Source organism: Variovorax sp. ZS18.2.2 (assembly GCF_024701975.1).
In the GTDB taxonomy this organism is placed as follows: Bacteria; Pseudomonadota; Gammaproteobacteria; order Burkholderiales; family Burkholderiaceae_C; genus Variovorax.
In genome coordinates, this window is record NZ_JANLNM010000015.1 from 1 (window position 1) to 56,491 (window position 56,491).

The window sequence follows — 56,491 nt, forward strand, 5'->3', positions numbered from 1 at the left end:
GCCAGACGCTGCGCGCGCAGACCGAGGCCATCTTCAACGACTACGGCGTGCTGCCCAAGTGGGAGTGGTTCGTGCGCGGCGAAGACACGCCCCACACGATGGCCGTGCAGGGCGGCGGCGCCGGCGGCGAGAGCGACCACAACTACCTGCACCGGCGCTGGGAGGCCGCGGGCTACAGCTACTGGTACGAACATTCGGCCGAAGGCCACACCCTCAACCTGTGCGACGACAGCACCCTTGCCAAGGCCGTGGACGGTTCGTCCCCGGAGATTCGGTTCCAGAACGAAGGCGGCGCCCAGGAGGAAGATGCCATCGGCCAGTGGAGCGCGGTGCGCGAGTTGGTCTCGGCGCAAACGGCCGTCAGCGCCTTCGACTTCAAGAGCCCGCGCCCGCAGCACGCAGAGATGCCCAGCAGCAACCAGCAGGGCGACGTACCTCAGCTCGAAGTGCACGAGTACGGTGGCGCACGTCACTTCAAGACCAGCCGTGAGGGCGATGCGCGTGCCCGGTTACGCATCGAGGAGATTGAAGCCCACGGCAAGCACTTCGAGGCCCAGGGCAACAACCGCTTCGTGCTGCCCGGTCGCTACTTTCGGCTGGCGGACCATTTCGGGCGCACGCAGGGCGATGGCCCCGAAAGCGAATTCCTCATCCTCTCGGTGGAGCACCGCGCGAAAAACAACTACCTGCAGGAGCCCGGCACGGCCGCCGCGGAGGCAGGCAGGCCGAACGGCTCGCGGGCCGAATACAGGAACAACTTCACCTGCAGCCGCCGCTTCGTGGCGTGGATGCCGGGGCGAGGTTTTCACAGCGCCGAGCAACGTGTACTCGCGCCGCAGACGGCCACCGTGGTCGGGCCGGCCAGCGAGGGCAGCATCCACACCGACGAGTACGACCGGATAAGGGTCCAATTCCATTGGGACCGCGAAGGCCAGAACGACGAGAAGAGCTCGGCCTGGGTGCGGGTGATGAGCAACTGGGCCGGTGGAGAGACCGGCATGGTGTCCATTCCCCGTGTCGGCTCGGAGGTGGTGGTGCTGTGCCTGGACGGCAACCCCGACCATCCGGTTGTGATGGGTGTGGTCTACAACGCGCAGCGCATGCCGCCGTGGTCGCTGCCGGGGCAGAAGGCGCTCATGGGCCTGCGCAGCCGTGAGCTCGCCGAAGGTTCGGGCAACGAGCCTGGCGGCAAGAGCAATCACCTTCTTCTGGATGACACGCAGGGCAAGATTCAGGCGCAACTCAAGAGCGACCACGACAGCACCAGCCTGAGCCTGGGCCATATCGCGCGGATCGAAGACAACGCGGGACGCAAAGACCTGCGCGGCCAGGGCTTCGAGCTCAGGACAGATGGCCATGGTGCGATACGCGCCAAGGACGGCCTGCTCATCAGCACCGAAGCCCGCCCCAACGCACAGGCGCACATCACCGACATGGGCGAGACCGTGCAGCGCCTGACGCAGGGGCGCGATCTGCACGAGGGCCTGAGCGAGGCGGCGAAGCAGGCCAAGGCGCACGAAGCCGGCGATCAGGACGAGGTGGCCAATAGCCTGAAGGCGCAGAACGATGCGATCAAGGGCACGGGCGGCAACAAGGCCGAGGGCGACTTCCCCGAACTTGGCGAGCCGCATCTGGTGCTCGCCAGTCCAGCGGGCATCGAGACCGCGACCGCAGCTTCGACCCACATCGCAAGCGACCAGCACGTCGCGCTCACCAGCGGAGCGCACACCAGCATCGCGGCCGGCAAGAGCTTGCTGGTAAGCGCCGGGGAGGCCGTGCGGATCGCAGCCTTCGAGAAGGGTATGCGGCTCATCGCGGCCAACTCGAACATCGACATCTCGGCGTTGAAGAACTCTATCAACATCCTGGCCAAGCTGGACGTGAAGGTCGAGGCCAACAAGATCATGATCACGGCGAAGGAAGAGGTTCTTATCAATGGCGGCACCAGCTACACGCGCTGGAATGCGAGTGGCATCGAGAGCGGCACCAACGGTATCTGGCGAGAGCATGCGGCCGTGCACAGCCTAGTGGGACCCAAGGAGATGCCCTTGACGGTGCCAGATTTCATTGGGGGGCCGTGCCGCGAATTCTTCATCCTTCACGATGACAAAGGTCAGCCGATACCCGACCACCCCTACGAAATCCATCTGCGGGACGCGCTCTTCGCACGCGGGCGTACCGACACCCAGGGCCGCACGCAACCAGTCAACACAGAGGTCGCCACGCCGGTGACGGCCGCTGCGCTGCCCAAGGACGACGACCTGATGTTCATCCAGGCCAGTTACTGGGATGGCCAGGTGCCCTACGAGCTCGACTTCTTCAAAGATGCCGGCAAGGAAGTCTAGCCAGCCGCGACGACTCCCACCGAGAACATGGCCACAAATCCACCGCCCAAGACAACCTCACCGAATGCGACGCCAGGGCGCGGCAGCACCACGCGCCCCAACACCGAGGGCGCCGTGCTGCCGGTCACCAACCCGTTGGACTTGTGGTACTTGTGCCAGAAGGCCAGCTATGCCGAGAAGTTTCCGCTGAGGAACTCCAAGGGCACACCCATGTACCAGCGCACGGTTACGCAGTGGATTCGCATGGACGGCGCTTTTTTTAACTGGCACTTCCCGTACTACGGCGAGGTGGGTTTTGATATGACGCGCAGCCCGCCACAGGCCATCATGAGCATGAAGGAGCCCGACCGGCCCAGCCGCATGCCGCTGAGTCAGTACGAGTATCTGGTCGACAACTACTCACTGCTGCGCAAGTTGCACGGGCAGGGCAGCGTTGGCCTGATGGATCTGATTTTGACCAAGCAGTATCTTGAAGACAACCTCGCGCCCGAGGACTTCGAGCGCGTCAACCAGATGGTGGAGATTGCACGCACCAACTACATTGGTGAGAAAAAAGTGACTCTGGATGAGCGCATCAAGGGCCGTCGCAAGATTCGCGGCCTGCTGCGAATTCCCGACGTGATTCGAGTCCACGACTGGTCTATCACTGGCACTGCACGTTTCGCACCGGGCAATCTTGCCTTTGTGATCGAGATGAAGTTCGGAGAGGATCGCCTAAGTGAAAGGCAGGCTCGCGACTATCTCAGAATTGCCAGCGGAGACAAACTCAAATTCCGCCTTCTCAGTACCAGCGTCTGCAAGGTCGAAAGCCGTCGACGCCGAGAATGGCTGGAGAAGGCGCGCAACACCGAGCCGGTGTTCAAGAGCGTGCGTGTGAGTGGCCCACCCGTGACGACGCGCCTGATGGCCCTGCAGGATTCCGCCGCTGAGTGGGCGCTGCTGGTCTATGAGATTGAGCAGGAGCATGGGAAGGTGCGCCGCATCCTGGAGCCGCCGCCGCTTCCGGCCGGCACGCCGGTCATGCGTGCCTGGGATCCGGCTGAAGATAGACGAATTCAGGAACAGAAGCGGCGTGGAGTGGCCAGTATCGAGTTGGCGTTGAATGCGCCCCTGGCAGCTGCAGCAGCGGGCACCGCTGTTGCGGGGACCATACTTCTGGCGGGTGGCGCCGGCTTGGGGGAAGGCGTGACCGTGGTAGTAACGCAGACCGGCAAGGTGATCCAATTTCCAGCGGGGCGCATCGCGGTTGGCGCTGCCGCCGCCAACTCGGCCATCTACCAAGCGGCGGCGGCCCCTATGCCATCGGACACTCCAGACGTATCGAGAGAGCCCTATGACTTCAATGCGCCCCATTCGCTGGTCTACATCGAAGGGTAGACCACAGTCAATCCGTTGACAGATCGTACACAGCACCATGAACGAAACAACATCCCCCGAACAGCAGTGGGCGCAATGGAAGGAAGCCTGGGAGGCCGCAGCCTGGCATTTCACCTACATGGATGAAGATCAAAAGGACAAGGCCGTGCTGCAGGGCGGATTGGTCGCGATCTTCTACTTCATCGATGCGGCCCAGCCGCGCAAGCGACGGGCGCTGGCCGAGATCATGCTGAAGTTTCATGAGCAATACGGGCCGCACCTCAAGTGGGGAACCTTCGGCGAACCCGTCAAGGCTCAGCCCTACAGCGCCGGTAAGTTCATGGAGTGCGTCGGGTATGTGACCCAGGAGGACATAGACAACTCGGTGGAATTCACCTGGTCTTCGGGGGATGGATTCGACTTCGTGGGGAGCTACCAGATAGGTGGGTTTTCGGATGCCGGCTGGTCTGAAAACGTGCACCAGGGCACTAGCTATTTGCGCATCCACCTGCCAGTGGTGACGCTCGAAGGTGGTCGCCGCTCGCGATTCATGGATTGGATGGTGGAAAGCGCTGCGTTGTTGCAACCAGTGAATGGTTACGCGGGTCTGGGCTTCCAGCGCAGTTACGAGGGTGATCGCTATGAGCACTTGGAGTTCGAACACGCGGGTGATTTCAAGGGACTAGACGTGGGGAGCCCTTTGGGTCTGGATGAAGTACGCGACGGCATCAAATCGATCAACTGGCTGACCTTCCTGAGCAACGCGATGCTGCCGCCGTTGGGCGGGAAGGCCGGGCTGCAGGCGCGCATGGCCGAGGTCAACCGGCTGCTGCGCGTGCAGGCCGAGAATGAGGGCAAAGAGGGTGCGGGCCAGAACGTCGCCTTTTCCGAGCAACTCACCCTGCACCCCTACGAGGGCGGCGTGATGGTGCAGGCTGGCGAGTGGCCGCAACTGGGTTGGGTGGACCGCGAACCTTACCCACCGGCTTACGTCGCTGCCAACTACCTGCTGCGCCCGGCCCGCGTGAGCGACATCGGGGGCCTGCACTACGGCTCGGTCGCGGGGGAGGTGCGTTTTGACAAGCACACCTCGAATGTGTGGCTGCGTCGCTTCGACGGGGCTGAGCCCTCCGTTCTTGGACTCGAGCCCGCAGCGTCGGGTGATCGGCCAGTAACCAAGGATTGACCTTACAGTCAGGCCGGCTCAGTCGGCGGGCCACAGACTTTGCGTAAACAGCTCACGAGGGCGAGCGGCCACATACACGGCAGCGGAATTGCGAAAGGTAGTCATCGTGCACTGAGGCATCGTGTCCCCGCGCAAGGAGACTGGCCGCCATCATGATGGGGCCTACCCAAGCATTGACGATTTGACGGCATCCACCACTTCTTCCTCCGTCGTGCGCTTGTTGGCCAACAGCTGCCACACGCCATCATCGATCGTCTTCGGCACCAGCGGCACGATCACGAACACATCGCGCTTCTGCCCCAACCGGTAAGCCCGGTCCTCGGCCTGGCGCATCAGGGCCGGCGTCCACGGCAGCGAAGCGAAGATCACATAGTTCGCGGCCGTCAACGTGATGCCGACGCCGGCGGCCGACGTCGTGCCGATGAACACCGTCGCACTCGCATCGTTCTGAAAACTGTCGATCGCCTTTTGCCGCTTGGCGGCGCTGTCAGCGCCCACCAGGCTCACGCAGCCCACGCCCATGGCTGCGAACGCGCTCTTGAGCGTCTCCACCGTGGCCATGTACTCGCAGAACACGATGATCTTGTCACCCTCGGAGAGGCTCTCCACCGTCTCGACAATGAAGGGCGTTTTCAAGGCCTCCAGTGCGCGGCGCAGCTTCGTGATCTTGGGCATGGCCATAAGGCTCATGTCCTGCAAGATTTCGTTGTATGCCCCCAGGCCTTCGGCCGGCGATATGTACCGCTCCTGTCGGTGCTTCTGTCCCAGATCCTTCAGCACCGACTTGCTGCGCCGAAGCATCCAGCCCTTGAGCGCCGCGGCCAGCAGTGCCCGCTTTTCACTTGAGCCAGAGAAGGTCTTGCGGAACTCCGAGAGCTCCATCTGTCCCAGGTGATGCCCCGTGATGCGCAGCAGCGTGTGCATCTCGATTTCCCGGTTCAGTAGAGGCGTGCCCGTGACCACGTAGCGCCGAGGAATGCGCGCACCCAGCAGGAACACATTGCGCGTGCGACCCGAGTCGTATTCCTTCAGGTAGTGCGCCTCGTCGACCGCCATGACATCGAAGGCGAGTTGAGGTTCACGCACCAAGCCGCCCAGGCGCTCGTAGTTGCCGATCACCCACTGGCAGGCGTGCAAGGTCGACATCCGATCCTCGCCCACGAAGCCCACCGTGGCCTGCGGGTAGATCAAGCGGATCTCGCGCTCCCAGTTGATCCGAAGCGAGGCAGGGCAGACGATCAGCACCCGGCCACTGCTGCCCATGAGCGCCCGGATCTCATCCGCCATCGTGCGCGTGCCCACTACCACCTGACGACTCTTGCCCAGGCCCATGTCGTCGCCCAGACACGCACCCGACTGTCGCAGCAGATGGGCCACGCCGGTGGCCTGGTAATCGCGCAGGGTGCCGTCCTCGACCAGGCGGGCAAGGGCAGGGCGGTCGAACGCGAGATCTTCCTCCCGGTCCAGGTCGGTCGAGAAGAACCCTGTGCCTTCGTCCTTTGTTTCACCGCTGACAGATGGGGGCGGTGCGGCCGGCACCTGGATCGGCGAAGCCGAGGACGTGGCGCCCGTGAGGTTTTCGAGCACGACCGGCTGCTCGTGCACGAAGACGTATTCCGGCGCTATGCCGGCGACTTCGCGCAGCCGGGCCATGATGGCCTCGGGCTCGCCTTGCACCTGCCAGGCGGCCGCGTGCTTGTGAAAATATCCCCCCATCGCGCGCATGGCGGACACGCACAGCGTGTCGAACTGGAAGCTCACTGCGAAGCGACCGCGCTGCAGCTCGCCGCGCGCGAGCGGGAAGATCTGCACGTCCAGCAGCTGGGTGAAGAAGTCCGCCTCGAGCGCCGCCGGTGCCATGGCCGCGCGCAGCATGCCCGGCACGTCCTCCAGGTCGACGAACTGTCCGGCGTAGGCACGCGCGATGCAGGCCTGGACCATGGATGGCTGGCCCGCGGGCAGTACCCACATGCGCCGCGGCCCGAACCACCAGCCGCCCTCGGTGGCCAGCGGGCGCTTCGCATCGGGAACGTTGATCACCTGCAGGCCACAGCGGTAGCCATCGGCCACGGCTTTCACCAGCAGTTCCGGCGGGCGCAATGAGACAGGTTGGAGCAAGACGGGTGGAGGGGGCAGGGCGGTCATGATGCGGCTTTGGGGGGCGTCGACATTCACGCCGACATCGACATCGACATCGATCACGCGCGCGCAGGACGCCTCCATACCTTTGCCAGCACCGGTTGGGCGTGGATCGCGCGCTGCACGGCGGTCATGGTTTCCCAGTCCTCTGGCGACTCCTGTGGTGCCGCGGATGCACGCTCCCGCGCCGCCGCCAGCCGTTCATCGCCGGCCTGGGTGCGGCAGAAGAGAGCGGCTTCGCCGCGCGGTCCTTGTTCGTTGATGCGCTCGATATAGCCGCGCCGTCGCAGGTACCCCGCGATGTTCATCAGCGTTCGCACGCCCAAGCCCGTGGCGCGGTCGATCTCCGCATAGGAGCTGCATGACCCGATGGACGCGAGCACGAACAGCATCTGCGCGTCCCTGTCCATTCCGTTCATTGCGTAGCGTGTTCTTTTGCCCAAGATGTTTGCCATGGCTTTAGTCCTGTCCCAAGTCGAATGGTTCGCAGCCTGCGGGACAGTAGCCCCACCCGACCAGGCGCAGATTCCGCCCAAAGCTTCTGCGCGCCCGGTGCGGTGTCCGTGGTCAACCGATGAATGGGTGTTCACGGCAAGTGCTTTGTGGCCAGCGCGGTGTGTGTCGACTGCATGGTTTGCGAGGTCGATTGATCTTGAAAAGTCGATTCCCCAAAAGCGCGCACCGAGTCGACTGCGTGCTCTTGTGCTCGGTACATCTTCTCGCCAAGGAACACCTCGGCGATCATCAATGCGAATGCCACAACCGCAAAACCAATCCACAAGCCGAGATGCATCTCTGCGACGTTGGCACCGACGATTTCTGTCATATCAATCTTCCTTCACATCGAAGAAGCGCTGGCCATTGCGAGTGATGCGCCGAACCTCACCCGAGGCGATCAACTGCAGCAAGGCTGAGTGGGTGGCTTCGGGCGACCATCCGGTCACTCTCACCAGGTTCTCGTAGCTCTCGGGCTCGAGCCGAAGCAGCTTGATTAGCACCTGCTGGTTCAGGATCTGCCTGTTCGGATGGACCGCATCCTGCGAAGAGCCGGAGTGCGCTTGGCCTGCAGCAGCGTTAAAGGAACCGGGTGGTGCAGGTTTTTCAGGTGCCGCGTTTTGATGAAGCATTGGTGTTGAATCACGATCTCTGTTTTCGTGCCCATGAATCGGATGTTCGGGAAGTCATGCTGGCGACGTCCAAGTACTACGACACAGGCTCTTTGATGAACGACTGAAGCGACAAGGAGGGTGAGCAGCCGATGCGGATCTGGAGGCTGAAGGTCTTAGATCGCGTAGAACGCTTCCTTGCGCGCCTTCCATAGCGCGACGATGGCATCCAGCCGTTCCACACTCCAGACAACACGCATGAAGTCGCTGTTGGACGCATCGTCATAGGGAACGGCAACCGATGCCTGCCACGTGCCGTCGGGCTCCTGACTGAACGTGCCGATCCACGCGTAGCCAAGCGGAAACCGGTGATGGTCGGGCCGCTGCACCAACAGGTAGCCGGCCAGGCCGGCATGCTCGCCTGATTTGTTCACGACGATGGCGTATTTGCCATCGTCCAGCAGACGGACGTCCGACTTGTCGTTCTGGGCTTGTCCCATGATCTGAAGCTCCCTCTTGACTCGAATATGCCTCAGGCGTCCTGCTCGGCGGATTCCTGACGCGCACGTGGCTGCGAGAACGTGATGTTCTCCACGCGCGAGAGTTGCAACGCCACATCCTCGGCCACAACCTTGATGACCTCGACTTCATTTTGGTCTTCGTCGTGAGCGGTGAACTCCCGTTCCTCGCCGATCACCAGAACCCGCGCACCCTTGCGCAAGAGCCGTGCCACATCCTTGGCCTTCTGGCCGTAGATCTCGACCTCGCGCCAGAAACCGCCCGTCTGCTCGATGTCGCCGTCGGCGTTCTGACCGTAGCGGCCGAACATGACGCGCATGTTGGCGACATCGAAGTCGCCGTTGCGCCCGGCCACGCGCTTGAGCGTGGGTGCATCGGCCAGATTGCCTTTGCCAATGAACAAGTTCTGCATGTTGTGTAACTCCACGGTGCGGGGGTTGAAACGCGGGGCCTGGCTGCACCAGTTCCTGGCCTGCGGAATGCGAGGTTCAAAAAGTGTGCGAGGACCTCTCATCGCACGAATGTTGTGTGGGTGGCGGCGTACGGCCTGCATCAGCGTCTGGAATGATGGAAGCGATCGCATCACATCAATCCTTGGCCTGCCGCGCATGCAGATGTGGTTTCGAGCGTGCGACCTGGTTGCGCAATTCGCGGATGACATCACGCCCGCGCAAATGCCGTTCGTTCAACCGGCTGGCTTCGGCATCGACCTCGAGCAGCCAACGTCGGTGTTCGATCGAGTAGCCTGCAATCAGCTTCTGCACTTCCTCGGCCGGCAGATGCCGGTTTCCGCCCGCGGCGCGGGCTCGCCAGCGCAGGAAGACGTAGCCGCTGCTGGCGCGCTGGTGCACGGTCAGGTACATCGCCAGGCCGGCCACGCTCTTGCTGGTCTCGGCGAGCTCGCGCATGAGCCGCTCGGCGTCCTCCAGCGCGGAAATTTGTTGGCGCAGGGCACGCAGCTTGCCCCTACCCGTAAGGGCCTTTATGTCACACGCAAGTTGACAGTGCGGCGAAGCCACATGTTGTTGGCCAGAAGTTCCGAAGTTGACAGTGCGATCGGGGATCGATGGGACGTGTTGCCCCTTTCCAAACACGGACCCTTTGAATACCTCGCCTTTATCAACTGTGGATGGCGAAGCGCCGCGGCGGTTAGAGGGCATGGATGAATCCCCCCCGAGCGCTGCCCGTGCCACAGCTTGATGCCACCTTCCTGCCGCATTCCGATGCGTCGTGCCCCAGCAAACGACGATCTGCTGCAGCGTCATGCGACTGCAATCCTGCTGCATGCTCGAAGCGCCAAAGCCCTGCCGCAAGCCCAGGCACCCGAGTCTCAGTGCTATGCACCATGCGCCACCTCGATTGGCGCAGCTTCCTGCGAGCCAAGAGCTGTGCCGGCGGCCGGCTGGGCGTCATCAGTCGCCTCCACGACCGATTGGGCCTGTGCTTGCTCCTGCTTCACGAGCAAGGCGGTCATCTCCTGCAGCAGCCTTCTGTCGCCTGCTTCCTTCACCAGGCGTCTGCGCGAATGGGACGGTTGCAGTTGACCGGAGAACACCTCGCTGGGAATCGGCCCGAACACCTGCGTCACGAATTCGACTCGCTTTGCGGCATCCTCGGACGGGTTCGGGATGTAGTCCCGGCGAGAAAGCCGTTCGATGTTCTCGTGGCTAAGCCAGTGGGCGAAGCGAGCGGTTTCGTTCCAGCAGTTGCGCACGAAGCGCTTGATGTCGGCCACGCTCTGCCGGACCTGTTCATCCGTGCGTAGGCTCTTGTGTTCAAGCGTGCGCTGTAGTCGAACGAAGCGATCGAAGTCCACCATCAAAGCCGCGACTGCAAAGCCATAGGGGGACTTGAAACCAAGATTGATGGTCTGCGGCTTGGACGATTGCAGTATTGAATAGAGAAGGCCGCGCTTGCGCTGCTCCTCGAGCAAGGCGGTGGCCTCATCGATCGCGCGCGCAAGGCGTTTCTGAATTGCACGCATGGACTGCTCATGGCGCAGCAGCGCCCAGTCCGCGTAGGGATTGTCGCGCTCGGTGAGTTGCCACAGATTCAAGAGCGTGGACGCCACACGCTTGCCGCCGATGATCGGAGCGACCTTGGTGATCGGGTTGTGCCCTCGGCCCATGAACATGCGAAAGGCGTCCACCGTGTGCAGCGTCATCTGGTCAGAGGACTCAGCTTCAAGAACGCCGAGGGATTTGAGGCTGAGCACGTCCGCGTGGTTGATGCTCGCATCGCCGCCCATGCGCGAGTCCATGCGCTGCTGCATCTTGTCCAGTCGATCCTTGCGGTCCACCAATTCGATGAACCGGTCATACAGGGGATCGTTTTCATCGGCGCCCGCGTCGATGAAGGCGGCCAGGGCACGCGACTCGCCGTCGATGGAGTAGCCGTCGGCGAAGGGCGAGGCGGGCTCCTTCTCGAAGTGGACACGCGAGATCAGCGGAACCATGCGCAGGGCATCGGCCGATTGGCTGGCGGGCAGGACGAGCTTCTGGACGGGGGAGGCAGAAGAAGAAGTAGAGGGTGCGGTGGATGAAACCGGCGTGCTCGAGGCCGCCTTGGCGGAGCGGGTTCTCTTGCTTGTGCCGGCGCCCGTGCCGGCAGTGATGGTCGAGTCTTTCGTGGGCATGGGGGACTCCTTTGATTGAGATAAAAGGTGGAGGGTGTTACAGGGCAGGGGCCTGCGAAACGGTGGTGGCAAGAGCGGCGCTTGGTGCCGCGGCCGAGATCCCTGAAGCGTGCTGCGCGCGGTCGGCTTCCCATGCGTCGAGGAAGGGGTAATGCCGCTGACTTCTATTCGACAAAGGGTCAGCTCGGCCACTTCGAAGTAGTGCCAGAACGGCCACACGGTCAACGCGAATGTGGTTGCGGTAGTTGGCGTGAACGCGAACCGAAACCAGTCCCTTGTGCTGAAGATGAGTCATTGCGCGAGCGACTTTCTTTCGATCGATCAGTTGTCTTAGACCGTTCTCCGCCATACGTGGGTATGACGATTTGAACTCCGCGACATCAGCATGCTCAGTGAGCAGCAACCAGAGAACTGCTGCTTCCTCAACGGTTTTGAGCGCGAGCACAAGGGCAACGAAGAGGTCATGGCTAGTCATGATTAAGTAGGACGGAAGTTGCCCACCGCGCGACGGTCGCGTGGTAGGACGGAAGTTGCCCACCGCGCGCGACGTGCGTGGGAGGCGGCAATAGAGTCCATCGAAGCAGTCATGAACGACTCCCCCCGCGGCTCGCGAATTCAGATCGCAATGCCGCCAACCTGGCACGGTGTCGTGCGACAGTCTCCGGATCGACTGATTCGGTATCGAGGAACGTTGGAGATGATGCAAAACCACCACCCGCATCCCGTACTCTTGCCGCGACCTCATCCCGCTGTGCTCGCTCGGCAGCCACACGATCAGCGAGGGCAAAAACGGCGGCCCCTGACGATTGGGCTCGAATCAAACCCACCAACCAGCCCGCAGGGTTTGCAATCGTCTTGCCCTGAATGAGTAGATGTCCATCCAGCTCGTCGAGCAATCGCTGGCGTTGATCGACTGCAACCTTGCCAAGGACACGGACCACGCCCGAGATCAGGAGGGGATCGAGTCTGGCGGGAAACACCAATGACTTCAGATCGACATCCGGCGCCTTCGGCGCCGCTGATGCTGTGTCCCCGCGCTTAGGGCGCGACGACGCCGGCCTCGGGCCTTGCGCCTCTGGTCTTGCGATCCCCCGCAGCTCTGATGCCGGCGCCAAGCGCAATGGACCCACGTTCGGCCCGAGCGTTGCACCCGGCCCGAGCGCCCCGACCTTGCTGGCAAGGAACCGGCCCGTCACAGCCGTCGTGGCCGTCGAAGACGACGCGGAGATGGGCTTTGCCGAGAGCCCACTGATCGCAAGTTGCCGGAACAACAGCGTCACGCCCGATCGAGGCGAGGACTCCCTCGACTCCCTCTTGCTTGCTGCATCCTCTTTTGCGCCACCTTGCGTCACCGCGACAAGCATCAGCGGGAGTTGACGGCCCTGGAACAGCCTGCTTGGCGCAGCTTCGTGCTCGTGATCGGGCCGCGTCGAGGAGAGACCGCGCATCGGCGCGAGTGCTGCCGGTGCGGTGCCGCCGCCGATTGCAGCAGGTGCAGCAACAAGCGACGCCTGTTTGCGCCCCTTGGGACGCAACGGCTTGATGTCCTGTTCACGCAGGCAGGCCAGGATCGCCTGCAGGTTCAAACGCAACAATGTTGCGCCAGATTCCCGTATGAGGCCCGCGCGCTTCATTCGCTCCCGGGCATTGCGTTGCACCTTCGGCCCCAACTGCAGGTCGCGGCCGACGACATCCTGCGAGATGTGGAGGTTCCCGCCACGCAGCCGCTTCATCGCCACCGCGCGACGTTGCTCTCGCAGCAGATAGGACAGATAGAGTCCGCCGGCTGCCGAGCCGGCCACGTCTGCCAGCGGCTTGTAGAAGACGATGCAGTAGCTCAAGTGTTGCGCCAGCGTCTCCCACGTCGGCATGGGAGCGGCAACGCCGCCGTCTCCTGTGGCATGTCCGAGAATCCTCAACGTGTTGCGCAGGTTGACCCTGAAATGAAGCACCGCCGGGCGTCCCGACAACACCTCTTCGAGCAGTCCTTCGCGAACAAGAATCTCGCGAGCGGTTACCTGCTCGCGTGTCGTGAGCGTGGTGGACTTGTGCCAGGTGCGCGCCGGCATGTAGAACCAGCCCTGATGCACGGGTTCGCGCTTCGCGCTCAGACGGGTCCAGTAGTAGGCCAGGCCGAGGAATACTGCCGCCTTGTGACCCACCACCGCCGCGATCACAGGGTGATAGGGGATGAAGCCGCGCTCGGTCAAATGGCGGATTGCCTTGTCATGATCCTGCAGGGACAGACCATGCCCAAAGTCATCGTCGCTGGCCGCGCCGTGTGCGCTATTGACGCCATGAGCGCCGACCACTGACGATGGATCTGGACCGAGCGGCAAGGCGCTCGGTCGCGGTGAGAGCAACGGGACGGCCACGCCAGCCTCAGCCTCTTGTCGTCCACGAATTTGTTGTCAGCGTTTCGGTCATGCCGCTCGCAGCAGTGCGCCGACACCTGCCACCTTCGCGACATGGCCGAGCATCGCCTCGGCCAACGGCCGGGAGGCGTCCCTGAGCAGTTCGGAGAGCTTGCTCATGTGGATCGTGTAGCAGCCGTGAATGGCCTTGCCGGATGAAGCCCTGTCGAATGCAACTCGCTCGCTCAACAGTCCCCTTGCGGCGAGCAACTTGCGGCAGAGCACCTGCTGCTCCGCGGAAATGCCGGTTGCTTCCTCGCAATCACTGTCGGACAGATCGAAGTCCGCGTTCCCGGGATCGGCAGACATGCCGGAGGTCACTTGGCTGTCGCGCCCGATCATGGGCAGGCGATCGATCACATGGGAGAGCCACACGGCCGCGACGACGCCGCCCGTTATGTCGACGTAGATGCGGTGATAGACGACTGGCTGCTGTCCCAGCCAATTCAGAAGCACCGCCTCGTTCAGTGCCTGCTCATCGCGTTCGGACGGACTCGAACGAGTGAGCTTGCGTGCCGGCGTGATTCTCTTGCTGGCCTTGAGCTTGCGCGCATGACTGCGTTGGAAGAGCACCTCGGCGCTCGTGGTGGGCGTGTTCATAGGTACCTCGCGTTTACGCATTGGAGTGAGAGGGTGGCCGACCGCTCGGCGCTCAGTGAGCGGTGACCACCGATTGCGGATCGCACTGCAACATCGTCTCGCCGAACTCGCGCAGCGTGATCTCCATGCTGTCGATGCGCAGGTCTGGGAATTGCTGGTGCAGCCTGTAGGCGCGCTCGCGCGGGTGCGACGGCGTCGGATCCTTGCTGATGGTGTACCAGGCGCGGTGAATCTCATCGCGTATGGCTACACGCGGCAGGCGCGCGCGGCCGACCTGTGCGCCGCCCAGCAGCAGGTTGCGCAGGCGGCGCACCTCCTCGGCGGTCAGCTTGAACAGGTCGCACAGGATCGTGCGCGATGCGCCGTTCAGCACGAAATACTCCAGGCGCTTGTCGTCGCAGCGCTTGCGCTCGACCCGGTCCATGCCCCACATCACATCCGGGGGCGAGAACGAGTAAAACATGTTCTTGAGGGTCGGCGCGACGGCGATCAGATCGCGTGTCTTGCAATGGCGAATGTGATCCAGGAAGGCAGGATCGACCCCTTGCTGAAGCAGTTCGTCGATGCAGCCCGGATCGTTCTCGATCCGCTCGACGAGATGCTCCAGCAACATGCGCTGCAGCATCGGATTGGTGATGGGTAGGTTGAGCAAGATGCATCTCCTTGAGGGGTGTGACAGCGTTGAGGGTGTGGTTCTGGATGGGGGCACTGGAGGGAGAAATGATCAGCGGGGCGCCATGACGGGCACGTAGCTGGTTGGAATCCTCTCCGGGAACTTCGAGCGGAACGTGTGCAGTGCAGTCATGAATTTCGCAAGCGCTGGAGCCACCAGCGGGTGCGTGAAGAGGTGCCACAGCTCCAGGCTCGTGAGTGCGATCTCGCCATCGACCAGGTCCGCCTTGTGGGAGGCGCAGGTCTGCTGGAAGACTGCGGGTCCCTGCGAGATCGTGCGCGCCCACAGGAGCAAGTCGTCCTCCAGGGAGATGAGGTCGTTGACCTCGCGGTTCATCTGGCCGGACTGCGAGACCAGCCACTTCCACAAGGCCCGGCGGAACGTGGTCGTCGTTTCATCCAGCTCGACGCCATCCACGTGGCTCATGCTCATCGGGAAATCGACCATGTAGCCGAAGGGCAGGGCGGGCGCGCTGTTGAGCACGTCGTACAAGGGAACGAGGGCGTTGAGATCGCCCATGCTGTCCAGGATGCGCTTGAGCATGCTCTCATGGGTGAGATTCGCTTCGCCACCATGACTGGCCTGTGCCTGCTCATTCGCCGGGGCAGCCGCGGGAAAGGGCGATGAAGACGCGGGGCCAGGCCCTGGTGCTGGCCCAGGCCCGGCCCCTGTTGCCGGCGCCGAAACTGAAGGTGAAGGCGAGGCTTTTGCAACCGAAGAGAGCATGCCGGCGAGCGGGGCCTGGACGAGGGGAGAGAGCGGCGAGGTTGCCGGCGTCGTGCGCGCGGTGGGGGAGTGCGCAGCGTGGGTTCCAGTCTCCCGCAACGCCGCCACGTCGATGCGCGGGTTCTGCACGATCGCCATGCCCATCAAGGGAATCTGGGAGGGCTCCACCCCAAGATGGGGGGCAACGGCTTCGTGCAGTTCAACGATCAGTGCGTTGGCGTCTAGTTCGGTAGGAAGATGATCGGCGATGCCGCTTTCGGCATTCTTTGCGGCTTGTTTTGACAGAAATGCTGAATAGCTATTCAGCGTTTCTGTGATGGCTGTTTCGACGCTTTGGATTACCCCGAATTTCTCTGCAAGATCGGCAATAGAGGAAATTGCCGGGCGCAGCAGCACATTGACTTCTTTGGAGCGCAGCCAAACACCAATGGGAGCCAGTTTTTGAACCGCGAAGGAGAAATCCTGAAGAACGCGAATGCTGTAGTTCAACCCCTTACGCCGCAATTCCTGATGCAGTTCTGGTGCTGCCAATATGCGACCTGACTCAAACTCGAATTCGGTCTTGAAGGCCGCAACGCCCTGTGCCTTCTCCCAAAAAGAAATATCTCCGCGCACCTCGTTCTCGACCAGGTGCGCGGAGATCGCCGAGGCATCGCCCGGCCAGGCCTTGATCATCACGAACAGCTTTGCAAAGCGCATGTCGCCCTCGGCATACAACGCCTTGGCAATGGCCAGGCGCGTGTTGCCTCCGCCATACGGCATGTAAACCTGTGTACCCGGGCGCTTGGTGACGGTCAGCAGATTGGTGATGCCGTCGACCTTGATGCTCTCGCGCAGCTCGTCGTAACGCGGATTGAGCCCAGTCCGAGGATTGCGGTCGTAGAAATCGATGTCGTCAATTGAGAGCATCGAATGCGTCATCTCGGGCTCGAAATTCGGATCGAGCCTGGCGGTGGCGTTGCGAAGCGGTGCGTCCTCGGACAACAACGAATCCCTGGACTTGTCCAGGTAGGACTTTTGAGATGAATTCATTCGCGTGTCGGTAGAGCGTCCGAGGGTGTTGACGTCCTCGGGCGGAATGAGTTTGAGATTGGCCGCGCGCTGCGTCGCGGTCATGGTTTCAGGAGTGCGCATGCTGGGGGCGCTCCGATACCGATTCAGACGCTGTAGCGACCGCGGCGAGTTCGGAAGGAACGCCGATGGGGATCTCGACACCCTGCATGGTCGGTGCACGCCTTCCGCGCAGGGACGGGATCAGCTCCCACAGCAGCTGGTGCATGACGACGCCGGCCCGCTGAGGATCGATCCAGTGAACGGGCACTCGAGAGGTCGCGGCCTTGCGGAATGCCACAGCCGAGTTGACCATCGTGTCCAGCACCGTGACACGGCCCTGCATGGTCAGGAACTGGTCGCGAATCAGAAAAGCCATCGAGCGGCTGTCGACCGTCTTCTCGGCACGGTTGATGATGGCCTTCATTGCCGGCACCGTGAAACCCATGTTGGTGCTGGACTCAATGCGCTCGAGCAGGGCCACGGTGCCGGCAATGAATTCGCGGGCCGAGATCACGTCGGGAGAGGCAGGTGCAATGAGCAGATCGGCCGCATTCACCGCCGTGTCCTGCAGGTGGCCGATGGCGCCCTGGGTGTCGATGATCACGAAGTCGTAGCGCGCGGCCACGGCCGGCGTCTTGATCGACATGCGCAAGCGCACCAGCCTGTCCAGGCGGTTGCTCAGCCAGTCCTGCAGCTTGCCGTCACTGGTATCAGAGCAGACGATATCGAGCTGGCCCAGCGGTGGGTACCGCCCGGGCTCCCTGGTGAAATCTTCAGGAGGCAGCTCGACCGCACTGATGCAATCCGCATCGAGGTTGTTGCTCATCACCATGTGGGTGATGCCGCATGGTGCTTGCGAAGCGAGCTTGAAGTACCTCGTGAGCGCTGGCTGTACGTCGGCGTCGACCAGGAGGACGCGAAAGCCCAGATCTCTCAATAGGCCGCCGATGTTGGCGGCCAACGTTGTCTTACCTACGCCGCCCTTGGTGGCGACCACAGTCAGAGTCAGCATGTTTACCTCGTTGAATTGGGTGACAGACCAAATCCAACGAAGTCGCTCGCGTCAGTGCGGGAAAAGTATCCAAAGTTTTGCCAATGCGCATTCGAAGATCCGCATACCTTGGCTCGATCGGCCTGTTCGTAGGTATGCGAGAGCCTCGATGCTCCTTCCTGCTTGAGAGCAACCCCGTTGATGCACAAAAATCAGCTTGCAAGTTTAGTTGCAAAAATAAGTTTACACGGGCGGATCATTGAGGTCAAGCTGTCATTTCGACCGGGGTAAATCAAAAATCTAACATTAAAGCAGTATAAATTTACCGTAATCGTTCAATTCAAGTCCATCGAAGGCGCTTATTCTGTTAGTTAAATTTCGTTTTCACATTGCAAATGTAAGCCCATCTTTTACTAAACTAGACTTGATGGATGACTTGATTGAGGCACGCCGTGCTGCTCTGCGACGCTTTGTCACGAAAGAAGGCGGGAACACTGCCGTTATCAAGAAGTACAACCTCGACCCCTCCCGGCGGAGCTATCTATCTCAGCTCATTGCACGAGACTCAACGGCTCCATTTGGAGATCGCAGCGCACGAAAATGGCAAGAGCTCTTGGGCTTGCAAGGCGACCCTCTCCTTTATCCCCAGCCGTTATCCCGAGATACTATTACGTTGCCAATCAAAGAACTGGTGACCCAAATAGCCGATGTCTTAAACGGCGTTCCCGAGAATCAACGTGAAGCAACAGCAGCATTGCTAGCGGCTTTAGGAAGAACTCCAAGCGACCAACAATTGATTGTGGTGCTTACGCAGCTTTTGGAGCCAATCTCCAAATGATTGCATTAAATCACCTCCACTATGAATTATTTGTTGCAATTCTCTGAAATTTTTCGCTCTACGAAATCGTGAGTTTCTTGGATTTGCTGATCTATAACCACTATTGCTTCGCGAAGAATCGGTGGGCTTCCACCTCTCGAATAGTTGCGCCCAAATTTTTTGAGCAAAATCAAGTTGCAATTCTTGCAAAAATCATTTCGCAATGATTCAGGCAAAGATAGGCTAATGCGATTGATCGCTACACCTAATATGCCTTTCTGAGTGTTTGATCTTGATTTAATATTCATGAGCTCTCCCTGAGAGTTATCGTGGGTGCTCGCTTGTGGGTAACTGGGTTAAAGCTTGCGAAGGAAAAGGCTATGAGAGGAAGGATGTTTCCTCATAACCGCTCGGCCGCGCCTTGTTTGTTGTTGTTCGTGTTATTCCAGTCGAATATTTCCAGCATGCACCAATTCTCCATATGCTTTGAATTTTATTAATGCATTCTGTTTTATTTCTTTAGGTGACCATGCCAATGGCTCATAAGCGAAGGTGCTAAAACGAGCCCGCACTTCTGAGTCGGCCAGTGCTTGAGCAACGTCTGCGCTAATTTTTTCTTGAATTGCGGTAGACGTCCCCCTTGGCACAAGAAGCGAAACAAAAGAGTTGACCTCTAGAGCTGCCGGGCCGCCCGCCTCTCCAACCGTAGGAACATCCGGCATTTGTGGAATACGATGTGGCGCGGCGACGGCGAGGTACCGCAGTCTTCCTGTTTTATAGATGGACTGACTTGATGGGATGCTTGCGAAGCTCCAATCGATTTCTCCAGCACCTACATCGGAAAACAGTTGCGACACTTCGCGATACGGTGCGTGCTGCATGCGAATACCGGTAATCGACTCGAGTTCTTGTGCTCCAAGATGCCCTGGGGAGCCGACGCCCCAGGAACCATAGGTAACGGCCCCTGGCCTCGTTTTTGCGGCGTTGATCAGATCGCCTACGTTTCTCCACTTCGATTGAGCAGGCACTGCAACCAAAAACGGAGTGCGAAACAATGACGCTACGGGATCGAAATGTTCGAGCGTGATGAAATTTCTCGACTTGTACAGGTGCGGCAATGCTGCTAGGTGCTCGCTGTCCAACTGCAAAAGCGTATAGCCATCGGGTGATGCCCGCTTTGCTTGTTCAATAGCTATAAAACCGCCGCCGCCAGGCTTGTTGTTAATGATGACTGGTTGTCCCCAAGTCTTCGTGAGTTTCTCGGACAAGAGCCGAAGTACGGTGTCAGGGCCGCTGCCTGCCGCGAACGGTGTGATGATCGTCACGGCCCTATCTGGGTAGCCATCGCTTTGGGAGTAAGAAGGAGCAGCAAAAGAGGACAGAAGGAAGGTGATCGTTAATGCGTGCAGTAAGTTCATTTCGTTTCCTGGCCACTGGTTTTCTGATTGGGGTTAAAGGGATGCAAGTGCGGGTCGATAAAATTTCGTTGCGTCGTCGAGGCAACGCTCAGGTCGCCAAGCAAACAGCCACTCCAGCGAGTCGTAAAAACGTACCTGAGTCCGCCCGGCCCAAAGACTGTTCCTCACCAAGCGCTCAACGCCTTTTGCGTGATAGATTCGCCCCATTTCGCGAACAGAAAGGACCACACGCCCAGTGCGGGCAATTCGAGCATCCTGGTAAAGCTTGAAGGCGGCAGGCAAGTCGAGGTCACATGCTTGGACGGCTTGGCCGAGCGTCACGGCGTCTTCGAGAGCCATACACGCCCCCTCCGCAAGGTACTGCATCATCGGATGAGCGGCATCTCCAAGAAGCGTGGCCTGACCATGGCTCCAATGCGCGATCGGATCTCGATCAGCGGTGCTCCACCGCCACCACGATGTGGGTAGATCCAGAAGTTGTCGAGGACGTGCGTGAATCCCTTCAAAATAGGAAAGTACCTCGTCCTTACTTCCGTGACTAACGCCCCATTCCTCTAGCTTGCGGCTGTGGAATGTGACAACGAGATTGAACTGTTCCCCGTGTCGCAACGGATAGTGCACTAGGTGGCAATCTGGCCCGGCCCAGACAACTGGTGAATTCAAGCGCAGATCGGCCGGCATGGCAGCAGTCGGAACAAGGGCTCGATACACCACATGGCCTGAAACACGCGGGGAGTCATGAATCAGATGTTCCCGTACCACTGACCGTACCCCATCACAGCCTACGATTGCATCAGCACTGAAGCGACGACCGTCATCGGTCGTGACCATGACACCGCAGGAGTTGATGTCTATAGCATCAACGCGTGCGGAGGTGTAGAGACGAACTTTCGGATTCAGATGGACGGCTTCGAGAAGAGCCCGATGCAGATCCGCACGATGAGTAACCGCATACGGGTTCGCGAACCGCTGGCGAAAATCAGCCCCCACATGGATAGCTGCAATTTCGCTGCAGTCCACGGCATCAAGCATCACCAGGCTATCCGCAAACACGGCGTGTTGACGGACAGAAGCGCCTACGCCAAGAGCATCAAGAGCAGCAAACGCGTTGGGACCAAGCTGCAAGCCGGCGCCGACCTCTCCGATGGTCGAGCTTTGCTCCAACAATTCAACGCAAACCCCTTGATGCGCCAGTGCGATGGCGGCGGCCATGCCACCGATTCCACCGCCAACGAGAAGCACCGACGGGGACTTCTGTCCGGGTATCGACCTCATTCTTTTGCTCCCTGAACTGCAGCTATCGCTACTTGACGACATACTTCAAGCAAGCGAGAAAGGCGTCAAGCGTGAAAATTTGATAGTCACTATTTCGAAATCGCGATGGTTATGAAATGGAAGTAATTTTCCAAAATTCATGAAACACCAAAGGTTTCGTAGAGGCAAATTAAGGAAGGCAATGTCAAAACTTGATCTTGAGTGGCTAGCTCTTTTCGATGAAATCTACAAAAGTGGAAAGGTATCAAGCGCAGCAAAAATACGCGGACTGACTCAGTCTTCCGCCAGCAGCATGCTCAACAAATTGCGCGAACACTTTCGCGATGATCTTTTTACGCGTACACCGTTAGGTATGCAGCCCACTCCTTTTGCAGAATTGATCGCACCGAACTTACGGCAAGCAGTTGAACTTCTTGCCAGCGCAGAAACTCTTGGCGCAGGCTTTGATCCTGCGAAAGCCGAGCGCACTTTCCGCCTGTCAATGACGGATATCAGTGAAATCGTGCTACTCCCCCGTCTTCTTGCACATCTTCACGTTGTAGCGCCATTAATTAGTGTGATGACCGAAGTCATCTCGGAGCAAAGTAGCATTAATTTGGCAAATGGAGGGCTAGATTTTGCGGTTGGTTTTGCCCCGCAATTTCAAGCGGGCTTCTACCAACAAACACTGTTTGTGCAAGACATCGTTTGTTTGGCAGCGCGAGATCATCCAAGAATTGGAGATTCACTTACTCGCGAGCAATATGAAGCTGAAGGGCATGCCGTGGTGATGACGCCAAATACTGGTCACGGCATAATTGAAAAGAGCGTTCGGGACCTAGGCTTGACGCGAAAAATCAAGGTTCGGCCGTCAACGTTCTTGAGCCTTGGGCATATTGTTGCAAAAACAGACCTACTCTCGTTGGTGCCGCGTTTGCTTGGAGAGACGTTAACAGAGCAGGCGCCGCTAAAGATGTTGACTGCTCCATTTCCACTTCCGACCTACGAGGTGAAACAGTATTGGCATTCCCGATTTCACGCAGAACCAGGAAGCCAGTGGTTTAGGCAGTCGATGCACCTGCTATTCGGTAGTAGCGCACGTTGATTGCTTAGTTTAGGTCGTATAAACTTTGGCCGTAGGCATACCGCTTGCCGGCATATCTCAGTTCAGCTGCAATGCCGAATTCGAAGGCGGCACCGGCAGCACCCAGCGCTCTGGTTCGACAAGAACCACGGTCGATAGCCTGCCCTTCGTAACGCCACCTCGCCCGACGATTTCGTAGCGAATGATGTTGGTATTGCTCGGGCCCGACATGTGCCATCCGGCCTTGATGACTTCCCGCTGGACCAGCATCGAGCGTTTGTCGATTTCAGGATCGTCCACTTCGGTGGCCGCAAACAACTTGAAGATGATGGGCGAGACCAACGCCATGCCCTCGGGCGTGAAGTGAACGGCCGCGCCCGTCTCGTTGTACTTGAGCTCGCGGTTGCCCAGCCCAGCTTGAAGCCACCTCATGAAATCCAATGCAACCTCGCTGGGCTCGGCCTTCTTGCCGTCGACACCGTGGCTGCGAATCTTCGGCAATTTGGGCACGAGCATCACCGGCGCTGGTGATGCGTCCTGTCCAGAGGGACTTGGTTGCATGTGAGGATCCCTGGTGCCGACGGATGTGACAGTGTCGACATGGTGGTCGGTTTCATGGCGGGTAGTCTCGGCGCGACGCGACGATCCCGCCGTGGCCCGCGTGCGCGCCGACATCGATGGCGCGCCCTCAAAAATCAGACTGCGCTTCATTGCCGGAGACGAAGCAAAAATCGGTTTCGTAAAACCGCCCTTGTCATGCCCGGCCACTTGTCGCATGACTTCGTCGTCGTCCTTTTCTTCCTGTGCCGAACCTGATCCAGCCACTGGATCTGGCTGCGTCCGAATGGCTTCGCCCGCAATGGCTGCGCTTCGTCGTGGCGCTGGCACAGTCTCCACCAGCGCGGCAGATTCTTGGCTTGTTTTCAAGCTGGAGACACGTACCGTCGATCCGCTGGCCGGGACCCTCTTGGCAGCCCTGCCCCCGGGCTGCGTCTTTCCTGCAGCACGCGTCTGTGAATCGGGATTGACCAATGCATGACGGTGATCACTCGACCCGGGACGCGCATCGCTCGGGTCAACGTCCACGAGGTACGCAACGTCGTCATCGAGGACAGCGGATTCGAGGGCCCCCGACATGGAGGCGCTGAAGTTCTTCGCGGCCGGCGCTGCATTCGCGGCACGTGGGCTTGGCGCAGCTTCTTGTGCTTGCCTTGCGGGCCTTGGCGCAGTGGCCGGCTTGTTGAATGCTGGCGCCCTCAATGCATCCGTCGGATGTTCGGCGGCAGCCTTGGAACCTGGCGCAGATGTTGGCCTGGAAGGCTTGGCAAGTTTGCCGGCGTGCGAGGTCTGTCCTGCAGCATCCTCATGCGCTGGAGGCAAGGTTGGAGGCCTTTGCGGTGTGGTTGCCATCGCCCCGGAACCCCCTGCAGCAGCATCTTTGTTTTTTCCACTGCGGGAGGCTGAAACAAGCATGGCCTGCTTCGCGGCGGATTCCGCCGTGGAGATATCTGCCCCGGTATCCGCGCCGATACCCGCAGTCTCACCTTCTTCGGCATCCGCCTTGCCGCGTTTGGCATGAACCTCGATGTGTCCGCGCATCGCCGGCGGATACGCTGCCGGATTGTCGAACAGCTTGCTCAGCGGAAAGCGCAGCATCGACAGCGAATGGCTGTAGGCGCCCTGCGCCAGGTCGGTGCTTCCACTATCACCATCATCTTCGCCACCACTGGCATCGTCATCCGTTGCGCCAGATTCCTCTGCGCCGCGGCCATGCACGGTCACGTACCAGATCGCCTGCCCGCTCACCGGATTCGGCTCGATGCAACCGTACTCCTGCCAGGTGTCGAAGAACCGGTCGTTCTTCGTCTCCCCCGGCACCGCTTCGTCGGGCGCATGCGTCTTGATCCACGCTCTGACGGCATCCGCCAGGCGCTTGGCCACGAACCACATCGAGCCGTTGTGGATCCAGCCCGCCGCGCCCGTCCTGTTCAACGGCAAGCTCGTGCCCGCGCGCAGCATCGAGCCGATCGCCTGCATCAGCAGATCGACCAGCGGCACCGAGTTCGATGTGCTGAAGCGTGCCTTGCTGCCGGTGAGCAGCGCTCTTTGCGTTGACGCCTGATCCGCTTTGCGAACGATCCGGGCCAAAAGGCTCTCGGTATCCTGACCGCTGAGGTAGCGGTTGAGCGCATCGAATGCCTCGGGCTGACGCGCCATGAAACTCAGCGCGGAGGCCGGCGCGATCCGCGGCAGCAGCATCATGGCCAGGCGGGAATGGGCGGAGTAGTCGCGCTGGGATTTCGGAGCGAACTCCACCAGGTACTCAGGGTTCCTGCGGCTGCGGCTCACCTCGCTCAAGCTGCCGGCCATTGGCACCCAGCGCAGCGCATCGGCCATGTCGGTGCTGCGCCAGGACAGCCGCAGATCCGTCATCGGCTTGGCCACGTCGTGCAACAGTGCCGCGAAAAACACCACGTAGGTCCATTCGTCGCGCTGCGCGTCAATCGCCTCGATAGGCTTGCCCGCGGGCAGGAAGTGACCATTGCGCCAGGTCATGGCCGCCAGCACCATCTCCATCGTGTGGGACAGGAGACCGCCCACATGGGCATGGTGATGCGACTCCGATGCCGGTGCCAACTGCACGAACTCTGCATAGTTGCGAAGCGCCGGCAAGCAGTCGCGCTCCCAGACCTCGGAAGACAGGCGTGACTGGCGCCAGATCTCGCCGATCGCCTTGTCGGCCTGGATGCAGCGCAACAGCTGCTCGGCGTCCAGCACGCGAAGCCAACCCTCGGCCGAACCGGCGACCTCGGGAGCGGTGGTTGCGATGGGCGTGGGGGCTGGTATTGCTGCCGCCAGTTGGCGCGAGCTCGACGATGAAGACAAGGAGGACGATGACGAAGATGAGCCTGCGCGCCCTGGCGACGGCTGGCCAGCCTTGTGCCGGGCGGCTGACGTGAAACGCAAGCCGACGAACCCGAGCACCAGGCTCGACAACCGGAGGGCGGCCTGCTTCAGGGGGCCTCCCCGCGCGCATTGGCGCTATCGTCTTCATTGCCATGATCGTCGCCATCGTTGTCGAGCAGGTAGGCCTCGACCTTGTCCAGGCCTTGCTCCTCGGGTGTGACGTCCAGGGGGCGCAGCCACACGCCCATCGTCACGCCTTGACCACCCAGCGCGCAAAAGCTCATCCAGGACTGCTTCAGGGGATTCCACCGCGGGCGCATGTCCGTGTCCCAGACCGCGCAATACCAGACAAAGTCCTGCTTCAGGAACGCATCGACGACCTGCTTTTTGAGCGCGATCTTGTGCGCCCGGTCGGCGCCCAGCTCGTTCGGAGCTACGCCGACGAGCTTCTTGCCGGCCTGCTTGCTCACGAACGCCAGCAGGACATCGCGCACGCTGATGGCCGCGTCGTTTCCGTCTTCGACGTGAGCCTCCAGGCCGTCGTAATGGCCCAGCCATTCCATCAGCTTGGGGAGCCAGTCGGACAGATCCAGCTGCTTCAGCGCACGAGCAATGACATAGGGCGCATGCGCATGGTCCAACTCATCGCGCCCATATAGCGGCGCCTCTTCATCAGGTTGCAGGGGCTCCATCTGGGCACGCCACCTGGGCGGGTTGGGTTGGTCCATGGTTCCAAGACTTGTTCGTTGCTACACAACCGACGGCCCTGCATGCACGGGCCAGACTCGACACGCAGGAATGGAGTTGGAATTAAAAGCCCTGGGGCAGGGAATTTCCAGCGACATGTGTCGGGAAATTGAGGGCGGTATTTCCTTGACGGATATCCAAAACTGTGATGGGAAAACTGGAGCCTGGTTCAGGCGTTCACTGGTCGGCTCAAAAGGTAGTCCGTTGGCTGAGTCTGGCCGCAACGGTGCCGGGTTCCGCTGCTTCAAGAGTGGGACCGCCGACGAAAACGGGCCGCCGAACCAGAGGTTGATTTAAAGGGCCTGGAGGGTGGGGAAGTGGGGGCGACGCACCCGCCCCCTCGACCTGCCTCAAAAAATTCAGTGGAGGGCGTTCTGGCGTACTGCATGCCGCTTCAATGCAAAAACTCCGCCCCGGATTTATGCGTTTCTTGTTTCTAACGAACAACGACGACTTGGCGGTCGTCTCACGGCGAAGTTATCCACAGGACCGGTGCCCTCCCCTCCCGCACGCGTACGCGCGATGTCGTTGTTTTTAGAGATATGTATTTAGTATGGGTTAGCGTTTTCGGCATTTTAAGTTTTGCGGTTTCGGCATTTGGGGAGAGGGTTTTTGGAGGCATTTCCCTGGAATTCGGAGCTGAGGGGTTGAAAAACGTGGCTTTGATCACGGACGGCCTGTGGATAACTCAAGATCGGCACGGGTTTCGAGCCGAGCTTCGGATCGTGAGGAAGGCATTAATCGGGGAAATCCGTTGGAACAGGCGTGGTTGGGCAAAAGGATGGGGCATTGATGGGCGGTGGTGCGCGGATTTGACCAACCGCGTACGCAGTGGGCAAAAAGTGGGCTACCACGCGACGGTCGCGCAGTGGGCAAAAAGTGGGCTACCACGCACGCAAGAGATTGCGTCAGTCCCTTTCATCAACACCCTAGCCGACGACACGTACAAACCGACGACAAGTTCTGCAACAGCACGGCCGGGATTTGCGAAGCGCCATCGGGTTGGGTCAGCGGTTCCCCGCTGCGCCGGTCGTCGCCCCGGGCGAGCGGCGCAGCATAAGCCCGTAGCTGGTCTTCCCCATACCGGTAAGCCCTTTGCGCGATCACCGCTTTAGAGGTGATCGCGCGCCCTTTGGATTGGGCCATTAACCCGTAGGCATCCATTTGCCCGTCGCAACCGGCCCCCGGTTGCTGCTTTCGAAGGCCATATACACGATAAATCATGTACTGGCAATCGAAAACCATCCTTTTTCTAACACACGGTATCGGCTTGAGACAAACGCTCCTGGCCTGAAGACTTGCCGGTGCTGGCGACGCTTCGAGGCGTCACGTTTGGCCCAGGGCCAAGGGGCCAGTGGCTCGGTCTTCCTCGGTACTCTCTGGTTTCCGACTGCTCCACTGTTCTCGCGGTCCTGGGCTTCCTTGTCAACGGAACCCGGGAGATGTCCATGGCCTCGCGCCACATGAATCCGCGCAGCTCGAATTCGCGTATCTCGATCGGTGCCAAGCTGGCGCCGCATGCCTGCCCCGTGACGATCGAGCGCAGGTACTTGGCCGATACGGGCATCGTGTGCGATGACCTGATTGCCAATGCGGTGGCTCACGCGCAGGAGATGCTCGCCGCGCTCAAGGACGCGCGGTCCGTCAAAAGTGGCCGGGTTCACGCTCGGCTAAGCGGTCTGCGCCGCTTTCCCGGAATGCAGGGGAAGTGATTCTCATGGCCGAACCGGAAGATGACCGCGAAGTCGCTTTGCGGCGCGAACGCGACGAACAGCACAGCCAGCACAAGCGCCAGACTCTCGATGACCTGGATCAGCAGCTGCTGAGCGACGACGAAGAGCGCGAACTGCGCCTTGCGCGGCAAAACCAGCGCGAGGATATCGCCACGTATGACCAGGCTCCGGGCAAAACGCCATCGGTTTTGTCATCCTTCTTCTCGATCTTCAAGCGCGAGGATGTCCCTCGAGAACCGGTCCTGAACGAACCCCACGTGCGACGGGGCATCCCGCTGTGGATGCTTGCAGCGCTCGGCGCGTTCGGAGTTGGCGCCGTGTTCCTGCTATGGAAAGGGATCGACATCTACCGGCAACCCCCGGCAAGCATCGCCATGCTGGCGCCAGGCGTTGCGCAAAGCACGGCGTCCTCCCCCGAAGAGGCGCTGGCAATCACCGAGGCCAGTCGTCAAGCCGCATTGGACAGCAGTCCGCTGCCGAATCTGGAGGGGGCGGCCAATGCGGCAATGGAGCTCTCGGCTGGTGAACCCACATCCTCGAATGCAGTGGCGGCGCAGCCAACGACACCAACTCCCACACCTTCGCCTGCGCCTGCCACGGTATCCCTCGGCGTATCGGCTGCGCCCACCTCGTCGGCCACGGCGCACGAAACCCTCCTCTCAGCAAACGCGCAATCGGATCGTCTTGTCGAGTTGAAGGCGCTCAAAGACCTCCAAGGGCGCATCGCGCAACTCGAATCGCAGTTGGAACAACTGCGATCGGCTCCGTCGGCCAAGCCCACTGCCGTTGTCGCCAATATGGGCGCGACTGGGCCGGCGCCTACATCTACGGCTGCATCCGCACCAGTGACGCCGAGTGCGCCGACGCGCACGCGCTCGACTCGCGTTTCGCGGGCGACCGTCGCCAAGGCTACCGCGCCGGAGCCCGTTCTTGCGGTACCGCCGCCGATGAGCGGCCAATTGCTCTCGGTGGACATGTGGGGCGGAAAGCCCTCCGTGGTGCTCTCCAGCGGACTGCCTGGCGACAAGCGCGTGCGCGTGATGCAGCCGGGCGATGCCTACAACGGCATCGCACTCAAGTCCGTCGACCCGGTTTCCAAGACGGCCACCTTCGGCTACGAGGGCGGTCGCACTTTCACGCTGTCGATCTCTCAGGGGGGATAGGGAATGCGGATGTCGATGACGATACAAATGACGAAGTTCGTGGGCCTGCGATCGCATTGCCCGACCCTCGCGGTGGCGTTGATGGTCGTTCCTCTCGCGCTGGCAGTGGACGGTGCCGCCGCCCAGGCCCGCCCGCTCGGTACAACCCAGGAGCAAAAAACCCAGACCAACACGCGCGAAGTCGGCGCGAATGAACTGACCGCGCGCGATCGCCTGATCGGCGACATCTGGGGCCTGAGCCACGAGGAGATGGCGCGTGCCAAGGTGCTGCTGCAAGGTCCGCGCGCGAATTTCTCGGTGGAGAACCTCTCACCTGTTGAAGCTCTTGGCATTCATGCACGCAGCGATGCCGAGCGGCGCAAATACGCGGAGATGTTCGCGCGTGCATTCCACGCGGATGTGGAGCGCAGTCTCGCTTGGAACAGCGCTTACCAGGAAGCAATCGGCCGGCTGTATCCGAACGAGCCGATCGTGGATTTCAGGGGCCTGCCGAAGGTGAACGCGCCGGTCGGCTCGGCCGACGCGATGAATGTGCCCCGCTCGATGCTGATCGAGGGAGGTGCCCCATCCAGTGCACAGCCTGTGCGGGAGCAGCGGCGTTAGGCCGGCAAAAGCTTCGTACGAACCATGACGCCGCTCACGTCCCTCTTTCAAGATCCGCGACAAGAACGCATGCGCCCTTGCCTGCTGCGTCGCGATCTGCTGGGCGCGTGCCTCGGCGGGTTGACCTTGGGCATGGGCGTCGATGTGCATGCTGCTGGCGAGACATGGCTGCCCTACGCGCCCTCGGAGATCAAGGTGCTGGTGCCGCGCTTGACGGACACCCGGGCCAATGAAGTCAGGACCTTTCTTCCGGGAATCACACGGCCACGCGTGACTCCGCGAACATCGGCGCGGCCCGAACTCGTACAAGCGCTGCGCCGCCCGCCCACTGCCTACTTGCTGACCGCGCAGCGCAGCGGTGTGCCTGCGTGGGTGCTCTTCGGCATCGCCCTGCAGGAATCGCAGATGGCCTTCGGCCGGGCCACGCTGCCCTACCCCTGGACCTTGTGCGTTCGCGGGCGTGGTGAGCGCTATGCCTCCTACGAGCAGACACTGGCCGCCCTGCGCCGTTATGTGCGCTCGGGCATCACGAACGTGGATTGCGGCGCGATGCAGGTCAACTGGCACTGGCATCAGCAGAAGCTACAGAGCTTCGAACAGGCGCTGGACCCGTACCCCAACCTGGCCGTGGGCGCGCGCATCTTGCGCGAGCACTTCCAGGCCCAGGGCAACTGGTTCGCGGCTGCAGGGCTTTACCACGCCGGATCGGTCAATGCATCCAGCACGCGCGAGCGCGCGCTGGACTATGCGCGCAAGGTCTTCGTGCGCCTGCGGCGCATGGGGGTCGATCCAGCCACTCTGCTTCCGGCCGCTGTGGCGAGGCGCTATGTCTGAGGCAAAAGGCCCCACGGCAAGCCTGCATCGCCAGATCGATGCGATGCGCGCCCTCGCATGGCTGTGGGTCGCGTTCATGTACGTCGGCGTGGCCGTCTGCACGGGCATGCTCGGCTCAAGAGCAGCTGGCGCTCAGCCACTGGAGGAGATCCACGACAGCGGCCAGAGCGTGCCGATCGCGCCTTACGTGTCGTACCTGGTGGCCGGGCCGGGCCAGCCTGGCGTGATGGAGGGCTTGGCGTTTCCGCTGCGCTCCCGTCTATCGGCCGGCGTGTTCGATCTGCCGGGTGTCGAGGCGACGGTCTTTCCTGCACGTTGGCTGGTACAGCCGATGTTCGTGCTCGGCACCGACCGGCGTTCGATTCAGTGGCTTCGTTTCAATCGCGAGGCGCTGCGCGCACAGGGCGCATGGGGTGTGGTGCTCGATGCGCCGAACGCGCGATTTTTCAAGCTGCTGCAACTGGAGGCTGAAGGTATCGCGCTTGCGCCGAACCAATCGGCATGGTTTGAAGAGCGCCTCTTGCAGGCAGGCGTGAATGTCTACCCGGTGCTGATCCAGACCGATGGAACGGTGCGGCAGATCCTGAATTCGCAGCCGAATCTGCAGAGGCTGATGCAGACGCAATCTGGGGGGACGCCATGAAGCCTTCACTGGAACATACGTTGTACTTCCCTGTGGACATGCAGCGCGATGGGGGCCACACGTTCGTCCTCTCTTCGACTCGCAGCGGCAAGTCGGTTCTGGCAACGGACCTTGTGTGCTGGCTTGAACATCTGCATCGACGCGAAGCGTCGGCAACGCATGTGCCGAGCCACGGTACCGGTGGTCCGAGTCCGTCTCGCGCAAAAACGCACCCGGGGACCGGCCGATGAAGAACAACACCGTTCTCGAAGCGTTGCTTCGCCCGCCGGTCGAGTTGTGGAGCACGGCCGCGGCTTGGAGCGTGGCCCTGGTGGCGATGGCCGCGCCCTGGGCCCTGATGATGCCGCCGTTTCTGGGGTGGGTGGCGGCGGCCATCGCCTTGAGCTTTGGCTGGGTGCGCATGCGCCAGGCGCTGGAGGTCATCCGCTACCAGAAAGGACTCAAATTCTCCAAGCTCACCCGCGTCGCTCCGCACCGGCTGCCGGTCACCAAGGACAACCTGTACCTGGGCGAGGGTTTCGAGTGGACCCAGCAGCACACCCAGCGCAAGCGCGATGCGCAGCGCAAAGACGCTGAACCCTTCGTGCGGCCCACTGCCAGGGAACTGGCGCTGTCCAGGCTGGGCGATCGCATGCGGACGTGGTCCGAGAAGACGCTCGGCTCCGCGCCGGGCTCGCCAACCCCGTCTGCGGCCCTGCCCACTTCCGGCACTACCACCACCGCTGCGCCTTCCGCTTTGAGTGTGGCAGGCGCGCGCGCCGTGCATGCCCTCACCACCTTCGGTGGGCCACTCAATCCGTTGCGGGCGCATCTGGATCTGGGCGGCTCGCCAGTGCTGCACGGTGTCGGCAGCCTGGAGGAGCGGCCGGTCGTGCTGCGGCAATCCGCGCGCAATGGCCACCTGTTGGTGATGGGCACCACGCGCGTGGGCAAGACACGTTTGCTGGAGCTGCTCGCCACACAGGACATCCATGCTGGCCACGTGACCATCGTGATCGACCCGAAGGGCGATGCCGAGCTGATGATGCGCCTGTACGCCGAGGCCAACCGCGTCGGGCGCGCGGACCGTTTCTATCTCTTCCACCTGGGCTACCCGGAGATCTCGGCGCGCTACAACGGCATCGGCAACTTCTCGCGAATCACCGAAGTGGCCGCGCGCGCCACCAACGCGCTGCCCTCGTCGGGCAACTCAGCCGCGTTCAAGGAATTCTCCTGGCGCTTCACGAACATCGTCGCGCAGGCCCAGGTCGCGCTTGGGCGCATTCCGACCTACGACACGCTGCTGCGGGATGTGACGGGGATCGAGCCGCTCTTCATGGACTACGCGCACATGGTGTTCCGGATGCAGGCGGCCGAGGGACTGCACACGGACTACGAGCAAAAACTCGCCAGGAACGAGAAGCTGCTATTGGACAAGAAGCTGGCCGTCGATCGCAATCTTCAGTCGCGTTCGGCAGACGTGGTGGCGATGATCCTGTGGATCAAGGAATCCCGCGTCACGGACAACGTGCTGCTGGGCCTGGTCGGCGCGGTGAGCTACGACCGCTCCTTCTACGAGAAGATCATCGCGTCGTTGGGACCCTTCCTGGAGAAGCTCACATCCGGGGCCGTTGGCAAACTGATCAGCCCGGACTACTTCGACATCAACGACAAGCGGCCGATCTTCGACTGGATGAGCGTGATCCGCCAGGGTGGCATCGTCTACGTCGGACTGGATGCGCTGTCCGACTCGGTGGTGTCGTCGGCCGTGGGCAACTCGATGCTGGCCGACCTGGTGTCGGTGGGCGGCAAGCTCTACAAGACCGGCCTTGATCCGCACCATCCCGAAGGCAAGCTGGTGCTGCCGACGGTGTGCGGGCATTTCGACGAGGTCAACGAGATCTGCGGGCCGGAGTTCGTGCCGATGGTCAACAAGCTGGGCGGCTCGGGTTTTCGGATCACGGCCTACACGCAGTCGTTCTTCGACATCGAGGCCAAGGTGGGTGATCGCGCCAAGGCTGGCCAGATCATGGACAACTTCAACCACCTGGTGATGCTGCGTGTGCGCTCGGTCACCACGGCCAACCTCCTGGCTGAGCAGGTGCCGCAGGTGGACGTCGTGCATCTGACGCCGATGTCGGGGGTCACCGACACGGCCGCGCAGGGCACAGGGGTGGATTTCACGAGCAGGAACGACGACATCGTCACCTCCACCAAGACGCCGATGATCGAGGCGGCCGACATCCTGGAACTGCCCCAGGGCCAGGCCTTCGCGCTGCTGGAGGGCAACCGACGCTACAAGATCCGCATCCCGCTGGCCGATACCCGCGGTGATGCGTTCGTGCCGGAGTCCATCAAGAAGGTGGCCACCGATATGAAGCGGCGCTATCGCACCAGCGAGCAGTGGGCCAGCGAGACCGATTGGCTGGGCGCGCAGCCCTTGGGTGCGGGCGCGGCAGGGCTGATTGATACCTCGCTGGCGAACGTGCCGGACGGGATCGATGACGACGCCGATGAGTACAGAGGGGACGGCATGCGTGGTCCCGATGGCAACAGCGGCAACGTGCTGAGCAATCAGGCCGTGCTGGGCAATGTGATGGGGCACGGGGCATGAGCGCGCCGTCGCGTGGCCCCGTCCGCCCGCGCACCCGCGGGCCGGTGGAGCTTGCGCTCGAAGTGACCATGGGCCTGTTCTTCGTGGCGATGTTTGCCTGGTTCATCGGACTCCTGATCGAGATCGTGGGCAGCTACACGCTCTGGAAGGGCGAGGGTGTCGTCCATGCACGCCATCTGGTGGAGCAGGACCTGGGCTACATCGCCGCGGCGCCGCGCAGCCTGCTGATCGACGACACGGCGGCGTTTGCCCTGCAGATCGTGAGATGGGTACGCATGCCGTACGAGCGGGTGGGGCTGCTGCGCTGGTATCAGGGCCAACAAACAAGCCTGCAGACCGCAGGCGAATCGGGCAGTGCGCGCAGCGCGGCGAATCCGATCGGTCAGGGTATCAAGCGCACCACGCGGTCGATCTTCACAACGTTGGGCCAGTGGGCCGTCATGTCCATGCACGTCGGCATGGACGTGCTGCTGCGTCTGTCGGTAGCGCTTTTTGCGCTGCCGGCCTTCGTACTGGCCTGCCTGGTTGGCGCGGTCGACGGGCTGGTTCGCCGCGATCTGCGCCGATGGGGCGGTGGGCGCGAGAGCAGCTTCGTCTACCACCACGCCAAGCGCTACACGAGCTGGGCGCTCACGGGCGGATTCGGTCTGTACCTCAGTTGGCCCTTCGGCGGTTTCAACCCCGCCTACATGGTGCTCGTGTTCACCGTGCTGGTCGCCGCAACGCTTTCCACCACGGTGGCGGCCTTCAAGAAATACCTTTGAGCACAGACGGCACCGCAATGACCGATATGGCCGACATGTCCCCATTCACAGCAATGACCTCACACAACACCCATCTGGAACAGCATATGCCTTTGCCACTCGCAGTCCATCGTCCTGACGCACGCACGAACGTTCCGCATGGTAGGGCGAGTAGGGCCTGGATCATCGCTGTGTTGATGGCCTGCCTGGGCACGGCGGCTTCGGCGCAGGCCGGCCTTGCCGACGATGGCGATGAAGAGCGTGAGCAGCTCGCGCGCATCGACAACGAGCTCGCCCAAGTCCAGGCGCTGGTGACGCGCGCCGAGCAGTCGCAGCCGGCCACCCCGCGCGTGCGGTTTCGCTACGACTGGCTCCAGCGCGATCTGCAGCTGCTGCGAGAAGGTGTGCGCCAGCACGTAGACGCGCCGCGCCAGCCCAGACCCGTTCCGCCGCTGCGCGGCGACTACCGCCAATGAGACCAGCTTGGCATCGCGCGACCGACGAATCCAAACCAAGAGCCCAGGCCCATGAACCAAGACATGTCCGCCGGTTTCCTGCGTGGATCCGGCATCGACCCGAACGTGCTGAAGGTCGTGCTGTTGACCGTATCCACAGGGGCGATCCTGGTCGTGTTCGGCTGGGTGATGGTGCAAATCATCGCCGAGTTCAGCGAGGAGCGTCTGACCTCCGCACAGGCGCTCTGGAGTGGCGTGAAGGCCACCGTGGTCGTGTGCTTCCTGTTGGCGTTCCTCTTCCAGTTCTAGCTGACCCACGTCAGGTTTTCATTTTTTCCCGCGTCCTTGCAACCCTTAGGAGTCCCATGAAACATCTTGATCGTTCCCACACCCATTCCATGGCGACCGGCCCTGGTCGCATTCAGCGCCTGCGGGATCTCGCGCGCCGAGCAAGCGATCGCGCACGCACGCTGATGCTGGTACCGGCAGTAGCACTGATGTCACACCCTGCATTCGCAGAGTTGCCCAAGATCAAGGCGCCCTCGGACGGCATCGGCGGCATCGCCGTCGACGACAACAACTGGCTCGCCCAAATGGGCGCCTGGTTCAAGATGGGCGTGACGATCCTGGGCCTTATCCTGGGGGCACTGGGCTTCATCTACGTGGTCTCAGGCGCGCTGCAGAAATGGAAGCAGTACGCCGCGGGGCGAGCTGAGATCGGCGACCTGAAGGAGTACTTCATCATGGGCGCGATCCTCACGGTCTTCCTGGTCGTGATGATCGGCTACGCCACGCAGACGTTGGCCTGATGAGCGAGAAGATCGCTTCGCAGGCCAGCGCCTCGGGCAGCCCGGGCGGCATGGATGCCGCCCGGGCGCGAGCGCCGGTGACGGACCGGGTCAATGCGGAGCCGTCGATCTTGAACGGCATGACGTTGACCGAAGCGCAAGTGATCGCTGTCGCATCGCTCGCGGTGTTCGTCGTCATCGGCGGCTTGGTCTTCGCGGTCACGGGTCTCTGGCAGGTGCTGATGTTGCTGAGCATCTTCGGCCCTGGCGTCACCCTCTGGTATGCCTCCACCTTCCTGCAGCGTGTCAAACGCGGCCGGCCGGACGCCTACTACACCCAGTCCATTCATCTGTGGCTGGCCGAGCGCAGCCTGGTCCGCCCGAAGTTCATCCGTCATGACGGATGGTGGGAGATCGGGCGTTCGCTGGACTTCTCGCTGGCGAGTGCGTTGGAGCCAAACGCAGACGACCTGGCGGTCACTGCGGCGCCCGCATTGGCGTCGGGGACTGCCCCGAGGCCAGCCCTGCTCACGCCACAACCGGCCTTCACTTCAGCCCATCCTTCATCTTCATGAGCGGACTCCAGTACCTCGATGCGCTCGCCACTGAGCGCGCCCATGCGGCCACGATGCGTCGCGTGATCTTTGTGGTTGCCGCCCTTGGCGCCGTGGGCATCTGGTTCGCATCGACCGTTCCCAAGAACATCGATCTTCACCTGGCGCCCGATGTGAAGGCCGGCGATACGGTGCGCGTGAAGGGCGGCGAGGCACCGGTGCCGCCAACGAACGTCTACGGCTTCGCTTACTACATCTGGCAGCAGATCAATCGTTGGCAGACAGATGGCTCCAAGGACTACGGCCAGCAGATTTTTAATTTTCAGGCCTACCTGACACCGCGTTGCCAGGCGCAGCTCACGGCCGACATGGAGGCGCGCCAGCGCGCCGGCGAGCTCCAGCTGCGCACGCGCCAAGTCTCGGAGATCCCGGGTTTCTCGTTCGCATCGAACCGGGTGGTGGATGAAGGCTCCTTCGCATGGACAGCGCTGCTGGACATGCAGGTCACCGAGACCTTTCGCGGCCAGCCGGTCAAGGACGTGTTCATCCGCTACCCGGTACGCGTGGTGCGCTACGACGTGGACCGAGAGCGCAACCCCTGGCGCCTGGCATTGGATTGCTTTGGCAGCAATCAGCCCGCGCGATTGAACGAGAGCGATCTTCGCGAGAGCCGCACGAAACGTCCGACGGTGCCAGCGCTGCCGAGCAACGTCAATCCGTCGGCGCTGCCCGAGGCGGTGCCGCTGGAGCGCGCATCCGCTGCGTCCCCCAAACCTCAAGCCACCCGATGAGCGCGATCATGAAAACTCTCCCCCTTGCCCTGCCACCGGTTCGAAGCACGCTGCGTGCTGGGGCCAACCGCGCAAAGTGCGTCACGAGCATCCTCATCGATGCGGTCGTGGAACTCGGACACGCTGCTGCCATTGCCGCCATCGCGATTCTCTTCGGGATCGCGATCGGCATTTGCGGGGCCATCGGTACAGCGCATGCGCAGGAGGTGCGCGAGCTCAGCCTGTCGAACATGCCGCCGGATCTGATCTCCGACACTGCCGCGCCAAGTGGCTCGATGGCCCCGACTGGAAACGGCATGCAGCCTGCGGCGGCCGCGCCGGTCAAGGTCGATCTGGGCTCCATGCCGGTCGCGGCCGCCGGGCCTGGGGTGCGAACAGGCGTCGGAGCTGGCGGAAGCGACGGCGAGGTCTTCGCCAATACACCCGCACGCTCGGCGGCGCGGGCGGCGCAAGGCCAGCGAGTGGGTTCGGTTCGCCGCGTCAACAGCGCCGCGCCAGCGGGTGCCGCCGAACGCGCGGTGTTCGTGCGTGAGCCGATTCGCGTCACGCTGCAGGTCGGACGCGAGCGGCTGATCACACTGCCGGCGCCGGCAGCGCTGCATGTGCCGGTAGACATGGAGTCGGTGGCCCGGCTGGAGGTCATCGACCGAACCATCTATGCCCGGGCGCTCGTACCGTTCACGCCCCTGCGCATCGTTGCCGAGCTGATCGACTCGGGCCAGCAGATCCCGCTGGATCTTTCGGCGAATGCGGCCAGCACGGCAGCGGGCGAACTGGAGGTGTCGGTGGTCGACGCGAGTGGTGTGGGCTCTGGTTCTGGCTCGGCCCCCGCTGTGTCGGCTGCGGCGTCTGACGAAGGTGGTCGTGCATCCGGCGAGCCGCCCGCGGCCGACATGGTGCAGCTCACGCGCCATGCCGCTCGCATGCTCTATGCCCCGCGCCGCCTGGCCTGGGCCGCACCGAACGTGCATCAGGTGGCGGTGAACAACCAGCCGGTGAACGGACTCTTGCGCGGCGTGGATGTCGCGGCCGCACCGTTGGGGCAGTGGAAGTCCGGCAGTCTGTACGTGACGGCGGTTCGCGTGACGAACTTGTCCACGCGCGCCCTGGAGCTGCCACTGGAGAGCATGCGCGGCCGCTGGCTGGCCGCGACCGCTCAGCACGGGCGCATTGGCCCCAAGGGGTCCGAGACGGACACCACTGCGGTCTATCTGGTGTGCGATAGAACCTTCGAAGCTTGCCTCTGACCAGGAGGCGATATGCAAGCCATGAAGCTCTGCCCCAGGCAAATCATCAGCACCCGCGATCGGATGTTCGATGTGTCGAGCGACGGTCGTGCGCGTTGGCGCGACGAGTCGGATCTGCACAACCTCACGAAACTTGGCCGAGGGCTGCGCGAGATTCTCGGCCCGATCGAGTCGGCGCGCTGGTGGATGTACCGGCACGCGCGCGAGCAGTACCTCGCGCTGGACATATGGGGCGAGAAGGATTCCGTGGGGATCACGCTGCGCCTGTGCGGGCGCACATTGATTGATCTGGACCCGCGAGTCGATGTTCAGTTCGAGGTGGTGGACCTGTCGGATGCCTGCCACCTGGTGCACGCGCTGTTGGTCGCGGTGGCGTCGATGCCGGAAAGTGGAACTGCTCACGCATTGCGCCTGGGTGCGGCGGTGCATTCACGCGCAGGGGACCTGGCCATGCCAGTGGCCCGTGACCGAGCGGTTGGTCCGGGATCCGAATCGAAATCGAACCCGGACACACTCTTCGAGGTTGGCAGTTCCGGCGATGTCAGCTACAGCTGTACGAAAGCCGTCGCGCTCGTGCTTGCGATGGGCGTGGACATTCGCGCTCAGGTGGGTGCCTTGGTTTCCGCGCGCTGGTGGACAGTTCCCGCGCAGAGCGAGCCCAGCACAGCGGCTGCCGCGAATGAAATCGAAGATGGGATTGGGGACCTGGCCGTGGTGCTGGAAATCCAGGGTGAACGAGGCGCATGGACCTCGCGTTTTCGGATACCGAGGGACTCGGGGGTATCCGGGAACAGCCAGATGCCGATCGACGCTCAGTCGATGCTCTCACCGTGCTTGCTGCACGACGCCACCGATGCCTTCTATCTGATGCCTCAGCTCGTGCGGCATCTTGCTGGCGATGACCGCTGCCCGCTGCCGCTGGCCTTCGCACCCCAGCTTCTCCGGCCGGCCTGACGCCACATCATCAGATTGCTTTTCAAGGAACACTCCATGGCAGTTTCAAGCAACAGACTCATCCCGATCCTGGCAGTCGTGGTACTTGCGATCGCCGGCACGGTACTGGTCAAACAGTGCGGAGGGTCGTCCCGCGAGAAGGCCGGCGAGCTGCTCAAGCAGGTTCCCGCCGCGTTGCCGGGCACCAAGGGTGCCGACCAGGACACGCCGAGCGAGACTCTCAAGTCGGTGGTGGCCTCGAACACCACGCTGCGCGACGACGTTCAGAAGGTCCTTGCGGAAAACCAGAAGCTGCGGGACGAGATGGACAGGGATCGTCGCTATGGCCCACGTCGGCGCGACGAACCTGGCGCCGCGACTTCCACCGATTCCGCCACCGGCGCAGGTGGATCGGCGAAGACAGCCGGTTCGACCGCCGAACAGGGGGGACCGGTTGACGTGTTCGGTCGGGCTTTCGACAACGCGACCAGCACCGCGGGAGAGTTGATCAGCAACCTGCCCCCATTGGGCGGAACAGGTCGTACGGCCAGCGAGTCGCGAGCCAGCGACGCCGCATCTCGCTCGAGGTCCAGCCCAACCGATACAACGACGAGCGCCGGGCCCGTCACGGGCAACGTGAGCTACAAGCTGGTGCCGCCCATGGGTTACGCCGCGCAGACTCTGCCGGCCAGTGGTTCGGACAGGCGGGGCGTACCGGTGACGCGCTTCGTGCGGACCACTGCAGGAACCGACGGCGGTGATTGGGGCGGCGGCGGTGGCCCGGCCAGCCGTGCGGCCGAGGCCGCCGCCAGTGCGCGCGTTGAGCCCAAAGACGTCCCGTACTTCACCATCCCGGAAAACGGCACGCTTGCCGGCGTGACCGCGATGTCCAGCATCATCGGGCGCGTGCCCATCGATGGGCGCGTGACCGACCCGATGCAGTTCAAGGCCATCGTCGGACGCGACAACCTCGCGGCCAATGGCTGGGAATTGCCGGACGACCTGGCCGGCATGATCGTGACCGGCGTGGCGATCGGCGACATGGCGCTCTCGTGCTCCGAAGGCAAGGTGCGCAGCATGACCTTCGTCTTCAACGACGGCAGCGTGCGCACGGTCTCCGCGCGACGTGGTGCGCTGCAGGCGAACCGGGCGGCCGGGTCTTCGGGCGCCGACGACCTGGGTTTCATTTCCGACGAGCACGGCAACCCCTGCATCCCGGGCAAGTTCGTCACCAACGCCGCTTCCTACCTTACCGACATCGTGGGCGCCAAGTCCCTGGGCGTGGCGGCGGCCGCCTTTGCCGACGCGCAACGCACGACCACCGCCACCACCAGCGGCGCCATCAATTCCTCCGTCACCGGAAGCGCGGGCAAATACGCCTTGGGCCAGGCCGCCTCGGGTGCTACCGACGAATTGACCCAGTGGCTGCTGCAGCGCCTGAAGAACAGCTTCGATGCGGTGGTCACTCCTGCTGGCCAGCGCATCGTCGTGCATCTGGATCAGGAAATCCGCATCGACAAGATGAGCAACGCACGCAAGCTGGTCTATCGCCATCAGTCCGCAGAACAACTCGCCCGAGGAGGTCGATATGGTCTTGAGTAAAACACTGACTCATGCGCGCACGTCGCCGCGCGCGCTGCTCGCAGCACTTCTCATTGCCACCTGCTTGGCAGGCTGCTCGGTCACGGGGCCGCGCGAATCTCCTCTGAACGAGGTCACGCGCGGCAGCCCGACCGTGACCGATGTGTACCGCGGCAAGACCGTGAGCACGAAGGCGTCCGAACGCACCGAGACGCCGCAGCAACTGCTGCGCCGCCAGACCTCCGCTCGAGGGGTCGCGCAGGGCGATGGCGACACGTCCCGCTACTGGTCGGCCCTGGAGCCGATGCGCCAGCGCTTCGCGCGCGTGCCCAATCCAGACTTGGTGATGGTGGTCTATCCGCATCTGGCCAAGGGCCAGTACCCGGTGCCAGGCTACGTGACCGTGTTCCCGATGTACGAGCAGGTGCAGTACGCGCTGCCGGGCGAGGTGCCCGAAGATCTGCTGGACGGGCGGGCCATTTTCGGCAAGACCGGCGACGAGGGCAAGCCTTGATGTCGCTGCTCGAAACGCTGGGATTGAAGGGGGTTGGGCTGCACACGCTCGGTTTTGGCACGGGCAAGACGGGGGCAGAAAAAAGCGGCGCGGCCGCAACGCGCGCCGCTCGAACGTCGTCCAGTAAAAGCAATACGCATGCCCATGAAGCTCCCGGTCCCCAGACCGTGGCGAATCGCCGCAAGATGGCCATGCGCCCGCCGTCGTTCACGGACTTGTTGCCCTACCTGAGCTACCAGGCCGACGAGAAAATATTCGTCCTGAAGGACGGTGCCACGCTGGGCGCCATGTTCGAGCTGGGCGCCGTAGCCACCGAAGCCCAGTCGATGAGCTACCTGATCGAGCGCGCCAGCAAGGTGCAGGAGGCCCTGCAGGCGATTCCCGAGAACGACGGCTCGCCGTGGATCGTTCAGTTCTTCCTGAACGATGACCGCAACATCGACGGCCTGAACCAGTACCTGCGCGACTACATCGCCGAGCAGCACAGGCGCGACCCCGAGCGCGCCAAGGCCATCCTCGAATCACCCTACACCACGGCGGTCCTGGAAGAATTCAGGAAGCACCTGGCGCTGGTGTCGCGCCCCGAGGGCCTGTTCACGGACACGCAGGTCACGGGGCAGACCTGGCGCGGCCAGCAGCGCCGCGTGCGCTGCTGCATCTACAAGCGCTTTGGCAAAGTCTCGGACGACCCCACGCCCGGCATGGCCCAGATGGAGGCGATGGCGATCACGCTGGAGGCGACATTGTTGGAGGCCGGCGTCACCGCGCGCCGCTGCGGCGGTCGGGACCTCTACGAATGGCTGCTGCCTTTCTTCAATCGCAAAGTGCCGTGGGCAAAGGATGCGGCCGAGTTGCTGCGCACGGCGCCCTACCCGGGGGATACGGTCCCACCCGGTGACAGGGAAGGCGTCGGAGGGACCTCGGCGCCGATGATGGACTGGGACCTGGCCGGCATGCTCAATCTCTCCGAGCCGCGCAGCGACCTGGAAGCCGGGCTCTTCGAGTTCGACGGCATGCCGGTGAAGGCGCTGACCCTGCAGGGCCTGCGCATCCAACCTTCGATCGGGCATTTCTCGGCCGAACTGCGCTCGGGCAACGAGAGCTTCGCGCGTTTCGATCGCCTGCCCGCGGGCAGCATGCTCTCGATCAGCCTGACGGTGGAGCCGCAATACAAGCTGGAGCGGCACATCGAGCGCATCCGGGATGCCTCGCGTGCCAAGACGGCGATGGCCTACGAGACGCACAAGGAGTGCGAGATGGTGCTCGCGCGCATGATCGATGGCGACAAGCTGTACCCGATGATGATGACGCTGTACATCACGGGCAACAACGTCGGCGAGGTCGACGCGGCGATTTCGCAGGCCAACGCGCTGCTGATCCCGACGGGCCTGCGCTTCGTGGCGCCGCGCCAGGACCTGGTGCCGCTGGATGCGTTCGTACGCGGACTGCCGTTCAATTTCGATCCAGCGTTCGACAACCGCAACTTGCGTCGTGCTCGCCTGACCTTTGCCTCGCAGATCGCGGCACTGCTGCCAGTCTACGGCCGCGCGCGCGGCACGCCGCATCCGGGCATGTGGTTCTGGAACCGCGGCGGTGAGCCGATCTGGATGGACCCGCTCAATCGGCTGGACCGCAAGAAGAACGCGCACATGCTGGTGCTCGGACCCACCGGCTCGGGCAAGTCGGCCACGCTGAACTATCAGGCCATGCTCACCATGGCCGTGCATCGCCCACGCCTGGTGATCGCCGACGCGGGGCGCTCCTTTGCGCTGCTGCTGGACTACTTCAAGAGCCTCGGATTGAGCACGCACAGCGTGACCTTGACCACCGACGCGCAGGTCTCACTGCCGCCTTTCGTGCACGCCCTGCGGCTGTTGCAGGACCCCGACGTCATGGAGTCCTACCACGCCGCGGAAAAACAGGCTCGCAGCAATGTCGGCTTGCCCGACGAGGAACGCATGGAGCAGGTGCTGCGCAAGGCCACCACTCTGCTGCAGGATGGAGACGACGAAGCCGCGCTCGATGGCGCTCACCCCGCCAAAGGTGATGCAGGCCAGGATGGCGACGATGACGAGGGCTCCGAGAAGCGCGATCTGCTCGGCGAGATGCTGATCGCGGCCATCATGATGATCACGGGCAGCGAAGCGCGCGAAGTCTCGCGCCTCTCCCGCGCCGATCGCTACCTCATCACGCGCGCGATCATCCGCGCGGCGGTGAATGCCAAGAGCCAGGGCAAGGCACATCCGCTGACGCATGACGTGGCCATCGAGTTGATGTCCATGCACAAGGACCCGACGCTGTCGCTCGCCCGTCAGAGCCGCGCCGAGGAGATGGGCCAGTCGATGATGTCCTTCACCCAGGGCCTGCGCGGCAAGCTCTTCAACCGGCCCGGCTCGGACTGGCCGGACGTGGACGTGACGCTGGTCGAGATGGGAACGCTCACCCAGGACGGCTACAACGATGCGCTGGCGGTGGCCTACAGCAGCCTCATCGATTCGGTGCAGTCGCGCGGCGAGCGCGCGCAAAGCGAAGATCGCCCGCTCGTCTTCCTGACGGACGAAGGCCACTTGATCACGACCAACGATCTGCTGGGTCCGAAGATCGCCAAGGGCACCAAGATGTGGCGCAAGCTCAATATCTGGTTCTGGCTGGCCACGCAGAACCTGAAGGACTTCCCGAACTCGATGGATCGAGTTCTCTCCATGTGCGAGTACTGGATGCTGCTGACGATGGACAAGTCCGAGATCGAAGATGTCTCGCGCTTTCGATCGCTCAGCGCCGAGCAGCGTCTCATGATGGAGTCGGCGCGCAAGGAGCCTGGAAAGTACACCGAGGGCGTGATCATCAATGCCAGCGGACAGTTCCTTTTCAGGAACGTGCCCCCGGCGCTGCCCATCGCCCTGGCAATGACCGAGGGTCACGAGAAAGCCCATCGGCGCCGCCTCATGGACCGGCATGGCTGCACGGAACTGGAGGCCGCGTACATGGTGGCCAGGGAACTCGAGGTCTCCAGAGACCCCGAGTCCTCCACCACCTGACTCGCGGGCTCAAGTCAAGGCAAAACTGCATGAGCGCCAACAGCAAGATCGAGTGGACCGACCACACCTTCAACCCATGGATCGGGTGCACGAAGGTCTCCAACGCTGCCACGGGCGGCGGTGGCTGCGACCACTGCTATGCCGAGGTGAGCACGCCAGCACGGGTGCTGCGCAGCAAAGGCAAGGAGACCTGGGGCACGGGCGCGCCGCGCATTCGCACAAGCGAGGCGAACTGGAAGTTGCCGCTGCGGTGGAACGCCCAGCACGCAGCCTTCTTTGCCCAGCACGGTCGCCGTCAACGCGTCTTCTGCGCCAGCTTGGCGGATGTATTCGACAACGCCGTGGCACCCGCATGGCGCGTTGACCTCATCCGCCTGATCGAGGCGACACCGAACCTTGACTGGTTGCTGCTGACCAAGCGCATCGGCAATGCGCTGGGCATGGTGCCGCACGACTGGCTGGCGTTGGACGGGTGGCCGGCGCACGTGTGGCTCGGCGCCACCGTTGTGAATCAGGTCGAAGCCGACCGCGACATCCCGAAACTGCTGGCCGTGCCAGCACGCATGCGGTTCCTCAGTATGGAGCCGCTGCTCGGCCCGGTTGATTTGCGCCTGCAGCGCCCAGCGCGCGATGAAGACCGGCAAGACCTGGACGGCTGGTGTTCCCACATCACCACTGCGGCGGGCGCGGGCATCAAGTGGGTCATCGCTGGTGGCGAGAGTGGGTTCGATGCTCGGCCCATGCATCCCGCCTGGGCCCGAAGCCTGCGCGACCAGTGCGAGGCGGCCGGCGTGCCGTACTTGTTCAAGCAATGGGGCGCGTTCTTCCCGAAGAGCAACTCCCCCGGCCTGGCTGAGCCGGACCGCAACCCCGACCTGATGATCCGCATCGGCAAGAAGGCGGCTGGCCGGCTCCTGGACGGCCGCGAATGGAACGAGGTGCCTCATGTTGCCGCCTAGCACGAAGATTTCGAGGGCTGACCAGGAACATCCGTCCCCCCGCGGCCGACGTATTCCCAAAGAACGCGCTGTCCGCCGGACCTTGTTTCGTCTCCTGATCGCCTCCCTGGGAACGGCTTGCGTTGTTGCCAGTCTCGGCGTCCATGCACAGACCTACTCCTCGGTCTACAACGGCGTCACCACCGTGGAAGTCTTCGCCAACTCGGCGATGCTGATCACGCCCACTCGCTCGGACAACTACCGCCTGCTCATCCACCGCATGGACACGATGGAGCAGGTCAAGATGGCAATCAATCAGCAGATCCCGCGCGGCGGCGAGGGGCCAGCGCGCGCCTGGTTCGCAGCCAACCAGGATCGCATCAAGCGCCAGATTCGTCCGGCTGCGATCGCAGCGGCCAATGCGATCAGCAGGGCCAACCACTACAAGATCGACCGGCTGCCGGCGATCGTTGTGAACGGCCGAGCGGTGGTCTATGGGATGACCGACGTCGACGCTGCTCTGCAGCGATATCAGGCCACGCGGGCTTTGCGCAAATGAGCACTGCAATGCAATCCACTCTTTGCCCACGTCGCGGCCTTGGAATCTTCCACCAGGCTCTGGCCAGCGCGCTGATCGTGTTCTCCACGCAGGCCGTGCTCGTGCCGACTGCGCGAGCCCAGGAACAAGTCACCGGCAACACGGCAGCCATCATCGCGGCGACGGTGCAGGGCCTGCCCAGCTGCCTGGCCTACCAGGTCACAGGCGTGTGCTTCTTTCTCAAATGCTACGTCTTCTACTGCGAGACGGAGACCTCGATCCGCGTGGCACATTACATGCCCGATGTGGTCATCAGCACCTACAACGATCCTGCCCAGCATCCCTGGGCTGACATCGGCAAGCCAGTGGCCATGGCCTTGACGCAGGCCGGCTCCTCCATGATGGGGTCGCTTCTGGACTCGTCGGCCAGCACCGCACGCGAGTCCAAGGAGGTCGTCACCTTCAAATCGGCCGATGCGATCGGCAACCCGGTCGGCGCGATCCTGGGCGGCACCAGCTCGAGCTTCGAATTCCCGGACTTCCAGGAGCTGATGAGTTTCCCGAGTTCGGAGCTGCCCAAGATCATGCAGCAATGGGCCACCGTGCCGGTGGACCTGGGCAACAACATTCTGGAAGGCGCACGCAATCAGGCGATGAATCCCGGCCAGCTGCTCGGGAGCCTGGGCAGCATGCCGGGTGAGTTCGGTGGGATGCTCAGCAGCATGGGCAACCTGGGGCTGAGCAATCCGTTTGCTGGACTCACGCCGAGCGGGGGTACGGATACCGGTGCATCGGGTGGTTCTGCTGGCACCGGCAGCAGCGGCCAACCCACCACCGGCCAGTCGTCCAGCTACCAGCAGATGCTCGACTCGATCTACAAGGGGCTGGAACAGTCCGGTGCGAGCAGCCGGGAGAACAGCAACGGCAACGCCGGCACCAGCGCCTACATATGCCCAGGCGGCGCGGGGATGCTCTCCATCCACTACAACTCGGACATCGACGCCAACTTCTGGCGCGGCAAGATCCCGCTCGAGCTGCTCTACCCGGGCAGCTGGATACCGGGCGTGGGCGAGGTCGGGAACAGCCTGATCAACACCTGGGGCGGCACTTACCCGCGCACCGGCGAACTGGTGCAGTCGCACCCAGTCAAATCTTCCGCGGTCCTGACCGCGCGTGTGAGCAGCATCATTCGCCAGGCGGCGCAGCCGCACATCTACAAGAAGCTCTCGGCCAAGGGCGAGAGCAACTACGTCTACTTCAAGCGCGGCGTCGAGCCGCGCTGGCAAGCGGTACATCCCGTGCCATCTCCGGCCTGCATCACCTTCGGCCAGAACGACTCCATCAGCCTGGGCTCCTACGGCGACTACAAGACCTCCGGCGCCGAGGGCTACATCTGGAACCTGTGGAACAAGTACGAGTGCTGCGAGCGCAAGACGCCTATTTTCTTGTTCGCCGTTCCTTGAATCGCGTTCCATCACCCCCCGCTGCATCCGCCTTGCGATTCTTCTTCTGGAGATCCCTCACTCATGAATACCCTCTCCCACCGGCTCTCTGGCGCCTTGCGGATTCGCCATGGTGTCTGTGTCGCTGCGGCGGCCACGGTCCTGGCACTGTGCATGGCGCCGGCAGCGATTGCGCAGCCGGTCTCCAACTCCACCTTGTACTACCGCCTGGGCGGCGGCTCGCCCAGCGCGGGGGCGAACAACCGCGGCCAGAATGCGATGCGCCTGGGCTTCAGCACGCGGCTGAACTACTCGTGCGGCAAGTTCGACATCGGTCTGTCCTGGTCCAACGTGATGGACGGCTTCAAGAACCTGGGCACGACCGTCTCCAACGCGGTGAAGGCGGGGATCTCATCGCTTCCGCTTTACGTACTGCAGCGCGCGCAGCCGGGCCTGTATCAGCTCTTCCAGAACTTCTCGCAGAAGGCCGACATCCTGGTTGCCGCGTCGCTGAAGTCCTGCGAGGACATGGAAGCGATGATCAAGAGCGGCCAGGATCCGTATGAGGATTGGGTCAAGGTCGCCAAGGGCGAGGCCTGGAAGGCGGAGGCAAGCGCAAGTGGTGACGTGGTCGACGCCAAGAAGAAAATCAACCGCGACGAAAAAGCCCAAAACGAAGGCGTGGCCTGGGTATTCGGGCAGAAGGCCGGCGGGGTCTCAGGGCGGCCGATCCAGCCAATCCGCGATCTGTCGGTGGCCGGCTACAACGCGACGCTCAATCGCCCGACGTCCTCCTCGTCGAGCGCGAACTTCTCGGGCAGCTCGGAGAAGTCGACCCGCCTGGTGCGCGCCTTTGCTTCGCCCGATGAACTCGCGACCTGGGCGACCGAGGTGCTGGGTGATCGGTCAATCTTCCTGTGCTCGCAGAGCACCTGCCCGCAGCCGACCACGACCAGCACCGCCACGGGCCTGGGGCCGAAGTATGAGCGCGAGCTGGACCGCGTGACGCCGGCGCTGCGGGAAATGGCGGATGCGCCTGGTGGCGATTACCGGCGCCTGTCCGACGTTTCGGCGCCAGGCATGTCGGTGAGCCCGCAGCTGGTGGATGCGCTGCGCAAGCTGCCGGCGGACAGCCGCTCGATCGCGGTCAACCGGCTATCTCAGGAGCTGAGCATGCAGCGCGTGATCGACAAGGCGTTGATCGCGCGAAATGTGCTCATCACAGGCCTGAGCCTGCCCGAGGTGACCAAGGCGGGCGAACAGACCAAGGAGGTGCAGGTGCAGATCGACCGCCTGACGCAGTACATCAACGACATGATGTTCGAGTTTCGTATCCGCAAGGAAATGACGGCGGACACGGCTCTGGCGATCATGGGCAACAGCTTCGCCAACGACAGCCGCGCCACGCGTGTGCCCGATGGCGCGCAGGGCGAGACCGCACCGCTGGTCGACGGCCGGGTCAAGACGCAGTGAACGAAGATCGCAACGGCCGCGGCAAAAGCGGCGGTGACGAAGGGGGTGAGCAACCACCGGACTTGCGCCGCCGCCACTGGCGACGTTGGATGGGCTGGCTTGCGATGGCGGCCCTCCTGCTGCTTGTCATGGGGGCGCTGCTTTCGCTGCTGCTAGAGATCCCGCTGGACGATGTGCTGGCGATCCAGACGGCGGTGCATACCTTCAAGTGGGTCGGCGTGGCGCTGCAAGGCGTGGTCATTGCAGTGATCGGCTGGAAGTGGCCGGCCATCGTGCGCTGGGGGCGCGCACGCGGCTGGGTTCGTGAACACGAAATCCGACAAGTGCTGGGTCTGCGTGCCAAGGTGGTCCTGTTCCTTGTGGTCTACCTCGTGATGGTGCCGATCGGACCGACCACGATCTGGCGGGCTTTGATGTCATGAAGTTTCGCAGCGCCACATCCAACCGGCTGTCCGCTTCTCTCGTTGCCTTGGCGGTGATGTGCGCAGCTTCATCCGTCCATGCTGAAACTGCCCCGCTCGCCGTTGGCTCGAGCGCAGAAGTCGCCTTCTCGCCGAGGGAAGGCGCCCAGGCGCTGGTGGTGCGCCTGATCGACTCAGCCCGCTCCTCGATCCGCCTGGCCGCCTACGCATTCACCTCGCCAGCGGTCACACGCGCTCTGATCGCTGCAAAGAAACGCGGCGTCGACGTGGCCGTGCTTGTGGACCACAAGAGCAACCTGGTGCAGGACGCGAGCGGCAAGGCCACGGCGGCCCTCAATGCCCTGAGCCTGGCCGGCGTGGCCACGGCAACCGTGGCCAGGTACCCGATTCACCACGACAAGTACATCGTGGTCGACGCGGCCCACGTGGAGACCGGCAGCTTCAATTTCTCGAACGCGGCCGAGTTCGGCAACAGCGAGAACGTGCTCGTGCTGTGGAACAGCCCTCAGGTCGCCCGCGCCTACCTTGCGCATTGGGCTTCGCGGTCCGCCGCATCGATGCCGTACCGGCCTGGGTTCTAACGTCGAAGGACATCGCCATGCAATTGGACAGCTATCTCGAAATCTTCACGACGATGTACGGGTGGGCCTTCGCCAACATCCTGGGCGAGATCATCACCGGCACCGGGATCATCGTGCTGCCCTTTGCACTGATCGTCTTCAATGGCTTCAAGGACGCCAAGGAGAACGGTGTCGGCGCCAGCGGCGGGGTGATGGGCGTGATCGAGTCTGTTCAGACCAAGCTCATCATCGCGATGTTCGTGCTGTCGGTGTGTTTCGCGACGACGCCGGCGACCTCGCTCATGAGCATCAACCTGAGCTACACGCCGCCGGCCTCATCGAGCGATGGATCGCCGCAGACGGGCTCGCGGGACGGCGGCACGAATTCTGGCTTCGACCGCGCAATGGCGGATGCGACCAACGGCAGCATGAGCCCGACGGGCTCGCTCTACTACGTGCCGGCGTGGTGGTTCACGGCGATGGCGATTTCTTCGGGGATCAACAACGCGGCGCGCGACGGCCTGCGCAGTGCCGGGCGCGATATCCGCATGGTGGAGGACATGGCGCGCACCGCGACGATCGAGGATCCGAGACTCCTCGCGGACATCCAGCGCTTCTACAGCGAGTGCTTCATCCCTGCGCGCAGCCGATACCTGCAGCTGGGCCCGGACGAACTCTCGGGCAGCGGCCGCGCCATCGTTGCTGACACGAACAAGGACTACGGGCCCACGGACGTGGACTGGATGGGCAGTCAGCTCTTCAGGAAAGAGCCGGGCTTTTATGACACCATGCGCTCGTACAACCCGGTGGCCGGGTTTGCGATCGATGCATCGCGCGATAAGGATTTCGAGCGCACAGCGCCGGCGGGATCTCCCGAGGCGAGTTTCACACTGCCGCAGTGGGGGCGACCCACCTGCAACCAGTGGTGGGAATCCTCGAATGGATTGCGCAGCCGCATGGTGGACCATTCGGCGACATGGAGAAAACTCACCTCGGCCGCCGCGGACGCCTTTTCCTGGACCAGCGACGACCAGCGCCTGGATACTTTCGCCAAGCTGGCTCAGACCAAGGCCAATCCGCACATGGTGGATACGGATCGGATCATGGGCAACGACTACGACACGCTCACGAAGATCGGGCGCACATTCACTGGAGCGGCCAGCACCGTGGGGCTGAGCATCAAGGCCGTCATGGCGTCGGTGGAGATGATGCCGCTGATGCAAGGCCTGCCGATGATGCAGGCCCTCATCCTCATGGGCCTGTACATGTTCCTGCCTCTGATCACGTTCCTGAGCGGCTTCGACCTGAAGATCATGTTCTACGGCGCCATCGGCATCTTCACGGTGAAGTTCTGGGCCGTGATGTGGATGATCGCCAACTGGGTGGATGCGCACCTGATCGCAGCGCTCTACCCCGGCATGCAGGGGAACATGTTCATCCAGGAGATCACACAGATGACGAACGGCGCAATCCCGCCGGGTTACAAGCGCATGTTGCTCAACACGTTGCTGATGGCGATGTTCGTCTTCCTGCCATTGCTGTGGTCGGGGATGATGGCCTGGATTGGGATCAGGGTTGGGCAATCACTGAATGAACTCGCGAGGCCCGCGAAAGAGGCATCATCTGAAGCAACGAAAGCAACCGGGCAAGCCGTTACCAAGGGCGTCGGGCGAAGAAAATAACTTACCTGCAAACTTGTTCAACTCTCGTCGAACATATCTCTGTAATAGGCCAACTCTCCCGCATCAATTGCATTCTCATAATATGCGTCAAGTGCACCTGCGTACGAGCCGATTGGTCCACTTGCTGGTGGGGTATCGGTCGTATACAGCGGTGGATTCTTGATTACCTCCCACAGCGCCTCTCCCGCAACCCCCGCGAGGATGCCGGTGACGCGCAGGCCGAGCCTGGAGCCGTGCTTGACCAGGCGAGCGAGGTAATGGAGATCGATCATGGTGTGTTTCCTTCGGAGTTGATGGATGGAAGTAACCCCGGAGTGCTCCCCATGCGACCCAGTCACGCATCGTCGATGCGGCCGAGCCCTGCCGCCTGTGGCGCAAGTTGAAAATGACTGTGCCGCACGGCCGCGGTGTCGTCAAGAAATGATCCATACCTTGACTGTGGGCGGGTCGCCTCAATGCGACAGTTGATGGAACTCGATAACGTATTGCGCAATACAAACATAGCCCAGCATGATGCCTATGTCAAACGCAGACTCTCCCGTGGCCGCCGGCATCATCTCGGCGTCGGTGGTATCGCCTTCCTCGTTCCCCACCCAGCAGACCTACGGGGAATTGCAGCTGGCCTACGATTTCTTCAACGAATCGCTCTTTGACGGCAAGCTTCCCAGCTGTCTCATCACGCTGCAGCGCGAAAAGAGAACCTGCGGCTACTTTTCCGCCAAGCGCTTTGTCAACACGCGCGGCGAGATGACCGACGAGATCGCCATGAACCCGGCCTACTTCGCGGTGGTGCCGATCGTGGAGACGATGCAGACGCTGGTGCACGAGATGTGCCATCTGTGGCAACACCATTTCGGCACACCCGGGCGAGGCCGCTATCACAACGAGCAGTGGGCGGCCAGGATGGAAGGCGTCGGGCTGATGCCCTCCTCCACCGGCCAGCCCGGCGGCAAGCGCACGGGCGACCACATGGCCGACTATGCGATCGAGGGAGGACGGTTCCTCAAGGCCTGCGCGGACCTGGTCACCCGGGCCTTCACCCTCAGCTGGTACGACCGGTACCCGGCCGCCGAGCATGTGCGCTTCGGCCTGGCCAGCCATGCGACGACCCTCGCGGCGACGTTTGGCGGCGGCGCAACGCCCTTGGCGGCCAGCGCGGCGATGGCCATCATGATGCAAGGTGGGGCCGCCGGCGTTGCCGGCATGGGTTCGGTCGGCGGCGTCATTGGTGCTGTGGGCGCCGGCGATACGGCCGCGGCCGCCAACAAGTCCAACCGCGCGAAATACGCTTGTGCGTGCGGCTTCCAGGTCTGGGGCAAGCCCGGCCTGAAGATTCTTTGCGCCGAATGCATGGCGCCGTTCGAACCGCAGTAATTCCCTGTCCTGACTGCCCAGTCATGACGGACGGAACCTACCTCTAGAATATTTTGCTTCCACGTGGATCGGGATCGGCACGGGAACTCAAGGGATAAGGGATGAATACAAAAATGACTTCACGTACGCTGGACAGGGATCTTGTCAGGGTGCTCCGAGCCGTGGCGCACACCAACTTGTCGCCGCTCGGCGCGATCGCATCGACCACCGGGATGACCGTGCATGAGCCGCTACAGGTGCTGCGCAACAAGGGCTATGTCCGCGAACACGGCGGCGTACAGGGCGGGGGCATGCCAGTCCTGCTGTACTCGATCACCCCCAAGGGCAAGGAGGCGCTTCAGGCCCTCGAGATAGAGCCGTCCGATGGAATGCTCTCGGCCCGGGCACAAGGCCCGAGCGCACCGCCGACCAAGCACTATGACGGCGCTGAAATGCGGCCCAGCACAGTGCGAGCCGGCTCCATGGATGCCTTCAAGTATCCGAGTCGCGTGGGCAACAGCCTGCATCACGTGGATGGAACCGTCACGAAGGTCGATCCGGCACGTTGAACTAGATTTGAAACATGCCCCGGGTAGTCGGATCCCGGCGGCCGGGCCTTCAGCAAATCGGGCCGCGCGCCTTGATCCAGGCGAAGCAGTGGCTTCGCAGCTTGTCGATCAAGTCCAGGGTCTCGGACAGAGATGCCACGCGGCTAGGCTCTGCGTGCATGGCGTGGATCGTGTCGTCCCGCATGATCTCGACCATCGCGCCGGGGACTCCAGGTTCTCCCGGCGAAGGCTCGTGACCTGAATGGACGAAGTACCGCAATGTCCAGCCAGCGTGCTCTTCTGAATGGAAAGGCTTGTGCATCGTTTGGGCCTATGAAGGCTCTCCATTTTCAAGCTGAGGACTCAACCGGCGGGGACCTTTGCCCGTGGCTTTGACCGACGGCATCGCTTGCCCGGCGATGCTATCAAAAGTCCGGCCCGATGCGCCCATCCTTCCTCCCCTACCAGACAAGTCATCACTCCGCAAGCGAAAACCCGGCGCGAGTTTTCGACGGTTTTGGCGAGACGTCGCCGATCCGGCTGCATAAAGTGCGGTGAATGAACTCACGCAACCTCGCACGCTCCCCCGTACGCAGTTTCGAGCGCCATTTCGTCGGACGACTTGCTCTGGCGCTTCCGGTGCTTGCCGTCCTCGGTCTGTCCGGCTGCGCCTCCACTGCGGTCACGCCCCAAGGCGCGAGCGTCGAGCTCGTCACGCAAAAGCCGCCCGGCTGCAGGCTTCTGGGCGAAGCCATCGGCAGTCAGGGCAACGCCTTCAGCGGCGATTTCACCAGCAACAACAACCTTCTGCAGGGCGCGCGCAACGACCTTCGCAACAAGGCCGCCGCTATGGGCGGCAATGTCGCGCAGATCCAGAACGCGCTGAACGCCACCCACCCCTACAGTTCGGGCGCGATCAGCTCCAGTGTGGTGGCGAACGTTTACGCCTGCCCCAGGAAGTAAGCACAAGGGATGCAAGCATCGTGCGGGATCCACACCGATCACCGGCGGCGGCTTTACTGGACGCGGATGGCGCGCGAACCACAAGCCCGGGCGATGCTGCGGAGACCACCCTGCTGTGGTCATCCAGCGAAGGCCAGGTTTCCAATGCCACAGCGTTCATCCTGGCCGTGCTTCTGTGCTGGCTGGTCCTGCCGGTCATCTACGCTGCCTACAGGTGTCTGCGCACTTCCTTTCACCGCTACGAGCTGACGGACCAGCGCCTGATCGAGCGCTCGGGCATTTTGGTCAAGCGCATCGAGACGCTGGAGCTGTACCGCGTCAAGGACATTTCGGTGGACAGCACGCTGGCCCAAAGTCTCTTTGGCCGCGGCCAGGTGATTCTGCAAACCACGGACAGTACCTCGCCCCAGTTGTTGATCCAGGCTGTAGCCGGGCCGGACCAGGTCTCCCAACTGATCCGCAACCAGGTCGAGCGATGCCGCATCGCGCGTGGTGTGCGGGCTTTCGATTTCTGATCTTCATCCTTCAAGGACCTGCCCATGTTCTCTCTTCGCTCGTTGCGCAGCACGGCAGCAACCGTAGTCCAGGTACTGGCACTGTCGATGTCTCTCTGCACCATCAGCACCAGCGCCCATGCCGGCGACGTGCCTGCCGTTGCAGCATCCACGCTCAACAAGATCCGCGCGGCCGTGCAAGCCAACACGCAGGGCAAAGTACCGGTGGACGCCGTGGCGGCCACACCGATCGCCGGCGTCTACCAGATCGCCTCGGGCGGCGAGGTCTTCTATGTAGACACGAGCGGGCGATATAGCTTCGTAGGTGGAGTTCTCATCGACACGAAGACCCAAGCCGACCTGACCCAGCCGGTGCTCGACAAGCTGCAGGCCATCGATTTCAAGTCACTGCCGCTTGAGTTGGCGATCAAGGAGGTCCACGGCAACGGCTCACGCAAGATGGCGTTGTTCGAGGACCCGAACTGCCCGATTTGCCGCGTCTTCACGAAGTTCGTGGACCAGATCGAAGACGTGACGGTGTACCGTTTCATCTACCCGGTGATCTCACCGCAGTCGGAGCAACTCGCGCGCGTCGCGTGGTGCTCCTCGGACCGGGCCTCGACCTGGAAGAGCATCATGAACGGTGCGAGGCCCGCGGGAAGCGAAGCGTGCGACACGCGCGGCATCGCCGACATCCTGAAGATCGGCATGAACTACCGCATCCAGAATACGCCCACGGTGGTGCTGGCCAGCGGCAAGCGCCTGGTGGGCGCCACGCCGCCGGAGAATTTCCTGCAGGAGCTTGAGGCTGGCGGACGATGAGGGACGCAACAATGAGCAACGCTCGCACCATTCTTCGCTGGTTGATCTCTGCGCTCATGGGCGTCGTTGTGACGCATGCCTCTGTCGCGCAGCAACTCGCCCAGCCGCTGGCAGCACCCCTTCGCGCGCCATCGACGATGAGCTGGCGATCGATGGCGCTGGTCGTCTTCGAGTCGACAAACTTCAAGTCCACCGGGACCGAGGCGGATCGGCAGGTGCTGTCGAACATCTGGCGGAAGGAGCTCGCGCAGGCGGGGTATCGGGACCCCGCCAAGGGGCAGCGCTTTCCGAGCTTTGTGCTGATCGGCGCTGTCGAGCAGGATAGCGACAGGTATGTCTTGAGCATCTATCAAAGTGCCCGCTACGACTGCGAGTTGGCCCCCAATGGTGCCAGCGCCAATCAGCTCTATGCCAAGTGTCCGCTTCGCGTCAGCAAGTTCTCCGCTAACGGCAGGACCTCTACTCAGGACTTCCCTGGGTACTGCATGCTGTTCGTCGACGATCCGGACAACCCGCGGCAAAAAAATCACATCGAGTACGCATTCGACAGGAAGACGGCGACCGTTTTCCTTCGAACGATTCAGTACGGCAAAGAGGTCGGCGAGTGCAGTCGATCCATTCGTTTGACTGCGGGCTGATGCCATGGTCCATCGTTTTCTTGTTCGCAGCGAATGGCTGCTTGGATGGCTCGTTCTGGTGCCGGCCATAGCCATCGCTGCGATAGTGACCGCGGCACAGATCGCTGCGGCTATTCAGAACTCCCCCTTCGCCAACCAATGGCTGCGCGACAACGCCAATGCAGTCGCAAACCTGGCGATCAATGTCGAGAGCCGAGGCGATACCGCAGCCTTCAACGGCTCATGCTGTTATGGCGTCTTGCAGATGAACACCTCCAACATCGCGGCCTTCACGAATCTCACGCCCGAGCAGTATCGGCGCGCAAGCCTCCAGGACCAGGTGAACGCGTGGTCCGAGCTGACCGTCCAGGCGCTTCAGGCGAAGGCGCCTCGCACTCTTGCCGGCATGTCGAGTTTCGACGGTCGCCCGGTCGATGACCATCTCGTGCTGGCCTG

Annotated in this window: 56 protein-coding genes (1 of these 56 cut by a window edge); 36 read left to right on the forward strand and 20 right to left on the reverse strand. The window is 62.4% G+C overall.

The window, feature by feature from the left end:
• From NU688_RS32685 to NU688_RS32695, 3 genes are all read left to right on the forward strand, one after another.
• The coding region (locus NU688_RS32685; RefSeq protein WP_257865102.1) for a type VI secretion system Vgr family protein at positions 1-2,345 on the forward strand (2,345 nt) is incomplete at its 5' end.
• Positions 2,346-2,372: 27 nt separating this feature from the next.
• Complete coding sequence (locus tag NU688_RS32690) at positions 2,373-3,722, forward strand: hypothetical protein (protein WP_257865103.1); 1,350 nt, start codon at positions 2,373-2,375, stop codon at positions 3,720-3,722.
• Between the two features lie 37 nt (positions 3,723-3,759).
• Positions 3,760-4,887, forward strand: coding sequence for a DUF3396 domain-containing protein (locus tag NU688_RS32695; protein ID WP_257865104.1), 1,128 nt, complete (start codon positions 3,760-3,762; stop codon positions 4,885-4,887).
• Positions 4,888-5,049: 162 nt separating this feature from the next.
• On the opposite strand, the gene NU688_RS32700 is transcribed toward NU688_RS32695, so the two are convergent.
• From NU688_RS32700 to NU688_RS32765, 14 genes are all read right to left on the reverse strand, one after another.
• Entirely contained in the window at positions 5,050-7,110 is a 2,061-nt protein-coding gene (locus NU688_RS32700; protein WP_257865105.1) for a DEAD/DEAH box helicase, read from the reverse strand.
• Positions 7,086-7,481, reverse strand: a complete 396-nt coding sequence (locus NU688_RS32705; protein ID WP_257865106.1) for a hypothetical protein — start codon at positions 7,479-7,481, stop codon at positions 7,086-7,088. The genes NU688_RS32700 and NU688_RS32705 overlap by 25 nt, the downstream gene beginning before the upstream one ends.
• A gap of 131 nt (positions 7,482-7,612) precedes the next feature.
• Positions 7,613-7,852 (reverse strand): hypothetical protein, encoded by a 240-nt coding sequence (locus NU688_RS32710; protein ID WP_257865107.1) that lies wholly within the window; start codon positions 7,850-7,852, stop codon positions 7,613-7,615.
• A 1-nt stretch (position 7,853) separates the two neighbouring features.
• Entirely contained in the window at positions 7,854-8,153 is a 300-nt protein-coding gene (locus NU688_RS32715; RefSeq protein ID WP_257865108.1) for a hypothetical protein, read from the reverse strand.
• A gap of 155 nt (positions 8,154-8,308) precedes the next feature.
• Entirely contained in the window at positions 8,309-8,632 is a 324-nt protein-coding gene (locus NU688_RS32720) for a hypothetical protein (protein WP_257865109.1), read from the reverse strand.
• A 32-nt stretch (positions 8,633-8,664) separates the two neighbouring features.
• Complete coding sequence (locus NU688_RS32725; protein WP_257865110.1) at positions 8,665-9,234, reverse strand: single-stranded DNA-binding protein; 570 nt, start codon at positions 9,232-9,234, stop codon at positions 8,665-8,667.
• Between the two features lie 4 nt (positions 9,235-9,238).
• A complete protein-coding gene (locus tag NU688_RS32730; protein WP_257865112.1) occupies positions 9,239-9,559 on the reverse strand; it encodes a hypothetical protein in 321 nt (106 codons plus the stop codon).
• A gap of 428 nt (positions 9,560-9,987) precedes the next feature.
• A complete protein-coding gene (locus tag NU688_RS32735) occupies positions 9,988-11,286 on the reverse strand; it encodes a PFL_4669 family integrating conjugative element protein (protein ID WP_257865114.1) in 1,299 nt (432 codons plus the stop codon).
• A gap of 37 nt (positions 11,287-11,323) precedes the next feature.
• Positions 11,324-11,761, reverse strand: coding sequence for a hypothetical protein (locus tag NU688_RS32740; RefSeq protein WP_257865115.1), 438 nt, complete (start codon positions 11,759-11,761; stop codon positions 11,324-11,326).
• A gap of 109 nt (positions 11,762-11,870) precedes the next feature.
• Entirely contained in the window at positions 11,871-13,661 is a 1,791-nt protein-coding gene (locus NU688_RS32745) for a hypothetical protein (RefSeq protein WP_257865116.1), read from the reverse strand.
• 48 nt (positions 13,662-13,709) lie between these two features.
• Complete coding sequence (locus NU688_RS32750) at positions 13,710-14,300, reverse strand: hypothetical protein (protein WP_257865117.1); 591 nt, start codon at positions 14,298-14,300, stop codon at positions 13,710-13,712.
• Between the two features lie 52 nt (positions 14,301-14,352).
• A complete protein-coding gene (locus NU688_RS32755; RefSeq protein WP_257865118.1) occupies positions 14,353-14,952 on the reverse strand; it encodes a DUF2857 domain-containing protein in 600 nt (199 codons plus the stop codon).
• Between the two features lie 72 nt (positions 14,953-15,024).
• Entirely contained in the window at positions 15,025-16,815 is a 1,791-nt protein-coding gene (locus NU688_RS32760; protein WP_257865120.1) for a hypothetical protein, read from the reverse strand.
• Positions 16,816-16,819: 4 nt separating this feature from the next.
• On the reverse strand, positions 16,820-17,764 hold the full coding sequence (locus NU688_RS32765; protein ID WP_257865121.1) for a ParA family protein: 945 nt from the start codon (positions 17,762-17,764) through the stop codon (positions 16,820-16,822).
• 403 nt (positions 17,765-18,167) lie between these two features.
• Here NU688_RS32765 and NU688_RS32770 point away from each other — a divergent pair, with 403 nt between their 5' ends.
• Positions 18,168-18,581: a hypothetical protein gene (locus NU688_RS32770; RefSeq protein WP_257865122.1), complete on the forward strand. Its 414-nt coding sequence runs from the start codon at positions 18,168-18,170 to the stop codon at positions 18,579-18,581.
• A 419-nt stretch (positions 18,582-19,000) separates the two neighbouring features.
• On the opposite strand, the gene NU688_RS32775 is transcribed toward NU688_RS32770, so the two are convergent.
• The gene (locus NU688_RS32775; RefSeq protein WP_257865123.1) at positions 19,001-19,978 is read right to left on the reverse strand and encodes a tripartite tricarboxylate transporter substrate binding protein; all 978 of its coding nucleotides are present in this window, start codon (positions 19,976-19,978) and stop codon (positions 19,001-19,003) included.
• Between the two features lie 33 nt (positions 19,979-20,011).
• Complete coding sequence (locus NU688_RS32780) at positions 20,012-21,253, reverse strand: 3-hydroxybenzoate 6-monooxygenase (protein WP_257865125.1); 1,242 nt, start codon at positions 21,251-21,253, stop codon at positions 20,012-20,014.
• A 181-nt stretch (positions 21,254-21,434) separates the two neighbouring features.
• Here NU688_RS32780 and NU688_RS32785 point away from each other — a divergent pair, with 181 nt between their 5' ends.
• Positions 21,435-22,337: a LysR family transcriptional regulator gene (locus NU688_RS32785; RefSeq protein ID WP_257865126.1), complete on the forward strand. Its 903-nt coding sequence runs from the start codon at positions 21,435-21,437 to the stop codon at positions 22,335-22,337.
• A gap of 57 nt (positions 22,338-22,394) precedes the next feature.
• On the opposite strand, the gene mobH is transcribed toward NU688_RS32785, so the two are convergent.
• Together mobH and NU688_RS32795 are read right to left on the reverse strand one after the other, a co-directional pair.
• Positions 22,395-25,202, reverse strand: a complete 2,808-nt coding sequence (gene mobH / locus NU688_RS32790; protein ID WP_257865127.1) for a MobH family relaxase — start codon at positions 25,200-25,202, stop codon at positions 22,395-22,397.
• A gap of 128 nt (positions 25,203-25,330) precedes the next feature.
• The gene (locus NU688_RS32795; RefSeq protein ID WP_257865128.1) at positions 25,331-25,951 is read right to left on the reverse strand and encodes a hypothetical protein; all 621 of its coding nucleotides are present in this window, start codon (positions 25,949-25,951) and stop codon (positions 25,331-25,333) included.
• 1,467 nt (positions 25,952-27,418) lie between these two features.
• Here NU688_RS32795 and NU688_RS32800 point away from each other — a divergent pair.
• From NU688_RS32800 to NU688_RS32915, 24 genes are all read left to right on the forward strand, one after another.
• Positions 27,419-27,682 (forward strand): hypothetical protein, encoded by a 264-nt coding sequence (locus tag NU688_RS32800; protein WP_257865129.1) that lies wholly within the window; start codon positions 27,419-27,421, stop codon positions 27,680-27,682.
• A gap of 5 nt (positions 27,683-27,687) precedes the next feature.
• A complete protein-coding gene (locus tag NU688_RS32805; RefSeq protein WP_257865130.1) occupies positions 27,688-28,866 on the forward strand; it encodes a hypothetical protein in 1,179 nt (392 codons plus the stop codon).
• 27 nt (positions 28,867-28,893) lie between these two features.
• Positions 28,894-29,469: a hypothetical protein gene (locus NU688_RS32810; RefSeq protein WP_257865131.1), complete on the forward strand. Its 576-nt coding sequence runs from the start codon at positions 28,894-28,896 to the stop codon at positions 29,467-29,469.
• A gap of 69 nt (positions 29,470-29,538) precedes the next feature.
• Positions 29,539-30,303 carry a transglycosylase SLT domain-containing protein gene (locus NU688_RS32815; protein WP_257865132.1) on the forward strand — a complete coding sequence of 255 codons (765 nt, stop codon included), beginning with the start codon at positions 29,539-29,541 and terminating at the stop codon, positions 30,301-30,303.
• 43 nt (positions 30,304-30,346) lie between these two features.
• Entirely contained in the window at positions 30,347-30,946 is a 600-nt protein-coding gene (locus tag NU688_RS32820; protein ID WP_257865133.1) for an integrating conjugative element protein, read from the forward strand.
• 226 nt (positions 30,947-31,172) lie between these two features.
• The gene (gene traD, locus NU688_RS32825; protein WP_257865134.1) at positions 31,173-33,539 is read left to right on the forward strand and encodes a type IV conjugative transfer system coupling protein TraD; all 2,367 of its coding nucleotides are present in this window, start codon (positions 31,173-31,175) and stop codon (positions 33,537-33,539) included.
• Positions 33,536-34,303 (forward strand): TIGR03747 family integrating conjugative element membrane protein, encoded by a 768-nt coding sequence (locus tag NU688_RS32830; protein ID WP_257865135.1) that lies wholly within the window; start codon positions 33,536-33,538, stop codon positions 34,301-34,303. The genes traD and NU688_RS32830 overlap by 4 nt, the downstream gene beginning before the upstream one ends.
• Before the next feature lie 176 nt (positions 34,304-34,479).
• Positions 34,480-34,758 carry an RAQPRD family integrative conjugative element protein gene (locus tag NU688_RS32835; RefSeq protein WP_257865247.1) on the forward strand — a complete coding sequence of 93 codons (279 nt, stop codon included), beginning with the start codon at positions 34,480-34,482 and terminating at the stop codon, positions 34,756-34,758.
• A 51-nt stretch (positions 34,759-34,809) separates the two neighbouring features.
• Positions 34,810-35,046 (forward strand): DUF3262 family protein, encoded by a 237-nt coding sequence (locus NU688_RS32840; RefSeq protein WP_257865137.1) that lies wholly within the window; start codon positions 34,810-34,812, stop codon positions 35,044-35,046.
• 188 nt (positions 35,047-35,234) lie between these two features.
• A complete protein-coding gene (locus NU688_RS32845) occupies positions 35,235-35,546 on the forward strand; it encodes a DUF2976 domain-containing protein (protein WP_257865138.1) in 312 nt (103 codons plus the stop codon).
• Positions 35,546-36,100, forward strand: a complete 555-nt coding sequence (locus NU688_RS32850) for a TIGR03750 family conjugal transfer protein (RefSeq protein WP_257865140.1) — start codon at positions 35,546-35,548, stop codon at positions 36,098-36,100. The genes NU688_RS32845 and NU688_RS32850 overlap by 1 nt, the downstream gene beginning before the upstream one ends.
• On the forward strand, positions 36,097-36,870 hold the full coding sequence (locus NU688_RS32855; RefSeq protein WP_257865141.1) for a PFL_4703 family integrating conjugative element protein: 774 nt from the start codon (positions 36,097-36,099) through the stop codon (positions 36,868-36,870). Before NU688_RS32850 ends, NU688_RS32855 begins: the two co-directional genes overlap by 4 nt.
• Positions 36,867-38,117 (forward strand): TIGR03749 family integrating conjugative element protein, encoded by a 1,251-nt coding sequence (locus NU688_RS32860; protein WP_257865142.1) that lies wholly within the window; start codon positions 36,867-36,869, stop codon positions 38,115-38,117. Before NU688_RS32855 ends, NU688_RS32860 begins: the two co-directional genes overlap by 4 nt.
• A gap of 12 nt (positions 38,118-38,129) precedes the next feature.
• Positions 38,130-39,071: a hypothetical protein gene (locus NU688_RS32865; RefSeq protein ID WP_257865143.1), complete on the forward strand. Its 942-nt coding sequence runs from the start codon at positions 38,130-38,132 to the stop codon at positions 39,069-39,071.
• A 36-nt stretch (positions 39,072-39,107) separates the two neighbouring features.
• Positions 39,108-40,652 carry a TIGR03752 family integrating conjugative element protein gene (locus NU688_RS32870; RefSeq protein ID WP_257865144.1) on the forward strand — a complete coding sequence of 515 codons (1,545 nt, stop codon included), beginning with the start codon at positions 39,108-39,110 and terminating at the stop codon, positions 40,650-40,652.
• Positions 40,645-41,145 carry a TIGR03751 family conjugal transfer lipoprotein gene (locus NU688_RS32875; RefSeq protein WP_257865145.1) on the forward strand — a complete coding sequence of 167 codons (501 nt, stop codon included), beginning with the start codon at positions 40,645-40,647 and terminating at the stop codon, positions 41,143-41,145. The genes NU688_RS32870 and NU688_RS32875 overlap by 8 nt, the downstream gene beginning before the upstream one ends.
• 185 nt (positions 41,146-41,330) lie before the next feature.
• Positions 41,331-44,183, forward strand: a complete 2,853-nt coding sequence (locus NU688_RS32880) for a conjugative transfer ATPase (RefSeq protein ID WP_374684721.1) — start codon at positions 41,331-41,333, stop codon at positions 44,181-44,183.
• Positions 44,184-44,212: 29 nt separating this feature from the next.
• A complete protein-coding gene (locus NU688_RS32885; RefSeq protein WP_257865148.1) occupies positions 44,213-45,142 on the forward strand; it encodes a phage Gp37/Gp68 family protein in 930 nt (309 codons plus the stop codon).
• A gap of 82 nt (positions 45,143-45,224) precedes the next feature.
• Complete coding sequence (locus NU688_RS32890; protein ID WP_257865149.1) at positions 45,225-45,680, forward strand: TIGR03757 family integrating conjugative element protein; 456 nt, start codon at positions 45,225-45,227, stop codon at positions 45,678-45,680.
• A gap of 8 nt (positions 45,681-45,688) precedes the next feature.
• The gene (locus NU688_RS32895; protein ID WP_257865150.1) at positions 45,689-47,122 is read left to right on the forward strand and encodes a TraU family protein; all 1,434 of its coding nucleotides are present in this window, start codon (positions 45,689-45,691) and stop codon (positions 47,120-47,122) included.
• A 63-nt stretch (positions 47,123-47,185) separates the two neighbouring features.
• Positions 47,186-48,574 (forward strand): integrating conjugative element protein, encoded by a 1,389-nt coding sequence (locus NU688_RS32900; RefSeq protein ID WP_257865152.1) that lies wholly within the window; start codon positions 47,186-47,188, stop codon positions 48,572-48,574.
• Positions 48,571-48,996, forward strand: a complete 426-nt coding sequence (locus NU688_RS32905; protein WP_257865153.1) for a hypothetical protein — start codon at positions 48,571-48,573, stop codon at positions 48,994-48,996. The genes NU688_RS32900 and NU688_RS32905 overlap by 4 nt, the downstream gene beginning before the upstream one ends.
• Before the next feature lie 158 nt (positions 48,997-49,154).
• Positions 49,155-49,577, forward strand: coding sequence for a phospholipase D family protein (locus NU688_RS32910; protein WP_308340354.1), 423 nt, complete (start codon positions 49,155-49,157; stop codon positions 49,575-49,577).
• Positions 49,529-51,238 (forward strand): conjugal transfer protein TraG N-terminal domain-containing protein, encoded by a 1,710-nt coding sequence (locus NU688_RS32915; RefSeq protein ID WP_257865155.1) that lies wholly within the window; start codon positions 49,529-49,531, stop codon positions 51,236-51,238. The genes NU688_RS32910 and NU688_RS32915 overlap by 49 nt, the downstream gene beginning before the upstream one ends.
• A gap of 17 nt (positions 51,239-51,255) precedes the next feature.
• Here the strand turns inward: NU688_RS32915 and NU688_RS32920 are convergent, their stop codons facing one another.
• Complete coding sequence (locus tag NU688_RS32920; RefSeq protein WP_257865156.1) at positions 51,256-51,510, reverse strand: hypothetical protein; 255 nt, start codon at positions 51,508-51,510, stop codon at positions 51,256-51,258.
• A gap of 268 nt (positions 51,511-51,778) precedes the next feature.
• Between NU688_RS32920 and NU688_RS32925 the strand changes: the two genes are divergently transcribed.
• Both NU688_RS32925 and NU688_RS32930 read left to right on the forward strand, forming a co-directional pair.
• The gene (locus tag NU688_RS32925; protein ID WP_257865158.1) at positions 51,779-52,612 is read left to right on the forward strand and encodes a SprT-like domain-containing protein; all 834 of its coding nucleotides are present in this window, start codon (positions 51,779-51,781) and stop codon (positions 52,610-52,612) included.
• Between the two features lie 113 nt (positions 52,613-52,725).
• Positions 52,726-53,160, forward strand: coding sequence for a hypothetical protein (locus tag NU688_RS32930; protein WP_257865159.1), 435 nt, complete (start codon positions 52,726-52,728; stop codon positions 53,158-53,160).
• A gap of 49 nt (positions 53,161-53,209) precedes the next feature.
• On the opposite strand, the gene NU688_RS32935 is transcribed toward NU688_RS32930, so the two are convergent.
• Complete coding sequence (locus tag NU688_RS32935; protein WP_257865160.1) at positions 53,210-53,356, reverse strand: hypothetical protein; 147 nt, start codon at positions 53,354-53,356, stop codon at positions 53,210-53,212.
• Between the two features lie 341 nt (positions 53,357-53,697).
• Here NU688_RS32935 and NU688_RS32940 point away from each other — a divergent pair, with 341 nt between their 5' ends.
• The 5 genes in view from NU688_RS32940 to NU688_RS32960 are tightly spaced (at most 24 nt apart) and all read left to right on the forward strand, a layout consistent with a single transcriptional unit that may run on beyond the window.
• Positions 53,698-54,102 carry a DUF4156 domain-containing protein gene (locus NU688_RS32940; RefSeq protein ID WP_257865161.1) on the forward strand — a complete coding sequence of 135 codons (405 nt, stop codon included), beginning with the start codon at positions 53,698-53,700 and terminating at the stop codon, positions 54,100-54,102.
• A gap of 20 nt (positions 54,103-54,122) precedes the next feature.
• On the forward strand, positions 54,123-54,617 hold the full coding sequence (locus NU688_RS32945) for a PH domain-containing protein (RefSeq protein WP_257865163.1): 495 nt from the start codon (positions 54,123-54,125) through the stop codon (positions 54,615-54,617).
• Positions 54,618-54,641: 24 nt separating this feature from the next.
• A complete protein-coding gene (locus NU688_RS32950) occupies positions 54,642-55,418 on the forward strand; it encodes a DsbC family protein (protein ID WP_257865164.1) in 777 nt (258 codons plus the stop codon).
• 11 nt (positions 55,419-55,429) lie between these two features.
• Positions 55,430-56,056: a hypothetical protein gene (locus NU688_RS32955; protein WP_257865165.1), complete on the forward strand. Its 627-nt coding sequence runs from the start codon at positions 55,430-55,432 to the stop codon at positions 56,054-56,056.
• Positions 56,057-56,060: 4 nt separating this feature from the next.
• Positions 56,061-56,491, forward strand: partial view of a DUF3262 family protein gene (locus tag NU688_RS32960; protein WP_257865166.1) — the 5' end (the start) only. 481 nt of this gene lie beyond the right edge of the window; only the first 431 of its 912 coding nucleotides appear in the window; its start codon is at positions 56,061-56,063; its stop codon lies off the right edge, out of view.

What these genes read in the sequence shown, in the direction of transcription:
- NU688_RS32690 (WP_257865103.1), top strand. Translation starts at nt 2,373, where the DNA reads ATGGCCACAAATCCACCGCCCAAGACAACCTCACCGAATGCGACGCCA.
- NU688_RS32695 (WP_257865104.1), top strand. Translation starts at nt 3,760, where the DNA reads ATGAACGAAACAACATCCCCCGAACAGCAGTGGGCGCAATGGAAGGAA.
- NU688_RS32700 (WP_257865105.1), bottom strand. Translation starts at nt 7,110, where the DNA reads ATGGAGGCGTCCTGCGCGCGCGTGATCGATGTCGATGTCGATGTCGGC.
- NU688_RS32705 (WP_257865106.1), bottom strand. Translation starts at nt 7,481, where the DNA reads ATGGCAAACATCTTGGGCAAAAGAACACGCTACGCAATGAACGGAATG.
- NU688_RS32710 (WP_257865107.1), bottom strand. Translation starts at nt 7,852, where the DNA reads ATGACAGAAATCGTCGGTGCCAACGTCGCAGAGATGCATCTCGGCTTG.
- NU688_RS32715 (WP_257865108.1), bottom strand. Translation starts at nt 8,153, where the DNA reads ATGCTTCATCAAAACGCGGCACCTGAAAAACCTGCACCACCCGGTTCC.
- NU688_RS32720 (WP_257865109.1), bottom strand. Translation starts at nt 8,632, where the DNA reads ATGGGACAAGCCCAGAACGACAAGTCGGACGTCCGTCTGCTGGACGAT.
- NU688_RS32725 (WP_257865110.1), bottom strand. Translation starts at nt 9,234, where the DNA reads ATGCGATCGCTTCCATCATTCCAGACGCTGATGCAGGCCGTACGCCGC.
- NU688_RS32730 (WP_257865112.1), bottom strand. Translation starts at nt 9,559, where the DNA reads ATGCGCGAGCTCGCCGAGACCAGCAAGAGCGTGGCCGGCCTGGCGATG.
- NU688_RS32735 (WP_257865114.1), bottom strand. Translation starts at nt 11,286, where the DNA reads ATGCCCACGAAAGACTCGACCATCACTGCCGGCACGGGCGCCGGCACA.
- NU688_RS32740 (WP_257865115.1), bottom strand. Translation starts at nt 11,761, where the DNA reads ATGACTAGCCATGACCTCTTCGTTGCCCTTGTGCTCGCGCTCAAAACC.
- NU688_RS32750 (WP_257865117.1), bottom strand. Translation starts at nt 14,300, where the DNA reads ATGAACACGCCCACCACGAGCGCCGAGGTGCTCTTCCAACGCAGTCAT.
- NU688_RS32760 (WP_257865120.1), bottom strand. Translation starts at nt 16,815, where the DNA reads ATGACCGCGACGCAGCGCGCGGCCAATCTCAAACTCATTCCGCCCGAG.
- NU688_RS32765 (WP_257865121.1), bottom strand. Translation starts at nt 17,764, where the DNA reads ATGCTGACTCTGACTGTGGTCGCCACCAAGGGCGGCGTAGGTAAGACA.
- NU688_RS32775 (WP_257865123.1), bottom strand. Translation starts at nt 19,978, where the DNA reads ATGAACTTACTGCACGCATTAACGATCACCTTCCTTCTGTCCTCTTTT.
- NU688_RS32780 (WP_257865125.1), bottom strand. Translation starts at nt 21,253, where the DNA reads ATGAGGTCGATACCCGGACAGAAGTCCCCGTCGGTGCTTCTCGTTGGC.
- NU688_RS32785 (WP_257865126.1), top strand. Translation starts at nt 21,435, where the DNA reads ATGTCAAAACTTGATCTTGAGTGGCTAGCTCTTTTCGATGAAATCTAC.
- NU688_RS32795 (WP_257865128.1), bottom strand. Translation starts at nt 25,951, where the DNA reads ATGGACCAACCCAACCCGCCCAGGTGGCGTGCCCAGATGGAGCCCCTG.
- NU688_RS32800 (WP_257865129.1), top strand. Translation starts at nt 27,419, where the DNA reads ATGGCCTCGCGCCACATGAATCCGCGCAGCTCGAATTCGCGTATCTCG.
- NU688_RS32805 (WP_257865130.1), top strand. Translation starts at nt 27,688, where the DNA reads ATGGCCGAACCGGAAGATGACCGCGAAGTCGCTTTGCGGCGCGAACGC.
- NU688_RS32810 (WP_257865131.1), top strand. Translation starts at nt 28,894, where the DNA reads ATGACGAAGTTCGTGGGCCTGCGATCGCATTGCCCGACCCTCGCGGTG.
- NU688_RS32815 (WP_257865132.1), top strand. Translation starts at nt 29,539, where the DNA reads ATGCGCCCTTGCCTGCTGCGTCGCGATCTGCTGGGCGCGTGCCTCGGC.
- NU688_RS32820 (WP_257865133.1), top strand. Translation starts at nt 30,347, where the DNA reads ATGCGCGCCCTCGCATGGCTGTGGGTCGCGTTCATGTACGTCGGCGTG.
- traD (WP_257865134.1), top strand. Translation starts at nt 31,173, where the DNA reads ATGAAGAACAACACCGTTCTCGAAGCGTTGCTTCGCCCGCCGGTCGAG.
- NU688_RS32830 (WP_257865135.1), top strand. Translation starts at nt 33,536, where the DNA reads ATGAGCGCGCCGTCGCGTGGCCCCGTCCGCCCGCGCACCCGCGGGCCG.
- NU688_RS32835 (WP_257865247.1), top strand. Translation starts at nt 34,480, where the DNA reads ATGGCCTGCCTGGGCACGGCGGCTTCGGCGCAGGCCGGCCTTGCCGAC.
- NU688_RS32840 (WP_257865137.1), top strand. Translation starts at nt 34,810, where the DNA reads ATGAACCAAGACATGTCCGCCGGTTTCCTGCGTGGATCCGGCATCGAC.
- NU688_RS32845 (WP_257865138.1), top strand. Translation starts at nt 35,235, where the DNA reads ATGTCACACCCTGCATTCGCAGAGTTGCCCAAGATCAAGGCGCCCTCG.
- NU688_RS32850 (WP_257865140.1), top strand. Translation starts at nt 35,546, where the DNA reads ATGAGCGAGAAGATCGCTTCGCAGGCCAGCGCCTCGGGCAGCCCGGGC.
- NU688_RS32855 (WP_257865141.1), top strand. Translation starts at nt 36,097, where the DNA reads ATGAGCGGACTCCAGTACCTCGATGCGCTCGCCACTGAGCGCGCCCAT.
- NU688_RS32860 (WP_257865142.1), top strand. Translation starts at nt 36,867, where the DNA reads ATGAGCGCGATCATGAAAACTCTCCCCCTTGCCCTGCCACCGGTTCGA.
- NU688_RS32865 (WP_257865143.1), top strand. Translation starts at nt 38,130, where the DNA reads ATGCAAGCCATGAAGCTCTGCCCCAGGCAAATCATCAGCACCCGCGAT.
- NU688_RS32870 (WP_257865144.1), top strand. Translation starts at nt 39,108, where the DNA reads ATGGCAGTTTCAAGCAACAGACTCATCCCGATCCTGGCAGTCGTGGTA.
- NU688_RS32880 (WP_374684721.1), top strand. Translation starts at nt 41,331, where the DNA reads ATGGCCATGCGCCCGCCGTCGTTCACGGACTTGTTGCCCTACCTGAGC.
- NU688_RS32885 (WP_257865148.1), top strand. Translation starts at nt 44,213, where the DNA reads ATGAGCGCCAACAGCAAGATCGAGTGGACCGACCACACCTTCAACCCA.
- NU688_RS32895 (WP_257865150.1), top strand. Translation starts at nt 45,689, where the DNA reads ATGCAATCCACTCTTTGCCCACGTCGCGGCCTTGGAATCTTCCACCAG.
- NU688_RS32900 (WP_257865152.1), top strand. Translation starts at nt 47,186, where the DNA reads ATGAATACCCTCTCCCACCGGCTCTCTGGCGCCTTGCGGATTCGCCAT.
- NU688_RS32920 (WP_257865156.1), bottom strand. Translation starts at nt 51,510, where the DNA reads ATGATCGATCTCCATTACCTCGCTCGCCTGGTCAAGCACGGCTCCAGG.
- NU688_RS32930 (WP_257865159.1), top strand. Translation starts at nt 52,726, where the DNA reads ATGACTTCACGTACGCTGGACAGGGATCTTGTCAGGGTGCTCCGAGCC.
- NU688_RS32935 (WP_257865160.1), bottom strand. Translation starts at nt 53,356, where the DNA reads ATGGTCGAGATCATGCGGGACGACACGATCCACGCCATGCACGCAGAG.
- NU688_RS32940 (WP_257865161.1), top strand. Translation starts at nt 53,698, where the DNA reads ATGAACTCACGCAACCTCGCACGCTCCCCCGTACGCAGTTTCGAGCGC.
- NU688_RS32950 (WP_257865164.1), top strand. Translation starts at nt 54,642, where the DNA reads ATGTTCTCTCTTCGCTCGTTGCGCAGCACGGCAGCAACCGTAGTCCAG.
- NU688_RS32955 (WP_257865165.1), top strand. Translation starts at nt 55,430, where the DNA reads ATGAGCAACGCTCGCACCATTCTTCGCTGGTTGATCTCTGCGCTCATG.